This is a genomic window from Lacrimispora sphenoides (assembly GCF_900105215.1).
Taxonomy (GTDB): Bacteria; Bacillota; Clostridia; order Lachnospirales; family Lachnospiraceae; genus Lacrimispora; species Lacrimispora sphenoides_A.
The window spans coordinates 1,902,186-1,959,856 of the sequence record NZ_FOIP01000002.1 but is presented as its reverse complement, the minus strand read 5'-3'; the positions used below and the strand labels follow the sequence as shown (position 1 = coordinate 1,959,856).

Annotated in this window: 52 protein-coding genes and 2 pseudogenes (2 of these 54 cut by a window edge); 43 read left to right on the top strand and 11 right to left on the bottom strand. The window is 46.4% G+C overall.

What is annotated here, in order from left to right; genetic code table 11:
- The 5 genes in view from BMW45_RS25855 to BMW45_RS25835 are tightly spaced (at most 12 nt apart) and all read right to left on the bottom strand, a layout consistent with a single transcriptional unit that may run on beyond the window.
- Positions 1-859: the 5' portion of a cysteine desulfurase gene (locus tag BMW45_RS25855; protein ID WP_092250669.1), read on the bottom strand. It extends 374 nt beyond the left edge of the window; only the first 859 of its 1,233 coding nucleotides appear in the window; its start codon is at positions 857-859; its stop codon lies off the left edge, out of view.
- The gene (locus tag BMW45_RS25850) at positions 849-1,934 is read right to left on the bottom strand and encodes a SufD family Fe-S cluster assembly protein (protein WP_092250666.1); all 1,086 of its coding nucleotides are present in this window, start codon (positions 1,932-1,934) and stop codon (positions 849-851) included. The genes BMW45_RS25855 and BMW45_RS25850 overlap by 11 nt, the downstream gene beginning before the upstream one ends.
- Before the next feature lie 12 nt (positions 1,935-1,946).
- A complete protein-coding gene (sufB, locus tag BMW45_RS25845) occupies positions 1,947-3,353 on the bottom strand; it encodes a Fe-S cluster assembly protein SufB (RefSeq protein ID WP_207649190.1) in 1,407 nt (468 codons plus the stop codon).
- Positions 3,353-4,105, bottom strand: a complete 753-nt coding sequence (gene sufC, locus BMW45_RS25840; protein ID WP_092250660.1) for a Fe-S cluster assembly ATPase SufC — start codon at positions 4,103-4,105, stop codon at positions 3,353-3,355. The genes sufB and sufC overlap by 1 nt, the downstream gene beginning before the upstream one ends.
- 3 nt (positions 4,106-4,108) lie before the next feature.
- The gene (locus tag BMW45_RS25835) at positions 4,109-4,603 is read right to left on the bottom strand and encodes a MarR family winged helix-turn-helix transcriptional regulator (protein ID WP_025233508.1); all 495 of its coding nucleotides are present in this window, start codon (positions 4,601-4,603) and stop codon (positions 4,109-4,111) included.
- A 514-nt stretch (positions 4,604-5,117) separates the two neighbouring features.
- On the opposite strand from BMW45_RS25835, the gene ulaG reads away from it, so the two are divergent.
- The 8 genes and pseudogenes from ulaG to BMW45_RS25795 all read left to right on the top strand — a co-directional run bounded on the left by ulaG (position 5,118) and on the right by BMW45_RS25795 (position 12,038).
- Entirely contained in the window at positions 5,118-6,221 is a 1,104-nt protein-coding gene (ulaG, locus tag BMW45_RS25830) for an L-ascorbate 6-phosphate lactonase (RefSeq protein ID WP_092250657.1), read from the top strand.
- 19 nt (positions 6,222-6,240) lie between these two features.
- Positions 6,241-6,696, top strand: coding sequence for a PTS sugar transporter subunit IIA (locus BMW45_RS25825; RefSeq protein ID WP_025233506.1), 456 nt, complete (start codon positions 6,241-6,243; stop codon positions 6,694-6,696).
- Positions 6,697-6,714: 18 nt separating this feature from the next.
- The gene (locus tag BMW45_RS25820; RefSeq protein WP_092250654.1) at positions 6,715-8,202 is read left to right on the top strand and encodes a PTS ascorbate transporter subunit IIC; all 1,488 of its coding nucleotides are present in this window, start codon (positions 6,715-6,717) and stop codon (positions 8,200-8,202) included.
- A 26-nt stretch (positions 8,203-8,228) separates the two neighbouring features.
- A complete protein-coding gene (locus tag BMW45_RS25815; protein WP_025233504.1) occupies positions 8,229-8,540 on the top strand; it encodes a PTS sugar transporter subunit IIB in 312 nt (103 codons plus the stop codon).
- Between the two features lie 103 nt (positions 8,541-8,643).
- On the top strand, positions 8,644-9,414 hold the full coding sequence (locus BMW45_RS25810) for a DeoR/GlpR family DNA-binding transcription regulator (protein WP_092250651.1): 771 nt from the start codon (positions 8,644-8,646) through the stop codon (positions 9,412-9,414).
- On the top strand, positions 9,414-10,256 hold the full coding sequence (locus tag BMW45_RS25805) for an L-ribulose-5-phosphate 3-epimerase (RefSeq protein WP_025233502.1): 843 nt from the start codon (positions 9,414-9,416) through the stop codon (positions 10,254-10,256). Before BMW45_RS25810 ends, BMW45_RS25805 begins: the two co-directional genes overlap by 1 nt.
- Before the next feature lie 14 nt (positions 10,257-10,270).
- Entirely contained in the window at positions 10,271-11,320 is a 1,050-nt protein-coding gene (locus BMW45_RS25800) for a hypothetical protein (protein WP_092250648.1), read from the top strand.
- Positions 11,321-11,330: 10 nt separating this feature from the next.
- Positions 11,331-12,038, top strand: a pseudogene (locus tag BMW45_RS25795) (L-ribulose-5-phosphate 4-epimerase).
- 143 nt (positions 12,039-12,181) lie between these two features.
- Here the strand turns inward: BMW45_RS25795 and sigG are convergent.
- Together sigG and BMW45_RS25785 are read right to left on the bottom strand one after the other, a co-directional pair.
- Positions 12,182-12,958, bottom strand: coding sequence for an RNA polymerase sporulation sigma factor SigG (gene sigG, locus BMW45_RS25790; RefSeq protein ID WP_025233499.1), 777 nt, complete (start codon positions 12,956-12,958; stop codon positions 12,182-12,184).
- 108 nt (positions 12,959-13,066) lie between these two features.
- Positions 13,067-13,837: a type III pantothenate kinase gene (locus BMW45_RS25785; protein ID WP_092250645.1), complete on the bottom strand. Its 771-nt coding sequence runs from the start codon at positions 13,835-13,837 to the stop codon at positions 13,067-13,069.
- 84 nt (positions 13,838-13,921) lie between these two features.
- On the opposite strand from BMW45_RS25785, the gene coaBC reads away from it, so the two are divergent.
- From coaBC to BMW45_RS25745, 8 genes are all read left to right on the top strand, one after another.
- Positions 13,922-15,130 (top strand): bifunctional phosphopantothenoylcysteine decarboxylase/phosphopantothenate--cysteine ligase CoaBC, encoded by a 1,209-nt coding sequence (gene coaBC, locus BMW45_RS25780; protein WP_092250642.1) that lies wholly within the window; start codon positions 13,922-13,924, stop codon positions 15,128-15,130.
- A 5-nt stretch (positions 15,131-15,135) separates the two neighbouring features.
- Entirely contained in the window at positions 15,136-15,951 is an 816-nt protein-coding gene (locus tag BMW45_RS25775; RefSeq protein ID WP_025233496.1) for an alpha/beta hydrolase, read from the top strand.
- A 180-nt stretch (positions 15,952-16,131) separates the two neighbouring features.
- The gene (locus BMW45_RS25770) at positions 16,132-17,721 is read left to right on the top strand and encodes a peptide chain release factor 3 (protein WP_092250639.1); all 1,590 of its coding nucleotides are present in this window, start codon (positions 16,132-16,134) and stop codon (positions 17,719-17,721) included.
- Between the two features lie 91 nt (positions 17,722-17,812).
- The gene (locus BMW45_RS25765) at positions 17,813-18,265 is read left to right on the top strand and encodes a GatB/YqeY domain-containing protein (protein WP_092250636.1); all 453 of its coding nucleotides are present in this window, start codon (positions 17,813-17,815) and stop codon (positions 18,263-18,265) included.
- 20 nt (positions 18,266-18,285) lie between these two features.
- Entirely contained in the window at positions 18,286-19,689 is a 1,404-nt protein-coding gene (pepV, locus tag BMW45_RS25760; protein WP_092250633.1) for a dipeptidase PepV, read from the top strand.
- Positions 19,690-20,078: 389 nt separating this feature from the next.
- Complete coding sequence (locus BMW45_RS25755) at positions 20,079-21,101, top strand: methionine ABC transporter ATP-binding protein (RefSeq protein ID WP_242883242.1); 1,023 nt, start codon at positions 20,079-20,081, stop codon at positions 21,099-21,101.
- Positions 21,091-21,756 (top strand): methionine ABC transporter permease, encoded by a 666-nt coding sequence (locus BMW45_RS25750; RefSeq protein ID WP_025233491.1) that lies wholly within the window; start codon positions 21,091-21,093, stop codon positions 21,754-21,756. Before BMW45_RS25755 ends, BMW45_RS25750 begins: the two co-directional genes overlap by 11 nt.
- Positions 21,757-21,802: 46 nt before the next feature.
- On the top strand, positions 21,803-22,696 hold the full coding sequence (locus tag BMW45_RS25745; protein ID WP_092250627.1) for a MetQ/NlpA family ABC transporter substrate-binding protein: 894 nt from the start codon (positions 21,803-21,805) through the stop codon (positions 22,694-22,696).
- A gap of 110 nt (positions 22,697-22,806) precedes the next feature.
- Here BMW45_RS25745 and BMW45_RS25740 read toward each other — a convergent pair whose 3' ends face one another.
- The 3 genes from BMW45_RS25740 to BMW45_RS25730 are packed head-to-tail and all read right to left on the bottom strand — an operon-like array spanning position 22,807 to position 26,639.
- Positions 22,807-24,216, bottom strand: coding sequence for an ATP-binding cassette domain-containing protein (locus BMW45_RS25740; RefSeq protein ID WP_166433475.1), 1,410 nt, complete (start codon positions 24,214-24,216; stop codon positions 22,807-22,809).
- Positions 24,209-25,006 carry a sensor histidine kinase gene (locus BMW45_RS25735; RefSeq protein WP_092250621.1) on the bottom strand — a complete coding sequence of 266 codons (798 nt, stop codon included), beginning with the start codon at positions 25,004-25,006 and terminating at the stop codon, positions 24,209-24,211. The genes BMW45_RS25740 and BMW45_RS25735 overlap by 8 nt, the downstream gene beginning before the upstream one ends.
- A gap of 22 nt (positions 25,007-25,028) precedes the next feature.
- Positions 25,029-26,639, bottom strand: coding sequence for a helix-turn-helix domain-containing protein (locus BMW45_RS25730; RefSeq protein WP_143057084.1), 1,611 nt, complete (start codon positions 26,637-26,639; stop codon positions 25,029-25,031).
- A gap of 225 nt (positions 26,640-26,864) precedes the next feature.
- Here BMW45_RS25730 and BMW45_RS25725 point away from each other — a divergent pair, with 225 nt between their 5' ends.
- The 27 genes and pseudogenes from BMW45_RS25725 to BMW45_RS25595 all read left to right on the top strand — a co-directional run bounded on the left by BMW45_RS25725 (position 26,865) and on the right by BMW45_RS25595 (position 55,589).
- Entirely contained in the window at positions 26,865-28,226 is a 1,362-nt protein-coding gene (locus BMW45_RS25725) for an extracellular solute-binding protein (RefSeq protein WP_092250615.1), read from the top strand.
- A gap of 91 nt (positions 28,227-28,317) precedes the next feature.
- Complete coding sequence (locus BMW45_RS25720) at positions 28,318-29,190, top strand: carbohydrate ABC transporter permease (protein ID WP_092250612.1); 873 nt, start codon at positions 28,318-28,320, stop codon at positions 29,188-29,190.
- 1 nt (position 29,191) lies between these two features.
- Positions 29,192-30,025, top strand: a complete 834-nt coding sequence (locus BMW45_RS25715) for a carbohydrate ABC transporter permease (protein WP_054789989.1) — start codon at positions 29,192-29,194, stop codon at positions 30,023-30,025.
- A gap of 86 nt (positions 30,026-30,111) precedes the next feature.
- On the top strand, positions 30,112-32,220 hold the full coding sequence (locus BMW45_RS25710; RefSeq protein ID WP_092250609.1) for a glycoside hydrolase family 3 C-terminal domain-containing protein: 2,109 nt from the start codon (positions 30,112-30,114) through the stop codon (positions 32,218-32,220).
- A gap of 38 nt (positions 32,221-32,258) precedes the next feature.
- The gene (locus BMW45_RS25705) at positions 32,259-33,698 is read left to right on the top strand and encodes a glycoside hydrolase family 5 protein (protein ID WP_092250606.1); all 1,440 of its coding nucleotides are present in this window, start codon (positions 32,259-32,261) and stop codon (positions 33,696-33,698) included.
- 84 nt (positions 33,699-33,782) lie between these two features.
- Complete coding sequence (locus BMW45_RS25700; RefSeq protein WP_092250603.1) at positions 33,783-34,742, top strand: ABC transporter permease; 960 nt, start codon at positions 33,783-33,785, stop codon at positions 34,740-34,742.
- Positions 34,739-35,734: a sugar ABC transporter substrate-binding protein gene (locus tag BMW45_RS25695; protein WP_092250600.1), complete on the top strand. Its 996-nt coding sequence runs from the start codon at positions 34,739-34,741 to the stop codon at positions 35,732-35,734. The genes BMW45_RS25700 and BMW45_RS25695 overlap by 4 nt, the downstream gene beginning before the upstream one ends.
- A gap of 11 nt (positions 35,735-35,745) precedes the next feature.
- On the top strand, positions 35,746-37,467 hold the full coding sequence (gene ilvD, locus BMW45_RS25690; RefSeq protein WP_092251190.1) for a dihydroxy-acid dehydratase: 1,722 nt from the start codon (positions 35,746-35,748) through the stop codon (positions 37,465-37,467).
- A 79-nt stretch (positions 37,468-37,546) separates the two neighbouring features.
- Positions 37,547-38,443, top strand: coding sequence for a dihydrodipicolinate synthase family protein (locus tag BMW45_RS25685; protein ID WP_092250597.1), 897 nt, complete (start codon positions 37,547-37,549; stop codon positions 38,441-38,443).
- A gap of 367 nt (positions 38,444-38,810) precedes the next feature.
- Positions 38,811-39,158, top strand: a complete 348-nt coding sequence (locus BMW45_RS28635) for a hypothetical protein (protein WP_242883240.1) — start codon at positions 38,811-38,813, stop codon at positions 39,156-39,158.
- Positions 39,155-39,982 (top strand): DUF975 family protein, encoded by an 828-nt coding sequence (locus BMW45_RS25675; protein ID WP_092250594.1) that lies wholly within the window; start codon positions 39,155-39,157, stop codon positions 39,980-39,982. Before BMW45_RS28635 ends, BMW45_RS25675 begins: the two co-directional genes overlap by 4 nt.
- Positions 39,983-40,035: 53 nt before the next feature.
- Positions 40,036-40,296, top strand: coding sequence for a PRC-barrel domain-containing protein (locus tag BMW45_RS25670; protein ID WP_092250591.1), 261 nt, complete (start codon positions 40,036-40,038; stop codon positions 40,294-40,296).
- A 103-nt stretch (positions 40,297-40,399) separates the two neighbouring features.
- Positions 40,400-40,852 (top strand): transcriptional regulator NrdR, encoded by a 453-nt coding sequence (nrdR, locus tag BMW45_RS25665; RefSeq protein ID WP_025233466.1) that lies wholly within the window; start codon positions 40,400-40,402, stop codon positions 40,850-40,852.
- A gap of 7 nt (positions 40,853-40,859) precedes the next feature.
- The gene (locus BMW45_RS25660; RefSeq protein WP_092250588.1) at positions 40,860-41,369 is read left to right on the top strand and encodes a YqeG family HAD IIIA-type phosphatase; all 510 of its coding nucleotides are present in this window, start codon (positions 40,860-40,862) and stop codon (positions 41,367-41,369) included.
- A 149-nt stretch (positions 41,370-41,518) separates the two neighbouring features.
- A complete protein-coding gene (gene aroQ, locus BMW45_RS25655; protein ID WP_025233464.1) occupies positions 41,519-41,947 on the top strand; it encodes a type II 3-dehydroquinate dehydratase in 429 nt (142 codons plus the stop codon).
- A 111-nt stretch (positions 41,948-42,058) separates the two neighbouring features.
- Complete coding sequence (gene efp / locus BMW45_RS25650) at positions 42,059-42,616, top strand: elongation factor P (protein WP_092250585.1); 558 nt, start codon at positions 42,059-42,061, stop codon at positions 42,614-42,616.
- A 111-nt stretch (positions 42,617-42,727) separates the two neighbouring features.
- Positions 42,728-42,904 (top strand): annotated as a pseudogene (locus tag BMW45_RS29050) (DapH/DapD/GlmU-related protein); the annotation flags it as partial.
- Between the two features lie 290 nt (positions 42,905-43,194).
- A complete protein-coding gene (gene argS, locus BMW45_RS25640) occupies positions 43,195-44,964 on the top strand; it encodes an arginine--tRNA ligase (protein WP_092250582.1) in 1,770 nt (589 codons plus the stop codon).
- 22 nt (positions 44,965-44,986) lie between these two features.
- On the top strand, positions 44,987-48,130 hold the full coding sequence (locus BMW45_RS25635) for a DEAD/DEAH box helicase (RefSeq protein WP_092250579.1): 3,144 nt from the start codon (positions 44,987-44,989) through the stop codon (positions 48,128-48,130).
- Between the two features lie 27 nt (positions 48,131-48,157).
- Complete coding sequence (locus tag BMW45_RS25630) at positions 48,158-48,778, top strand: flavodoxin family protein (RefSeq protein WP_092250577.1); 621 nt, start codon at positions 48,158-48,160, stop codon at positions 48,776-48,778.
- 114 nt (positions 48,779-48,892) lie between these two features.
- The gene (nrdD, locus tag BMW45_RS25625; RefSeq protein ID WP_092250574.1) at positions 48,893-51,022 is read left to right on the top strand and encodes an anaerobic ribonucleoside-triphosphate reductase; all 2,130 of its coding nucleotides are present in this window, start codon (positions 48,893-48,895) and stop codon (positions 51,020-51,022) included.
- A 10-nt stretch (positions 51,023-51,032) separates the two neighbouring features.
- Entirely contained in the window at positions 51,033-51,551 is a 519-nt protein-coding gene (nrdG, locus tag BMW45_RS25620) for an anaerobic ribonucleoside-triphosphate reductase activating protein (RefSeq protein WP_092250571.1), read from the top strand.
- A 149-nt stretch (positions 51,552-51,700) separates the two neighbouring features.
- Positions 51,701-52,159 carry a LytTR family DNA-binding domain-containing protein gene (locus BMW45_RS25615; protein WP_092250568.1) on the top strand — a complete coding sequence of 153 codons (459 nt, stop codon included), beginning with the start codon at positions 51,701-51,703 and terminating at the stop codon, positions 52,157-52,159.
- Positions 52,152-52,787 carry a DUF4318 domain-containing protein gene (locus tag BMW45_RS25610; protein WP_092250565.1) on the top strand — a complete coding sequence of 212 codons (636 nt, stop codon included), beginning with the start codon at positions 52,152-52,154 and terminating at the stop codon, positions 52,785-52,787. The genes BMW45_RS25615 and BMW45_RS25610 overlap by 8 nt, the downstream gene beginning before the upstream one ends.
- Before the next feature lie 98 nt (positions 52,788-52,885).
- Positions 52,886-53,455, top strand: coding sequence for a TetR/AcrR family transcriptional regulator C-terminal domain-containing protein (locus BMW45_RS25605; protein ID WP_025233454.1), 570 nt, complete (start codon positions 52,886-52,888; stop codon positions 53,453-53,455).
- A gap of 150 nt (positions 53,456-53,605) precedes the next feature.
- Positions 53,606-54,754, top strand: coding sequence for a lactaldehyde reductase (gene fucO / locus BMW45_RS25600; RefSeq protein ID WP_092250562.1), 1,149 nt, complete (start codon positions 53,606-53,608; stop codon positions 54,752-54,754).
- A gap of 130 nt (positions 54,755-54,884) precedes the next feature.
- The gene (locus BMW45_RS25595) at positions 54,885-55,589 is read left to right on the top strand and encodes a type III PLP-dependent enzyme domain-containing protein (RefSeq protein ID WP_092250559.1); all 705 of its coding nucleotides are present in this window, start codon (positions 54,885-54,887) and stop codon (positions 55,587-55,589) included.
- A 63-nt stretch (positions 55,590-55,652) separates the two neighbouring features.
- Here BMW45_RS25595 and xdh read toward each other — a convergent pair whose 3' ends face one another.
- Positions 55,653-57,671 carry the 3' portion of a selenium-dependent xanthine dehydrogenase gene (gene xdh / locus BMW45_RS25590; protein ID WP_092250556.1) on the bottom strand. 546 nt of this gene lie beyond the right edge of the window, so only the last 2,019 of its 2,565 coding nucleotides appear in the window; its start codon lies off the right edge, out of view; the stop codon is at positions 55,653-55,655.

The following is a 57,671-nucleotide window of genomic DNA, read 5'->3' as shown; positions in this document are numbered from 1 at the left end:
CAGAGTGCAGGCCAACTGCACCCTCCACGTTTTGTGTACCGCCCTCAAACTTCTCGGGGCCGTCCGTGAAGGTGGCAGCCTGCTCGCTCACATCGTCCACCATCCCGCCGCCAAAGAGCAACGGCTGCATTTTGCTCAAAAGCTCTTTTTTTGCGTACAAGACGCCAATCCCCATGGGAGCATACAGCTTATGACCCGAAAAAGCCAGAAAATCCACATCCAGTGCCTGCGCGTTGACCGGCATATGGGGAATGCTCTGCGCCGCGTCCAGAACGACAACTGCGCCGGCCTCATGGGCCCTTTTGATGATTTCCCCTATCGGATTGACGATTCCCAATACGTTAGAAACCTGCGCGACAGCGACGATCCTTGTCCGGGAGGTGATGTTCGCGGCAATTTCTTCCGGTTTCAGCTTCCCGTTTTCATCGGTGTAAAGATACCTAAGACGTGCGCCTTTTGCTTTTGCCACAGTCTGCCATGGGATTAAATTGCTGTGATGTTCCGCGATGGAAATCAAAATCTCATCGTTTTTCTGGAGGACATCCATACCATAAATGCCAGCCACAAGATTGAGGGATTCGGTGGTTCCTTTCGTAAACACGACTTCCTCTGTACTACCCGCGCCTATGAAGCCCGCCACCTTTTCCCGTGCGGTTTCGTAAAGCTCCGTTGCCTTCTCGCTTAAGGGATATGCCCCGCGATGGGGGTTAGCGTTGTACTGTTCATAATATTTTCTCAAGGATTCAATCACTTGTGTGGGCTTTTGAGTAGTAGCAGCGTTGTCAAGATAGACCAGTCTTTTTCCGTTTACCGTGCTGTTTTTAAGCAGAGGAAAATCCTCTGAGTAGTTAGTTCGCATTGTCCAGCACCTCCTGAATGAATAAGGAAATATCTTCCCGCAAGCTGTCTGGCACTATTTTTTCCAAAACAGAATTGAATGACGCCATTGCAATCAGCTTACGTGCCTCTCTTTTTTCTATACCGCGGCTCATCAGGTAAAAGAGCTTGTTCTCGTCAATTTTTCCGGTGGTGGTGGCATGCTGTCCTTCCACGTCATCTTCGCCGCACAAGAGTAACGGTGCGGAAAGATTGATCGTATCAGAACCGAGTACCATTACACTTTCTTCTTCCCGGCCTTTTGCTCCTGCCGCACCGGGAAGAAAATCAAGCGTGCTTTTTGCAGTTTTGCGTGCTTTATCAAACAGCGCGCCACGGACGTTGATATTACCCTGCGTATTTTTGGCCTTGTATTCAATACGGTAATTGAAATCAAGCGCCCTTTCGCGGTTTACGGCATAAGCGCCGTCTAAATCAGCGGATGCGCCAATTCCTGCTAACTGGACGCTGCAGCCGGAAACGGATTTTTCTGCCCCTCCTTCAATCAGAACCACATGGGCGGCTGCCCCTGTATCTACGTTTACCTCTGTTGCGTCAACGCTTGTATGATTCTCCGCCAATCTTTGCGCCTTTATCAGCCTGATATTTGCGTCTGCATTTACATGAAGCGTTGTATATCCGCAGTGGATACAATTTGCGCCGCCGTCAGACGCATACCTGATCACTATGGTAGCGCTGCTTCCGGCTTCCGCGCAGATAAACAACTCATCCGACAGGAAAGCGTTACTGCCGTCGAGATGAAAGTCCAGCACGATCGGTTCCTTTGCTACGAACCCTGCCGGGATCGTGATATACAGGCGGTAATTGCAGAACGCCGCTATGTATCCTTTGATATCACGAAGGCTGGCCGGAGGATTTTCCGTTACTTCAAATGCAGGTTCACGGCTGATCTGTAACCCGGAATAATTCTTTTGCAATGGATTCCCGGCATAGGCGGGCATACCGTCAAGATCGATCGCTACGGATGTATCGTTTATTTTGAGCATGTTCCATGTTGAAACCTGCAGCTTATTGAGCCTTTCTAATGTATGATTCATGCCAACCTCCTCTCAACCGATGCCGCCCTCAAATTCAAGGGCCACCAGCCTGTTCATTTCCACGGCGTATTCCAAAGGAAGCTCCTTTGTAATAGGTTCCACGAAACCGCGGACAATCAGCGCCTTGGCTTCATTTTCGTCAATTCCCCTCGTCATCAGGTAAAAAACCGTTTCCTCACTGATGCACCCGATTTTTGCTTCGTGTCCGATATCCACTTCATCATTTCGGATATCCATCACAGGGATTGTGTCTGAGCGGCTCTCGCTATCCAGCATGAGGGATTCGCAGCTTACGCTGGATTTGCTGTTTTTCGCCTCGGGCAAAACAGTAACAGCGCTGCGGTAGATGGCTTTCCCGCCGCTTTTAGAGATGGATTTTGACGATACCGTGGATGAAGTATTCGGTGCGGCGTGAATCACCTTAGTGCCAGTATCCAGTTCTTGTCCTGCAGCGGCAAAGGTGATACCCGTAAACTCGCTTCTGGCCCCTTCTCCCCGCAAAATACTGCTGGGATACAGCATGGTGATATGGGAGCCAAATGTACCCGAAACCCACTCAATTGCGCCGTTTTTTTCCACTGCCGCGCACTTTGAATTGAGGTTCATCATATTCCTCGACCAGTTTTCGATGGTAGAATACCGCAGCGTTGCGTCTTCCCCCACATAAAGTTCCACACAGCCGGCGTGCAGATTCAGCGCGTTATACCGGGGAGCGGAACAACCCTCAATGAAATGAAGCCGCGCGCCTTCCTCCAGAATAATCAGTGTGTGCTCGAACTGGCCGGCTCCCGGTGCGTTGAGCCGGAAATAGGATTGCAGCGGCATATGAACCTCGACCCCCTTTGGCACATAGACAAAGGACCCGCCCGACCAGACCGCACCATGCAGTGCAGCGAATTTATGTGCCGTGGCGGGAAGCAGTTTCATAAAATGTTTTTTTACGATATCCTCGTACTCATGGAGTGCGGTATCCATATCGGTGTAAATCACACCTTGCTGGCGCATCTCTTCTTTAATGCTGTGATAAACAACCTCAGAATCATACTGTGCACCCACGCCGGAGAGCGCCAGTTTTTCCGCTTCGGGGATGCCCAGCCGGTCAAATGTCTGCTTGATTTCATCGGGAACCTCGTTCCAGTTATCCGTCATCGCCATATTTGGGCGTACATAGGTAACTATATGGTTCATATCCAATTCGTGTAGGCTTGGTCCCCAATTTGGCAGAGGAAGCCGTTCATAAACGGCGAGGGATTGTAACCGGTGTTCCAGCATCCAGCCCGGTTCGTTTTTTCCTGTGGAAATATCAGTAACGATTTCCGCAGTCAGTCCTTTATCTACTTTATACGCGGCGTTTTCCGGGTTTGCAATGTCATAGGCGTCACGGTTGATTTCCTCAACCTGTGTTTTTTTACGTTCCATCATGTCACCTCCTCAGCTGCTTTGGAAGGTGAGAGAGAAGTGAAGCCGCTGCGGTTCACCTCATCAATCAGTGAGGCATCTCCGGTTTTGATAATCTGCCCGTCAATCAATATATGTACCATATCAACATTGATACTTTCTAAAATTTTCGTGCTATGGGTGATGATCAGCAGTGCGTTTTCTTCATTTTTATAGCCTCGTACACCCTCTGATACCGTTTTGACAGCGTCAACATCCAGGCCGGAATCTGTTTCATCCAAAATAGCCAGCTTTGGGTGAAGCGCCAGCATTTGCAATATTTCATGTTTCTTCTTTTCCCCGCCCGAAAACCCGACGTTTAAGTACCTTGTGGCGTAACTCTCGTCAAAATCCAGACGCGCCATAAGCTCTTTTAATTCCTTGTGGAAATCCCAGGCCCGCTCGTTGTTACCGGTAACCGCATACCGCGCCGTGCGCAGAAAGCTTTCCACCGTGATCCCGTCTACTTCCTCAGGATTTTGAAATGTCATAAAGATGCCGCTTCTTGCTCTTTCATCTGTTTTGGTACAGGTGATGTCTTTTCCTTCAAACACGATGCGGCCTTCCGTCACCGTATAGTCCGGATGCCCCATGATGACACTCGCCAGCGTAGATTTCCCCGCACCGTTCGGTCCCATGATCACATGGGTCTCTCCTGGATTTATTGTTAAATCTACCCCCTTTAGGATTTCGTTATCACCTGCATAAGCCCTTAATTTAGAAATAGTAAGCATGTCTTATTCCTCCTTCCTTTCTATACCGTTTCCGCAGATGCCGCCTGATTGACAGGCAAACTCACTGATAGGCATACATTCCTTTACTTTTTCGAAAAAATCCAGAATGACCCTTGCGTTGGCATCGCTGAGAGAACAGAAATATTGACACAGCTTTTGGTTAGCTTCGCTATGGTATTCCTGATGCTTAACCCTTGCCTGCTCTCCATCCGCTGTAAGCCTGTAATATTTTTCTTTCTTATTCCCGGGCATTTTATATCCTTCAATCAGTTTCTTTTCTGTCAGCTTTACCGTCATCTGTGTAATCGCGCCTTGCGTAACGCCCATAATTTCCGATAGCATACGTGCATTTGCATCGGGATGGTCATAAATCGCGTCAATCAGGCTCAGTTCTGCGTGATAAAGCAAATTAGAGTCGCTATATATTTGAGGGATTCTCTGCTCATCCGTGATCATAGCTATAACTTCAAATAAGTTCCCAATTAATTTACATTCCATGTTCTTTTTCCCTCCAATATTTTTACGAAACAATGGCTGATGTTGATTTTAATTGCGAATTTAGTATAGCACCTAAAGAATCTGCTGTCAATATACTTTAGCACCTAAAGAATATAGACGATTTCTTACTTGATGGGTGAGAGAATATGCATCTTTTTATTATTTATTGTTAAGCCAAATATTTACAATGCCTTGAATGCAGCTACGATTATATAATCATAATATAAAACGGTGAAGTTACACGTAAATGATTATATGTGGATTATAAAACATGAAATATTGTGAAAATTGTATTTGTAAAAATAATAAGTTTTATTTAAATAAAAAATATGCATAAATAAGTGTAGAAAAAATGTATAAATTGCACAAAATATTTAAAACGAACATAAAATATATAAACGGTCATTTAACGCTCTTGAAAAACTCGTATTCTAATGTTATTATCTACATGTAAAGGTAAAAATGAACATAATCGATCATAAAACGATCGTAAAAAGTAAAGGAGGATGTTTAGATGAGCAAAGTGGAAGAAATCACAAGGGAAAGCTGGATCATGAGCACGTTTCCTGAATGGGGAACCTGGCTGAATGAAGAAATTGAACATGAGACAGTGGAACCCGGAACAGTGGCTATGTGGTGGCTGGGCTGTACGGGCATGTGGTTTAAAACACCGGGCGGCTGCAACATTACCGTGGATTTGTGGTGCGGTAACGGAAAGCGTTCTCATGGAAACGGTAAGATGGCTGAGGGTCATCAGATGGCAAATATGTGCGGTGCAAGAAAGATGCAGCCTAATTTAAGGGCAGTTCCTTTTGTACTCGATCCGTTTGCTGTTAAGCATGTAGACGCAGTTCTGGCAACCCATTACCACCAGGATCATATGAGCCCGGAATATGCTGCCCATGTGATCCAAAGCAATATAACAACCGTGGATGAGAATGGAAAAGAAATTCCGGTTCCTTTTATCGGCCCTAAGAAGTCCGTTGAGCTGTGGCAGAAGTGGGGGGTTCCTGCGGACCGGTGTATTACGGTAGTGCCCGGAGACAGCATCAGGATTAAGGATATTGAAATTGTGGCACTGGATTCCTTTGACAGGACCTGTCTTGTAACAACGGATTCCACTGGCCCGGACCGGGAGGAACTGACGGGAAAGTGTCCCATGGATATGGATGAAAAGGCGGTAAATTATCTGATCAAAACGCCTGGCGGAAATATTTATCACAGCGGCGATTCCCATTACTCCATTTACTTTGCAAAGCACGGTAAGGATTATGACATTGATGTTGCTTTTGGTTCTTATGGAGAAAATCCGGTAGGAATGGCAGATAAGATGACCTCCTGTGATATCCTCCGCATGGCTGAAGCTCTAAGATGTAAGGTGGTAATCCCCATTCATTATGATGTTTGGACCAATTTCATGGCAGATGTAAATGAAATCAGGGTACTCTATCATATGAAGAAGGATCGGCTGGATTATAAATTTCACCCGTTCTTCTGGGAAGTAGGCGGAAAATACGTTTATCCCAGAGACAAGGACAAGCTGGCTTATCACCATGAAAGAGGCTTTGAGGATTGCTTTGAAGCACCTCAGAATATTCCGTTCCGTTCACTTTTGTAATCAGGAAAAAGGAGAAACCATGCTGAGAGATTTTGTGGAGAAGAAACATTATAAGTTTGCCAGGGAAGCAAAGGACTGGGAGGATGCAGTCCGGATGAGCTGTGAATGTCTGGAAGAGGACGGGACAGTCGAAGAGAATTATAAGGAAGAGATCATTGCCTGTATTAAAAAATACGGCCCTTATATCATCATTTTACCGGACATTGCAATGCCTCATTCCCAGGAGGGGGCAGAAGGCGTACATAAAACCACGATCGCCTTCATGAAACTGGAAAAGCCGGTCAGCTTTGATGCAGAGGACCCGGAAAAGGATGCGCAGCTTTTCTTTACCCTGGCCTCCTGTAATCCGGATCAGCATTTAAATAATATGAGCCGGTTATCGGAGCTGCTGGGCAATGAGGAAGTGATCGCCGAACTGAAAAAAGCCAAAGATTCAGAAGATTTACTGAGAATACAGGAACGATATTTGGACTAGGGAGAAGGGGGTAATGCAATGGATATTTTATTGAAGGTATGGACTTTTTTTGCAACAAACATATTGCAGCAGCCGGCATTTATGATTGGTTTGATCGTTATGATTGGTTACATCTTGCTGAGAAAACCGTGGTATGATATACTTGCTGGGACTTTGAAAGCGATCGTGGGTTATTTGATCTTAATGGTTGGTTCCGGCGGACTGGTAAACAACTTCCGGCCGGTATTGGTAGGCTTAAAAGACAGGTTCCAGATGAATGCCATGGTAATTGATCCGTATTTTGGCCAGAATGCTGTTACGGCCGGCGTTGAGGAAGTTTTTGGAAAAGGATTTGGTGATGCGATGATTCTGTTGTTCATTGCATTTATCGTCAATATTCTTCTTGTGCGTTTTTCAAAATACACCAAGCTCCGTGCACTGTTTACCACCGGAAATGTACAGGTCCAGCAGGCTGCTACCGCATACTGGCTGATCATGTTTGCCTGTCCGTTCCTGTTAAACGGAAGAGTTGCCATGCTTGTGGTAATGGCCCTTCTTTTAGGAGCTTACTGGGCAGTAGGGTCAAACCTGACAATCAAGCCGTGCCAGGAGGTTACGGACGGTGCCGGTTTCTGTCTGGCTCATCAGCAGATGTTCGGTGTTGCACTCAGCTACTATCTTGCAGGCAAGCTCTTTGGAAAAGAAAGCAAGAAAAACAATGGAAAAGAAATCAGGAAGATTGAAGATATTGAGCTGCCAGGTTTTATGTCCATCTTTAATGACAATATGGTCTGTACTTCCATTTTAATGGTTATCTTCTTCGGAGCAATCCTCTGTATCCTTGGCCGGGATTATCTGGTTGAAGGTGAGTTTATGAAAGAGGGAGCCAGCATGTTCTTCTATGTTCTTCAAACCTGTTTATATTTTGCGGTGTATCTGGCAATTCTGCAATTAGGTGTGCGTACCTTTGTGGCGGAGCTGACAGCTTCGTTCCAGGGAATTGCAGACAGAATTCTCCCTGGGTCTGTTCCGGGAGTGGACTGTGCCGTAATCTTTGGATTTGGTGCGGCCAATGCCGTGACCTTGGGATTCTTATCAGGCTTTGTCGGACAGATTCTGGCTATTGTTGCACTGATTCTGTTAAAGAGTCCGGTGCTTGTTATATGCGGTTTCGTTCCTGTGTTCTTTGATAACGCCACCATCGGTGTTTTTGCAAATGAAAAGGGCGGATTTAAGGCAGCCCTGATTCTTCCCTTCTTCTCCGGCTTATGCCAGGTGTTCGGATCTGCATTTATTGCAGGCTGGGTAGGCATGGCAGCCTATGGCGGATACTTGGGAATGTGGGACTGGGCGGTCATATGGCCGGTATTTACCGTGATCATGAAATATTTAAGCTACATTGGTATTGGAATTGTGCTGGTTGCACTCCTTGCCATTCCGCAGATCCAGTATTGGAAGGATAAAAAGGGTTATTTCCTTATGACAGAGGATTATGAAGCGTATAAAGAAATGAAAGCAAATAAATAGTAAATGAGATTAAGGAGGGTTTTCTCGTGGCTGGTAAAAATTTAAGCTTTTTGGTATGTTGCGCAAATGGGGCAGGCTCAAGCCTGATGGCACAGATGACCTTGGAGAAAGTGCTGAAGAAGCATAATATCAAAGCGACAAAGGTGCATCATTGCGCTCTTTCAGAAGGAAAAGGATCAGCGCCCCAGTACGATGTAGTGGTTTGTGCACAGAACTTTAAAGATATGTTTGCAGATGCTGAGAAAAAAGGCATTAAGATCGTTGGACTTAAGAACGTGATGTCTGCTCCGGAGATTGAAACCAAATTAAAAGAGCAGGGAATCATTCAGGAAGGTTAATGAATATAAATTTCGTCTGCCGGTGTTTTTACCTGGCAGACGGTATCCAATAAACGGTGGATCGTAACAGTAATCAAATATTGATAAAAGTGCAGGTGAGCCTATGAAAAGAGAATACGCCCTTGTGGAGGAGAGAAGAGAGCATATATTGGATATCGTAAGAAACAGTCCCAAGGTATCCGTTAACAGCTTGGCAGAGCAATGCGGGATTTCTGTGATAACAGTTCGAAGAGATCTGCAGTATCTGGAAGACAGGAAGCTTTTAAAGCGCTGTCATGGCGGCGCCATTCCCATTGAAAAGGGCCCTGCGCAGGCAAATGAAATATTACTTTACAGACGGCTGATTGCCAGCTATGCTGCAACGTTGGTAGATGATAATGATACGCTGTTTATTAACACCAGCAGCACTGCCCTGCAGATACTGGAATATATCAAGAGCAGGAATGTGACGGTCATAACCAACAATGGAAAAGCGATTAACAGTGAACATGGAGCCGGGGTAAATATCATTCTCACCGGCGGCGAGCTTCGCTACCCGAAAGAAGCCATGGTTGGAGATCTTGCGGTCAGGAACCTTCAAAACATCTATGCCAAAAAGGCATTTATGGGGTGTTCTGGTATTTCCGTTATGTCCGGGATGACGACCGAGATCATGAATGAGGTGTGTTTAAACGAATTAATGATCGAACACACAAGAAGCGAGCTGTATATCCTGGCCGATCATACAAAGATAGGAAAGAACAGCAGCTTTTCAAGCTGCAGCATAGGCAAAGTTCAGCATTTGATTACGGATGAAAAGGCGCCTGAAGAAATTTTAAAAGAATTTAAGGAGGCTGGAGTGCAGATCCACCAGGTGAAAAAAGGAGGTTTTTAATGAAAACCTATACACTTGGGTTGTATGAAAAGTCAATGCCGGCTGAATTAAGCTGGAAAGAAAAACTGGAAGCTGCAAAGAGCGCCGGTTTTGATTTCCTGGAAATGAGTATAGACGAAACTGAGGAGAAGCTGGAACGTCTGGAAATGACAGAAAAGGAACGTCTGGAACTGATAAAACTGACAAAGGATGCAGGCATTCCCATTGGTACCATGTGTTTAAGCGGACACCGGAAGTATCCCCTGGGAAGCCATGACCCGGAAGTCAAGAAAAAAAGTATAGAAATCATGAGCAAAGCCATAGAACTGGCATCGGATCTGGGAATCAGGATCATTCAACTGGCCGGATACGATGTGTACTATGAAGAATCGGATGAAGAAACGAGGCGGTATTTTACTGACAACCTAAAAAAGGCTGCCGAAATGGCTGCATCCGCCGGTGTGGTACTTGCATTTGAAACCATGGAGACCGGATTCATGAATACAGTGGAAAAAGCAATGAAATATGTGAAACAGGTTTCCTCTGTCTACTTAAATGTTTATCCTGATATAGGGAATATAACAAATGCTGCGTTCACCAATGGAACGGACGTATTGGAGGACTTAAAGCTTGGAATCGGGCGGCTTGCCGCCATGCATTTAAAAGAGACGAAACCAGGCATATTCCGTGAGGTTCCCTACGGCGAGGGCCATGTGGACTTTAAAAAAGCCATTGAGACCGCATGGAAGCTTGGAGTGAGGATCTATGTAGCGGAATTCTGGTACACGGGAAATCCCTCCTGGAAGGAAGATCTGGTTGCGGCAAATCTTAAAATGTCCGGAATATTAAAGGAGCAGGAATGAAAGGGAGTAAATAAATGAAGATTGAAAAAAAGGTGATGGGAAATTTAACGAAATGCTATTCCATAGCCCCGCTTCGTTACAAAGGAACCAATCACATCCTGGTTGCGGCGGAAAAAGTCGACCGCTGCCTGCTGTTTGATGCAGAAGGCAATTTAGAAGATACCGTTTGGACAGAGCCCGGCGGTGTAATGACCATGGTACAGGTTCCTGGTACGGACGGACAGTTTCTGGCAACTCAAAAATTCTATTCTCCCAATGATTCCAAAGAAGCAAAAATTGTCATAGTGACCCCTGATGAACTAAATGGCTGGGAGGTAAAGACTTTAGTGGATTTGCCCTTTGTCCACCGGTTTCATATTGTGGAACGGAATGGCATCAACTATTTGATTGCATGTACCTTAAAGTCAGGCCATGAATTTAAAGATGACTGGTCCTCGCCGGGAAAGGTATACGGGGCGGTCCTGCCTGAAGACTTAAGCGGATTTAACGATGAATATCAGCTTCCGCTGAAGGTGATTAAGGATGGAATGCTGAAAAACCACGGCTATTATAAGGTGGAAGATGGTGGCCTTCAGACCAGCATTATATCCTCTGACAGCGGCGTATACCAGTTCATTCCGCCGGAGCAGCCCTCTGGGGAATGGGAGATCCGCCAGCTGATAGATGAGGCGGCAAGTGATGCGGTACTGGTGGATTTTGATGAGGACGGAGTGAAAGAATTAGCCACGATTTCCCCATTTCACGGAGATAAAATCAGCATCTGGAAAAAAACAGGCGGGGAATACAGGGAGGTCTATGTTTATGATCAGCCGGCTGAGTTCAACCATGCCATTTTCGGAGGGATGCTGTGCGGCAGACCGGCTTTGGTCATCGGACACCGGCAGGGAGAACGCAATCTTCTGGTATTTACCTATAATCCCTTGCAGAAATCCTATGAAGCGCAGATCATAGACCGAAATTGCGGTCCTGCTAACGTATACAAGTATACCAATAATGGAAAAGAGATCATCATATCCACCAATCATGGTACCGATGAAATCGCCATGTATACACTTACACCATAGGAGGAGAAACATGTTAGAAGACTTAAAGAAGCTTGTTTACGAAGCCAACATGGAACTGCCCAAGTACGGTCTTGTCACCTTTACCTGGGGCAATGTCAGCGCAATAGACCGAGAAAGAGGCATGTTTGTCATTAAGCCCAGCGGTGTGGATTATAGCCAGCTTAAGCCGGAAGATATGGTGGTTATGGATTTAGAGGGCAGAAAGGTGGAAGGAAAATATAACCCTTCCTCTGATACTGCCACTCATCTGGAACTTTATAAGGCATTCCCAAAGATCGGCGGGATCGTGCACACCCATTCTTCCTGGGCAACCAGCTGGGCCCAGTCCGGGCGGGGGATTCCCTGCTATGGCACTACCCATGCGGATTATATATACGGAGAAGTACCCTGCCTTCGCTGCCTGGCAAAGGAAGAGATCGAGGAAGGGTATGAGAAAAACACGGGACTCCTGATTGCAGACTATTTTAAGAACAAAGAGTATATGGCAGTACCTGCCTGCCTCTGTAAAAACCACGGACCTTTTACCTGGGGGAAGGATCCCAAAGAGGCTGTGCATAATGCAGTGGTTTTAGAAGAGGTAGCCTAAATGGCTTACCGTTGTGAGCAGATCAATCCGGATGTCATCCAGGCACCACAGGAACTGCAGGATAAGCATTATTTAAGAAAGCATGGGACCAATGCATATTATGGTCAAAAGAATGGGGAGAATGAAAGATAGATTTTTAAGAGAAAGTAAATGAGGGGATATCAGAAAGCTTTTTTGATAAGCTGTCATAAGGGAGGGAGAAATCTCTCCGGTATATGTAAAAGCCTGCCTTCCTAAGCGGAAAGGTGGGCTTGTATTTATAAGGAAGCCGTTACCTAAGAAAGGTAATTCTTCATTGTCTTTAAAGCATTTTTTTCCAGGCGGCTTACCTGTGCCTGACTGATATGGATTTCTTCAGCAACCTCGGTCTGTGTCTTTCCTTCAAAAAAGCGCATGTCAATGATATGGCGCTCTCTTTCGGGAAGGCGTCTCATGGCCTCGTTTAAGGAGATGTCCTCTACCCAGTTTTCCTCTAAGTTTTTTTTGTCACTGATCTGGTCCATGACAAAAAGAGGATCACCGCCGTCAGAATAGACCGGCTCATAAAGGCTGACCGGGCTTTGAATGGCATCAAGAGCATAGGTGATGTCTTCTTTGCTGACTCCGATCTCATCGGCGATTTCCATCAGGGTAGGTTCTTTTAAGTTTTTCTTCATTAAATTCTCTTTGGCATAGATTGCCTTGTAAGCGGTATCACGCAGGGACCGGCTGACGCGGATAGAATTATTATCCCGAAGGTAACGCCGTACTTCGCCCAGAATCATGGGCACCGCATAGGTGGAGAACCGGACGTTCTGCGTAATATCGAAATTATCAATGGCTTTGATTAAACCGATGCATCCGATCTGAAATAAGTCGTCAACGTTTTCATTGCTGCCGGAAAAACGTTGTATGACACTGAGAACCAGTCTTAAGTTTCCCTTGATGTAATCTTCTCTGGCCTTTTTATCTCCATCAAGAATCCGTTTGAACAGAACTTCCTTCTCTTCGTTATTAAGAAGAGGAAGTTTGGAAGTATTGACACCACAAATCTCTACTTTGTATCCAGACATATCTTTCCCTCCGCATCATTCATTATTCTCATACAGAAATGATGTACTCAATCGAGGGCTTTTATACGATAGCCGGATCAAAATTATTTTCCAGTTTTTAGGGCATTATTAATCCTGCTTATTTTTTTCATATAGAACCAGCAATCCCTTTAATAGCAAAGCCTCGTCATAATGAATTTTATGATAACAAAGCGGGACGACAGAGGAAGCCAGACCTCCGGTCGCCACAAGGCTTGCCAAAGTCCCTAATTCTTCCTCCATACGGTCGATGACACCGTCGATCATGGCGGCATTGCCGTAAAGGATTCCGTTTTTCATGCAGTCAATGGTATTTTTGCCGATCACCCTGGTCGGTTTGTTTAAACCGATGTAAGGGAGCTGGGCGGCCCGGCTGCTTAAGGAATCCAGGGAGACTCTGAGGCCGGGGAATATAATGCCGCCGGAGTAGTTTCCATTCCGGTCAATGACGGACATGGTAGTGGCAGTTCCCATGTCAACGATAATGATGGGAGCCTGATATTCCTTTAAAGCAGCTACCGCATTGACGATTAAATCGCTGCCAACGGTCTTAGGGTTGTCCATCTTGATGTTGAGTCCGGTCTTCATTCCGGAGCCGACCACCATGGGTGTCTTGCCTGTTATTTTTTTAACAGCACACACGACCACATCCGTAAGAGGAGGAACAACCGAAGACAGGATTGCCCCTTCTATGGATGAGAGGGGCATGTTGTGAATTTCCATAATATCTTTTATATTAACCGCATATTCCAGCTCGGTTTTTCCGTGATTGGTGGTAACTCGCTCTACAAAGTAAATGCCGGTATTGTCGATGCCGCCTATGACAATATTGCTGTTTCCCATATCTATGGCCAAAATCATAAAGGGAACTCCTTTCCAACTTTTTTTTCTTGTGCTATACTGTAGAGTATCATATTTTAAGACGAAAAACAACGGGAGGCACTTATGCTGAAAGGAAAAAATATCATTTTGGGTGTAACAGGTAGTATTGCGGCCTATAAGATAGCCGGACTTGCCAGTATGCTGGTAAAAAAGGGCTGCAACGTACATGTCTTAATGTCCCAAAATGCAACGAATTTTATTAATCCCATTACGTTTGAAACATTGACAGGCAATAAATGCCTGGTGGATACTTTTGACCGCAATTTTCAGTTCAACGTAGAGCATGTATCCCTTGCCAAGCTTGCCGACGTTGTAATGATTGCACCGGCCAGTGCCAATGTGATCGCAAAGCTGGCTCATGGGATGGCGGATGACATGTTGACAACCACTGTTTTGGCATGCAGATGCAAGAAAATCATTTCTCCTGCCATGAACACCAATATGTACGAAAATCCAATTGTTCAGGATAATATAAGGATTTGTGAGTCCTATGGCATGGAAGTAATCAAACCTGATTTCGGGTACCTGGCCTGCGGCGATATTGGGGCAGGAAAGATGCCGGATCCTGAGGTGCTATTTGATTTCATTGAAAAAGAGGTCTGCTTTGAAAAAGACCTGGCAGGAAAGAAGATTCTGGTAACGGCCGGTCCTACCAGGGAATCCATTGATCCGGTCCGGTTCATCACAAACCATTCCACAGGGAAAATGGGCTATGCAGTGGCAAAGGCTGCCTCCTTAAGAGGGGCGGATGTGACGCTTGTGAGCGGGATAACGGATACGCCAAAGCCCAGGTTTGTACACCTCATAGAGGTTGGCAGCGCAAAAGAAATGTTTGATGCGGTTACGGAAGAAGCGGAATCTCAGGATGCCATCATTAAGGCGGCCGCTGTGGCGGATTACCGTCCAAAGCATGTGGGAACGGAAAAAACAAAGAAAAAAGAGGGAGAAATGGTTATAGAACTGGAACGGACGGACGATATCCTTAAATGGTTGGGAGAGCACCGTAGAAAGGGACAGTTTCTTTGCGGCTTTTCCATGGAGACCCAGAATATGATGGAAAATTCAAGAGTAAAGCTTGATAAAAAAAAGATAGACATGATTGTTGCCAACAACTTAAAAGTGGAAGGAGCCGGCTTTGGAACAGATACCAACGTAGTTACTATCATAACCAGGGATAAAGAGCTGCCACTTAAGACCATGACAAAAGATGAAGTAGCGCATCACATTCTGGATGAGATATTTACTCGTCAGAATGAGGGAAAGAAGGAGTAGGCATTATGAGAATTGAGAAAAGACAAATCGCTGTACCAGGGCAGTTGACCGGTCCGGTGTGTTTGACTGGTTATTTACTGGACAGCATAAGCGTTAACCCGGATATGCTTCGCCCTGCTGTTATTGTGCTCCCCGGAGGCGGATACAGCCGGCGGTCAGATCGGGAGAGTGAGCCCATAGCCTTGCAGTTTATGTCCATGGGCTGTCATGCATTTGTTTTGGATTACAGCGTGGACCCCAATCGTTTCCCCACTTCCCTAAGGGAGCTTGCGGAAGCGGTAGCTGTCATCCGGCAGCACGCAGCAGAATGGAAGGTTGACACCAATAAAATCATTCCATGCGGTTTTTCTGCCGCCGGGCATTTGGCCTGTAGTCTTGGGGTTTTCTGGGACAGGGATTTTGTGTGGGAAGCCATAGATCGGACTCCGGAGGAGATCCGTCCGGACGGGCTGATTTTAAATTACCCTGTGATCACAAGCGGGGAGTTTAAGCATGCCGGTTCTATCTTAAGTCTTTTGGGTGAGAATGCGGCAAAGGAAGAGACAGAGGCGGTTTCCTTAGAGAACTTTGTTACGGAAAAGACTCCGAAAGCTTTCCTGTGGCATACGTATACCGATGCTGCTGTGCCCCTTGAAAACAGTCTGCTCCTGGCTTCTGCCATGAGAAGGCATGGCGTAAATTTTGAACTTCATGTTTATCCTGCAGGATGTCATGGCCTGTCTCTGGCCAACGAAGAAACCGCAGGCTCCAACGAGTCCCTCTTAGAACCTTCCTGCCAGAGCTGGATTTCTCTTGCAAAAACCTGGCTTTCTAATTTTTAACCGAATCAGGCAGCGATAGCTGCTATTCGGTTATGCCCGGTAGATCGGGGCACACTGTGGGCAAGTAGCGAAACGGATTGCGAAAATCCGCTTAACTATGGAAGAGAGAATCTTGACTTATGGTTAGAATCATACTACAATAGACGAGATCTAGACGTGAATTTTGGAGGAACTATTTTTGTGAATATAGCGGAAGAAATTAAAAAGAGAAGAACATTTGCTATTATTTCCCATCCGGATGCGGGAAAGACGACCTTGACGGAGAAATTTCTGCTTTACGGAGGAGCCATTAATCTGGCCGGTACCGTAAAAGGAAGAAAAGGTGCCAAGCATGCCGTTTCCGACTGGATGGAGATTGAAAAAGAGAGAGGTATTTCCGTCACCTCCTCTGTGTTACAGTTTAATTACGACGGATTCTGCATCAACATTCTGGACACACCAGGCCACCAGGATTTCTCTGAGGATACCTATCGTACCCTTATGGCGGCCGATTCCGCTGTCATGGTCATTGACGGTTCCAAAGGTGTGGAGGCTCAGACCATCAAGCTGTTTAAAGTCTGCGTTATGCGCCATATCCCCATTTTTACATTTGTGAATAAGATGGACCGGGAAGCAAGAGATCCATTTGAACTGATGGATGAGATCGAGGAAGTGCTTGGAATCCGGACCTGTCCTGTTAACTGGCCCATAGGCTGCGGAAGAGAATTTAAAGGGGTTTATGACCGCTTTAAAGAAACCATAACCACATTCCGGGCGACTACGAACGGCCAGAAGGAAGTGGAGGCTACAGAAGTCCAGCTGGGGGATGCCCAGGTGGATGCAATGATCGGAGAAAGCTATCACCAGCAGCTTATGGAGGATATCGAGCTGCTTGACGGTGCCAGTGATGAACTGGATATGGACCGGGTCGGCAGGGGAGACTTATCTCCTGTATTTTTCGGTTCTGCTCTCACAAACTTCGGGGTAGAGACATTCCTGCAGCACTTTCTTCAGATGACAACTTCTCCGCTGCCAAGACTGACGACAACAGGAGTTGTGGACCCATTTGAAGAGGAGTTTTCCGCTTTTGTATTCAAGATCCAGGCCAACATGAATAAGGCTCACAGAGACCGTGTTGCATTCATGCGGATCGTCTCCGGCAAGTTTGACGCAGGCATGGAAGTATACCATGTGCAGGGCAGCAAAAAAATGCGTTTGTCCCAGCCACAGCAGATTATGGCCCAGGACAGGAAGATCGTGGAAGAGGCCTATGCAGGTGATATTATTGGTGTCTTTGATCCGGGCATTTTTTCCATCGGAGATACCCTTTGCAAATCCAATAAAAAATTTGAATATGAGGGGATTCCTACCTTTGCACCAGAGCATTTCGCAAGAGTGCGGCAGATGGACACCATGAAAAGAAAGCAGTTCATCAAAGGCGTAAACCAGATCGCACAGGAAGGTGCCATTCAGATCTTCCAGGAGTTTAATACCGGAATGGAAGAGATCATCGTGGGAGTCGTGGGAGAACTGCAGTTTGAGGTTTTGACCTATCGTCTGGAAAATGAGTACAACGTGGAAGTAAGGCTTGAGAAGCTTCCATATGAATATATCCGCTGGATCGTGAACAAAGAAGAAATTGATGTAGCCAAGATTCAGGGTACGTCCGATATGAAACGGATCAAGGATCTAAAAGACAATCCTCTTCTTTTATTTGTCAACAGCTGGAGTGTTGGCATGGTATTGGAGCGTAATCCGGGACTAAAGCTTTCTGAATTCGGCCACAACTAAGAAAAAACGTTTTGTGAGTCGTTCGCTCAATTTAGATGCCGGAAAGCTGGTAACGGTTTAGTGATCATAAAATATAAGGAGGCAGCAGACAATGAGTAAGATTGATGAAGTAAGGGCAGCCATGGTAGAGGCAATGAAGGCAAAGGATAAACAGCGAAAAGATGCTTTATCCATGCTTCTTTCTGCTCTTAAGAATTTTGAAATCGATAAGAAGGATCATACCCCTATTACGGAAGATGAGGCCAATACAGTTGTAAAGAAGGAAATCAAACAGACTCAGGAAACTCATGATCTTGCGCCTGAAGACAGGACGGATATCCGGGAAGAAGCGGCGTTTCGTATTACCGTTTATAAGGAATTTGCTCCGGAGGATATGGGAGAGGAGCAGATCAGGGAGATCCTCCAGTCTGTTCTTGAGGAACTTGGAATTGAAGCTCCTACTGGAGCAGACAAAGGAAGGATCATGAAGACCCTGATGCCCAAGGTAAAAGGCAAAGCAGACGGCAAAGCAGTAAATGACGTGCTGGCATCTATGATGAAATAAGAAAAAAAGGGGTGTGGATCATGTATAGGAAAGAAATAGAAGAATATATAGAGTCACATAAGCAGGAAATGATAGAAGACATCTGTACGCTGTGCCGCATTAACAGTGAAAAGATGTCCTACAGGGAAGGGATGCCTTATGGACCGGGAGCGTTTGAAGCTTTGAATGAAGCGCTGGATATTGCGGAATCCTATGGTTTCTCCATTACCAATTATGATAATTATGTTGGAACGGCAGATTTAAACGACAAGGAGAGCCAGCTTGATATCCTGGCCCATCTTGATGTGGTGCCTGCAGGAGAAGGCTGGAAGGAGACTGAGCCTTTTGAACCTGTAGTAAAGGGAGATAAACTATTCGGCAGGGGAACCGCAGATGATAAGGGCCCGGCTGTTGCAGCTCTTTATGCCATGAGAGCTGTAAAAGAGCTGAATATTCCTCTTAATAAAAATGTTCGGCTGATTCTGGGAACGGACGAAGAGTGCGGAAGCTCAGATATCGCCCATTATTATGCCATAGAAAAGGAAGCACCTATGACCTTTTCTCCTGACGGCTCCTTCCCGGTTGTGAATACGGAAAAAGGTGGCTTAAACGGCCATTTCACCGCAGAATGGACAGCTTCTGACCAGCTTCCAAAACTGGTTAGCGTAGAGGCAGGAACCAAAGTAAACGTGGTTCCTGGAAAGGCCAGTGCAGTTGTGACAGGCCTCGATGCAAAAGTTCTTGAACATGCAGCGGCAGAGTGTGAAAAAAGGACGGGAATCCGCTTTGAACTGAAATTGGATGAAGATACAGCCATCATAACTGCCATCGGTAAAAGCGCTCATGCCTCTCTTCCTGAAGAGGGTAATAACGCCCTGACCGGACTTCTTTTATTCTTAACAGAGCTTCCTCTGGCCGAATGCGAACAGATGATCATGATCCGCCGCCTTCTGGAACTGATTCCTCATGGGGATACTTCTGGAGAAGCTTTGGGAATAAAAATGGAAGATGAGCTTTCCGGCAGCCTGACTCTGGCATTCAGTCTCTTAAAGGTGACAGAATCCGGCTTAGAGGGTACCTTTGACAGCCGGTGTCCGGTCTGTGCGACTGAGGAGAATGTCCTTTTAGTGGTAAGAAGAAACATGGCGGAAAAGGGCTTTACCCTTCACAATGATTCCATGAAGCCTCCTCATCATGTGGATGGAAATTCGGAATTTGTAAAGACCCTGCTCAGTGCTTATGAAAGCTATACGGGCCGCAAGGGAGAGTGCGTATCCATGGGCGGCGGTACCTATGTCCATGAATTAAAGAACGGCGTTGCCTTCGGCGCTTCCATGCCGGGGACAGATAACCGGATGCATGGAGCTGATGAGTATGCAGTCATTGACGAACTGATTGTAAGCGCAAAGATATTCGCGCAGGTGATTGTAGACTTATGTTCATAAAATTAGGTTTTTGTTTCAAATTTTAAAATATGTATTGACAAAAACAGGAAGAGAGCGTAAAATACGCCTCATAAAGTAATTCCTAGTTTGCCTATAGGAATCAGTGGGAGGAGTAGCTGCCATGAACCAGTGGAGAGCCATGCAGATGAATATGAACAAGATGAACGGCATGTGTATGATGATGTGTCGTGTATCAGAGTGCATAAAAATACGATAATCGTTTCATTTGTATGGATTGTGATTGGAATTCGCTGAGAGCAGCAATACGCGGAAATTTTAGGTCGCAAGTCTGTGCAGGGCTTGCGGCCTTTTTGTACCTTAAAAAACATCCTACAGAAATTCCATTATGCTCAGAAAGATGGGCAATAATAATGAAAGGAAATAGACAAATGCAGTCAGCAGAACCTATTATTCAGCTGGTGGGACTGGGAAAAGAGTTTCGTACCACAGGCGGCCCGATTAAGGCCCTAGACGATATCAACCTGTCCATAGAACAGGGAGAGATATTTGGAATTATCGGTTTAAGCGGAGCCGGAAAAAGTACTTTGGTCCGCTGTATCAATTATTTAGAAATACCGACATCAGGAGATGTACTTTTTGAAAACAAGAGTCTGACCGCCATGCGGCCTCAGGAGCAGAGACTGGCCAGACAGTCCATGGGCATGATTTTTCAGCAGTTCAACCTGCTGGCTCAAAGGAACGTTCTTCAGAATGTGTGCTTTCCGCTGGAAATCGCCAAGGCACCCAAAAAGGAAGGGTTAAAAAGAGCCATGGAGCTCTTGGAAATCGTGGGTCTTAAGGACCGGGCCAAGGCTTATCCGGCTCAACTCTCAGGTGGGCAGAAGCAAAGGGTAGCCATAGCAAGAGCTCTGGCAACCAATCCAAAGGTTCTCCTTTGCGATGAAGCCACAAGTGCGTTGGATCCAAATACCACAAAGTCCATACTTGGACTATTAAAAGATATTAACAAGACCATGGGAGTAACTGTGGTTGTTATCACCCATGAGATGTCAGTAATAGAAGCTATCTGTGACCGGGTGGCGATTATTGACCAGAGCCATATTGCAGAAGTGGGAAGCGTAAAGGAAATATTCTCTGAGCCAAAGTCAAAGATCGGCAGACAGCTTATATTAGGGGAAGCGGCGGAACAAGTCAGCCGTTTCGGCGGCTCCAAAAGAGTCCGGATTTCCTTTGACGGACGGTCTTCCTTTGAGCCGGTCCTCGCCAATATGATATTAGCCTGTAAGGTACCGGTGAACATTATGCATGCCGAGACCAGAGATATTAACGGAACCGCTATGGGACAGATGGTCATCCAGCTTCCAGATAATGAAGTTGACCAGAACCGGGTGCTTAGTTATTTAAAAACAGCAGGGATTACACATGAGGAGGTGAAGAAACATGACCTTTGATGCGACAACGATACAAATGCTTATTACCGGTATAGGAGAGTCTTTGTTTATGACGCTGACATCTTCCGTTTTTTCTTATCTTATCGGTATCCCTCTGGGTATTATACTAATTGTTACAGATAAAGATGGAATTCATCCAATCCCCTGGCTCCAGCAGGTTTTGGGACTTGTTATCAATCTGTTCCGCTCCATACCTTTTATTATTTTGCTTATTATGGTAATACCCGTTACAAAAATGATTGTTGGAACGCTTCTGGGACCAAAGGCCGTGATTCCGCCTTTAGTAATAGCAGCAGCACCATATGTTGCCAGAGTGGTGGAGTCTTCTTTTAAGGAAGTGGACAGCGGTGTGATAGAAGCGGCGAAATCCATGGGTGCCTCTACGTTTCAAATTATATGTAAGGTTCTCCTCCCGGAGGCAAAGCCTTCCCTCTTAGTAGGAGCAGCACTTTCCGTAACAACCATATTGTCCTATTCCGCTATGGCCGGATTTGTAGGCGGCGGCGGTCTCGGTGATATTGCGATTCGATATGGATATTACCGTTATCAGACACAAATGATGTTTGTAACAGTCGCGATCCTTGTGATCATCGTCCAGATCATTCAGGAAACCGGAATGAAATTATCCAAAAAAAGCGACAAACGGGTTAAATAGTAACTGCCTCAGGCGTTACCATAAAAAATTTCAAGGAGGAACAATTATGAAAAAGTCACTTTATGTATTTTCGGCTGCACTGGTTGCAGCAGCAGCGCTGACAGCATGCGCAGGAAGTAAGGAAGCGCCCGCAACACCTGCAGCAACCCAGGCTGCATCATCAGAGGAAACAAAAGCAGAAGAAACAACGGCAGCTGAAACGACCGGTCAGCTGGAGAAGATCATTGTCGGAGCAACTCCGGCTCCTCATGCAGAGATTTTAAATGCTGCAAAGGATATTTTAAAAGAAAAAGGCTATGAGCTGGTAGTCAAAGAATATACGGATTACGTGCAGCCAAACATGGCTCTTGAATCCGGGGACTTAGATGCCAACTATTTCCAGCACAAGCCATACCTGGATCAGTTCAATGAGCAGAAAGGAACCGATCTTGTAAGTGCGGCAGCCATTCATTATGAACCCTTCGGCATCTACGCAGGAAAGACAGATTCTATTGATAAGCTTGCTGACGGAGCCCAGATCGCAGTTCCAAATGATGTTTCCAACGAAGCAAGAGCTCTTCTTTTACTGGCAGACCAAGGTCTGATCGGATTAAAAGAAGGCGTTGAGCTGGATGCAACCAAGAATGATATTGTAAAGAACGATAAGAATTTTAAGATCGTTGAAGTAGAAGCTGCTCAGCTTCCCCGTTCTTTAGGCGATGTGGATGTGGCTGTTATCAATGGAAATTACGCCATTGAGGCAGGCTTAAAGGTATCCGATGCTCTGGCTGTGGAAGATGCAAAGTCTGTAGCAGCAACCCTTTACAGTAATATTATTGCGGTTCGTGCAGGTGAGGAAAGCAGCGAGAAGACCAAAGCTCTTATTGAGGCTTTAACAAGCGATACCGTTAAAAAGTTTATCGAAGACACCTACGAAGGTGCGGTAGTTCCTTCTTTCTAAACAGGAACTTCCTTATGAAATAAATAAAAGGCCGTTATGGATTCGCTTTAAACAGCTCCCATAGCGGCCTTTTTTTGTATGAAATGCTAGTTAAATAAAATGCCGCCGGCTTACGCATTGTCTCCGCCGGCATACTCCTGTATGGAATCTAACGACAGGATCAGATGGCGCTCCGCCAGAGGATATATCTTTTCAAAGTCACACGTAATGATGCAAACGGTATTTCCTCTTCTGGCGATGCGCAGCAGGGATTTCTTCAGCATATGCAGGGTGTCATAATCAATATATTTTTCCGGATAGATGCAGAAGATGATTTTCTTTCGCAGAAGCTCAAGCCGGTATAAGTACATGGCCAGCTTTTCCTTCTTGGGGAGTTTCCGGCAGGAGGAGCGGGGGACAAACCCTTCTTCCTCATATTCTTTTAGGAAAGTCTGTTCCACATACTGCATTCTGGCGCGTTTTAGGATGCCCAGGGGACCGGCCAGTTTCCTGTAGCTGCCGATGCATATATTATCTCTGGTGGACAGTGTTTCGAAGATACAGTCCTCCAGATCAAATCCGGCAAAAACAAAGGAAGCGCAGCTCTCTCCTTTGACGGGATTTTCATAGACGCTGATGGAGCCGGAGGTCAGATCCCGGGGATGGGAGAGGAGGGCCAGCAGTTGGGATGAGGCGTTGCGGAATAAGTCAAAGATGGCAACGATCCCGCCTTCATGAAGTTCAAAGGAAATGTGCTTTAAGGAACCGTAACAGAGCCCGTCCGCTTTCATCGCCACGACTGGGGATTCGTGGGAAGAAGGCTCTGTGTAAGCCAATGGGCGGCTGTACAGTCTGGAGATATCAATGGCATTCCTTTTTTCATTGTATACCCATTTAACCATACGGTGGTCGTCCATAAAGTAAATGCGGTCTGAAAAGAGCTGAAGCTGGTATATATCACAGGATATTATAAGGAAAGAAACCTTTTTTTCTTTCAGATACTGATACATCATGGAGAACTGTGGGTCCTGAAAGAAGGTCAGAGGAATGTCATCCAGGATGATCAGCCTGGCTCCCAGGATATAAGCTTTCAGTATTTCCACCAGACATTGCTCTGATCTTGTAAGATGTTTCACCTGCGCATGGGGTGGAATCGTAAGCTTCATTTCCCGCATGTAATTCTGCGCCTCATGGAGGATAAGCTTTCTATGCATGAGAAAGGCTCTCCTCTTATGGCGCCGGACGATGAACACATTTTCCGCCACTGAGAGAGATGGAATCAGGGAGCTGTGCCTTTGCACCAGGGCAACGTGGGAGGCCAGATTCTGACAGGAAACAGGAGACTCTTCATAGTAGAATCTGCCGCTGTCCGGAAGCTCCTGGCCGGAGAGGATAAGGGAAAGCAGAGTCTTTCCCGAGTCGTGAAGTCCCATGAGTCCGATAATTTCACCCTTATATTGATACATAGTCAGATGGTCTATGAGCATGGTATTGTCTTTGCGCAAACATAGATCCTGTATCCGGTACAGTTCATCAGGCATAGGTATTTCCTCCGGTTTGGGAAAAGTCATCGGAATTCACGGAGATGTAAGGGATGTGAATCTCCACATCGGTTCCCAGGGCAGGTGTACTGGATACATGGAGCCCGTAGCTGTCTCCGAAGACCAGCTTCAGCCGCCGGTTTACGTTCCACAGGGCAATGCCGGTGCTCCTTTTGCCGTGATTGGGTGAGACATAGTACTCCTGCTCCAGGGAATGGTTCAGCATCTTAAGGGTATCGGAATCGATCCCTTTTCCGTTATCGGATATGCGGATATTAATATGCTTTTTGGCAGGGATAATTTCTATGGTAATAACCCCGTTGTCTGCGGATTCCGTAAAGGCATGTACGATGCTGTTTTCCACAATGGGCTGCAGGGTGAGCTTTGGAATCACCGCATCCATGATGCTGCTCCAGGTATCCGGCAGATCCACGTTCAGACAGAATCTGTCGCGGAAGCGGTATTGCTGGATCTTCATATAATTGTTGATTACATTTACTTCATCGTTCAAAGTGGCAAAGTCGCTTTTTGTGCTGATGCTGTAGCGGAAGAAGTTTGACAGGGCGTAGGTGATATCCGCTATCTCCCCCATGTCGCTTAGTACGGCCTGTGCACGGATGCATTCCAGGGCATTATACAGAAAATGCGGGTTTATCTGATTTTGCAGGGTTAGGAGTTCGGTCTGCTTCTTCAGGATTTCATTTTCATAGTAACGCGCATTATCACGGACGGCCTTCTGGCTATGCTCCTCTAAGAGCTTTTGTAATTTCTTTTCTGTTAAGAGCTTCATAGTCTTTCTTTCCCTTTACATGTCAACTGTATATTTTTCGGTAATCCTTCGGCGTGATGCCTACGTATTTTTTAAAAAGCTTACTGAAATAACGGGCATCCTGAAAGCCTGTGGAATATGCAATCTCATTGATGGACAGATTTGAGTCCTTTATGAGCTCCCTGGCCTGACCGATCCGGTATGAATTTAAATAGTCCACGAAATTCTCACCGGTCTCCTTTTTAAAGATATTGGATAGGTAGGCAGGATTTAAGGTTACTAAAAGCGCTGCATCCTCCAGCCGGATTGGATCTGTGTAATGTTCCTCGATGTATTTGAGTACCATGCGGATGGGGCGGGTGTTCTGAGCCTGGACAGCCTTGTGGATATTTTCAAATATGTAGGACACAGGTTCCGATATGGCAGACTTTAAGGCATCTAAAGACAATGCGTTTTCTATGGCGTAGTGGATCTGGCCGGATAAGTAGTCAAGCGGCACCTCTTCCTGGTCCAAAGATAAGTCCATGCGTACAAGCAACCGGCATATCTCCCCCAGCATGTCTATGATGTCAAACAGTGGAAAGAGGTTCTTTGGCCTGAAAAACAACTGATTTAATGTTGCCATGAAATCCGTGATGTTTACGGATTCAATGGCCTTTTTGAACTGCTGTAAATATAAGTTTTTTTCCACCTCTGTAAGATATGGAACCGGAGGCAGCTTCTTCCAGTACAGGATCTGGCCGCAGCCTGACAGCATGCGGTAATAGGCAGCATCCATGGCGTCCTTATTGGACTGTCCGAAGGAGGAGATTTTATCATAGGAATCGCCGACACCCACGGTAATCTTAAGTCCGGCAAATAGGTCCAGAAGGTTACAGGCCTTCTGGTAAAATTCCTGGAGATGGCTAAAAAAAGATCCGGCCGCCTGCCGGGGATAATTGATGCCGAGATAGATAGCGCTGCCCTCCATGCACGAAAGGACCTGGAAGCAGAAGCCTTCAAATTCCTCGTGGAACATGGAGATCAGCTTTTTGTTTAAGGAGCCGATATTGTCCAGATTATCGGCACTCTGGTTGACAAAGTCAAGCTTAAGGCAGAGGATACAGAACAGTCCGGGTTTAAAGTCTATGCCATATTCCCCGACGACCTGCTCCAGCGGGACAGCAGGGTCCTGGATTTCCCAAATAATACGCTTTAAGAAAAAGGATCTGCCGGGATGTTCTGTGTGGATGGAAGGCATAGCATTACCTGCAGCCTGGTTCTGATGGCTATTCAATTCTTCCATGATTTTCTTAAGGGCCTGGTTCAGTTCGTTTTCATTGATGGGTTTTAAAATATAGTCATCTACCGAATATTTTAAGGCATTGTGAGCGTATTCAAACTGTTTATAGCCGCTTACGATGATGAAGCGGCAGGGAATATTTAGATATCGTGTCTGGCGGATGAGCTCAATGCCGTCCATAACAGGCATGCTGATGTCCGTAATCACGATGGCAGGGCGTATTTCCTGAATCTGCCCAAACAACTCCTGACCGTTGTGGGCGCAGCCAGCAAATTCCAGCTGCAGCTCATCCCATAGGATCATCTTTTTAATCAGCTCGCATATCAGGAATTCATCGTCGGCTATGAGCACCTTCATTCTTTCACTTATCACAGGACCCCTTCTTTCTCTTATCAATTTGTCATTAATATAGCATACCAAAATAGTAGTGTAAATGGAGGAACTAGTAAAAATGCATAAAAAATATGCTGTAAATATACAAAAATAGAAATATTACACATATTCTAAAAAACGGTGCATTGTAAAAAGCTTAAAAGAATCTTATGATAAGTTCCATCAAACACCTGTGAACAGGTTGATCGAGAAAGGAGAAGGAGTATGAACAAAAAGATTCTTGCATGTGTATTGGCAGCAACTATGGCAGCAGGAGCCCTTGCAGGATGCAGCGGAACTTCCCAAAGTGGCGCAGCAGCGGGTGGAACGACGGCTTCAAAGGTATCCGCTGGGGGAGCGGAGAGCCAGGGAGGGGAAGCAAAGACTGGGGAGAATATCACCCTTACGCTGTGGCATATTGAAAATGACGCCAAACGGCAGGAGGTAGTGAAACGTTGTATTGAGAGATTTGAGGCCAGCCATCCCAATGTGAAGGTGGAACAGGTGCCCATGGAGAACGACCCTTATAAGACCAAGCTTACCACCGCCATGGCAGCCGGACAGGAGCCGGATATATTCATCTCCTGGGGCGGCGGCTGGCTCCAGTCCTTTGTGGAAGAGGGAAAGGTGCTTGATATTGACGAGGATGTGAGAAAAATCTCTGATATTTACCACGAGTCGGCCCTGTCTCTTTTCGAACTTGAGGGGAAATACTGGGCAGTGCCCTTCCGGGCAGGCGCAGCCCCTGTGTACTATAATACCGAGATTTACAAGGATCTGGGACTTAAGGTTCCGGAGACGGTAGAAGAGCTTGAGGCCAATTGTGAAATTATTAAGGAACATGGCATCATCCCTTTTGCCGAGGGCAATTCCAGCCAGTGGCCGGGTGCACTTACCTTTATATGGCTGTCCCTTAGAGAGGGAGGCTCCCAGACGTTCCTTGACGCCTATAACCGTACCGGCAATGCTACGTTTGAGGATGAAAGCTTTATTAAAGCCGGACAGAGGATCCAGGATTGGGTGAAGAAAGGATATTACCCAGAAGGCCTCAATGGTATCAACTATGATACCGGCGGATCCAGAATGCTGTTTTACAGCGGTCAGGCAGCTCACATTGTACAGACGAACAGCTTCGTATCCAACTGTAAGTCTGAAAAACCGGATTTCTACGAGAATAATCTGGGGTTGTTCAACTACCCTGTAATAGAAGGCGGCAAAGGGAAGGCAGACGAGATCTTAGGAGGAGGCAACGGATATTCTATCTCTGCTTCCTGCAAAAATCCCAAAGAAGCGATGGAACTGGTAAAAGTCCTGACAGATCAGGAGTATGCCCAGGATATGTCTGATACCGCTGGCATCCTCACCGGAATAAAGGGTGTGGAAATCAAGGACAGCAAGCTGCAACAGATGGAGGAGCTTCTGGTTCATGCATCTTATATGCAGAACTTCTACGATCAGTTCCTGCCAACAGAGCTTGGAAACTTACATAAGCAGACCACCTATGACCTCTTTGGACTCACCACCACGCCAGAGCAGGCGGCCGCTGACATGGAAGCACTGGCACAGAAGGATCTGGTTAAGAAATAATACATGACATGGAAGGAGAGGGTGTTGCATGGCAGAATGCATGTTGCAACGCCCTCATTCCGGATCGTCCTCTGTGAGAAGGAGTGATTATATGAGCAAACGAAATAAACATATAGGAATCATAACGCTGTTCGTGCTTCCGGCCCTGCTGTTTTACGGTACATTTAACGTAGTGGGAATCGTCAGGACATTCATCTACAGCTTTATGGACTGGAAGGGGATCAGCGCCAACAGGACCTTTGCAGGGTTTGGGAATTACATCGAGCTATTCGGGGATTCCCTGTTCTGGAATGCCATGGGGAATAACGTAATCCTGGTCATTGTCTCCGTGGCTATCCAGCTCCCCGGAGCCCTGCTCCTAGCCCTGCTGATTAATCAGGAGCTTAAGGGAACAAGGTTTTTCCGTACGGTGTTTTTTATGCCAATGCTGCTGTCCACGGTTGCTACCGGTATCATGTGGATTCTGTTTTACGATCCCTATTTTGGCCTGATAGCCAGTCTTATGCAGAAGCTGGGGTTAAAAAGCATTGCTTTTCTGGAGGGAAGATCCTCCATGCCTTCCATTCTGTTCGTCATATGCTGGCAGTTCATTCCCTTCTATATGATTATATTAAAGGCGGGACTGACCAATATCCCGACGGACATTTATGAGGCGGCCAGGATTGACGGGGCAAATGGGGAGCAGTGTTTCTGGAAAATTACTCTTCCGCTTCTTGTACCGACCCTGCGCTCGGCGGCTGTCCTGCAGCTGGTGGGGTCTTTAAAATACTTTGACTTATTCTATGTCATGATGGGCGGCGCGCCCAACAGGGCGACAGAGCTGATGGCCACCTACATGTACAAGAAAGGGTTTACGGAATTCCGTATGGGATATGCCAGCGCCATTGCTGCCAGCATGTTCATTCTGTGTTTTGCCATTGCATGCATGTTCCTTTACATTACGAGAGATAAGGAGGCGGCATAATATGGGCGTGTTGTTAAAAAGAAAAATAAAGAATGCCATTCTCTATGCGATCAGCATCGTTATTGCACTGATTACAGGATTCCCCTTTGTGTTTCTGGTCATCAACAGCTTTAAAGGCATGGGGGAATACTTAACCAATATCTGGAGACTTCCAAAAGAGCCGTTTTTCGGAAATTACCAGTTGGTCTTAAAACCAGATTTTCTCCGGTACTTCTTAAACAGCGTTGTGGTGTCAGGAGTTAGTGTTTTCATCATTGTGGTCGTATCATCCATGATCTCCTTTACCTTTGCAAGGCTTAAATATAGAGGAAGGAATCTGCTTTACTTTGCCATTATCGCGGGAATGATGATCCCGGTACATACGACACTGATCCCCACATTCACGCTTTTAAGCAGCATCGGGCTGACGGATACCTTAACCGGCCTGGTGGGGCCTTATGTCAGTTACAACATTCCTATTGCCGTTTTCATACTGACTCAGTTTTTCCGGGAGATACCAAAGGAGCTGGAGGAAGCGGCCATCATTGACGGCTGCAGCATTGTGGGAACCTTTAAGAATATCATACTTCCCCTGTCTGGTCCGGCTATTTCTACAATCGTAGTATATACATTTTTGAACATCTGGAATGAATTCATTAATGCCAACGTGCTGATCAACAGTACGGGAAAGAAGACCCTGCCTTTAGGGATCCGGGAATTCTACGGCATGCAGTCTGTGAATATACCGGCAGTGCTTACCGCTATCCTGATAGGATCGCTTCCGGTCATCCTTTTGTACTTTTTTGCACAGGAAAAGGTGGTTAACGGACTGACCCAGGGAGCGGTTAAAGGCTGAGTGAGCCCGGAAGGGACAAATCTTTAGGGACAGATATCAAGGGACAGATATCAAGGGACAGTTAGTGAGAAAGGAGAGGATTTGATATGGATTTTGAAAAGAGGGCCAGGAAATTAGTCGGTCAGATGACATTAGAAGAGAAGGCCTCCCAGCTAAGATTTGATGCCCCGGCAGTCAAAAGACTGGGGATCCCCAGATACCACTGGTGGAATGAATCGCTTCATGGCGTGGCCAGGGCGGGGACGGCAACTATGTTTCCCCAGGCCATCGGTATGGCGGCTATGTTTGATGAGGAGATGATGAAGGAGATCGGTACTGCAGCGGGCATGGAAGCAAGGGCAAAGTACAATGCCTATTCGGCCCTGGAGGACCGGGATATCTATAAAGGGCTGACCCTATGGTCTCCTAATGTGAATATCTTCCGTGATCCCAGATGGGGAAGGGGCCATGAAACGTATGGAGAAGATCCATACCTTTCCGGCAGACTGGGCGTGGGATTCATACAGGGAATCCAGGGAGAGGGCGAATACTTACTGGCAGCAGCCTGTGCCAAACACTTTGCGGTACACAGCGGACCGGAGGAACAGCGCCATACCTTTGATGCCAGAGTCAGCAGAAAGGATCTGTGGGAGACCTATCTGCCTGCCTTTGAGGCCTGCGTAACCGAAGGCAAGGTGGAAGGGGTCATGGGTGCGTATAACAGGACCAACGGAGAGCCATGCTGTGGCAGCAAAACTCTGATACAGGATATTCTGAAAGAGAAGTGGAAGTTTGACGGGTATTTTGTGTCTGATTGCTGGGCCATCAAGGATTTCCATGAAAACCATCATGTGACGGATACCGCCGCTCAGTCCGCAGCCATGGCACTGAGAAATGGCTGCGATATCAACTGTGGAAATACTTACCTGCATATTTTAAGTTCCTATGAGCAGGGCCTGGTGACAGAGGAGGAGATCACAGAGGCAGCGGTGCATGCGGTGCGCACCAGGATGCGTCTGGGGCTTTTTGATAAGGACTGTCCCTACAATCAGATTCCTTATGAGACGGTGGGATGCAAAAAACACAGAGAACTGGCTATCCATGCGGCAGAAAAATCCATGGTCCTCTTAAAGAATAACGGGCTTCTTCCTCTTGACAGGAAGCTTAAGAAGGTGGCTGTCATCGGGCCCAATGCGGACAGCCGCTGGCCGCTCATCGCCAATTACCACGGCACAGCGCCCCGGTATGTGACAGTACTGGACGGAATAGAGAATCTTCTTGATGAGGATGCTAGAATCTTTTACTCAGAAGGATGCCATACCATGAAAGACCGTGTAGAACGGCTGGCACTGCCGGGAGACCGCATAAGTGAGGCGGTGACTGCAGCCCTAAAGGCAGAGCTAGCCATTATATGCGTGGGACTGGATGAGAGGTATGAGGGGGAACAGCAGGATCTGGGTAACCGTTTTGATGAGGCAATCAGTATGGCGGATAAGCCCTCTCTGGCACTTCCTGAATCTCAGCGCCGCCTGCTGACAGCACTCATAGAGACTGGCATACCGCTGGTGGTGATAAATATGTCTGGAAGCGCCATGGACCTGGCGTGGCTGGATCAGGCGGAAAGCGTAAAAGCAATCCTGCAGGCGTGGTATCCCGGTGCTGAGGGCGGAATGGCCGTAGCCAGAGTCCTCTTTGGGAAGACCAGCCCATCAGGCAGACTTCCAGTCACCTTCTATCGGTCTGAGGAGGAGATCCCTCCCTATGAGGACTACAGCATGAAAAACCGGACCTACCGGTATATGAAAGAAGAAGCCCTTTATCCCTTTGGATTCGGCCTTTCCTATACCAGCTTCCGGTACAGGGACTTAGAGTGCGTTCCTGCAGGTGATGGCAGCGTGTCCGTATCTGTGAAGGTCAGGAACGAAGGACCGGCAGATGGTGAGGAAGTGGTTCAGGTATATATGAAGAACCTGGATTCTTCCCTTGCAGTGAGGAATCATTCCCTGTGTGCTTTTGCAAGGGTGAGTCTTGCAAAGGGACAGGAGAGAGAGGTAAGCTTCTGTCTTCCGGGTCTGGCTTTCTGTGTGGTGGACCAGGACGGGGAACGTCGCTTGGATGGGCATCGGTACGACATTTATGCGGGCGGCAGCCAGCCTGACGGCAGGAGCTGTCTGCTTATGGGCTCCGAGCCCTTAAGAGCCCGGGTGGAGCTGTAAGGGACTGTGTGAAAGAAAGCTGAAGAAGGAGAGATAAAATGGACTTATTACAGGTAAGAAACGGTAAAATCGTGGATGAATCGGGAAATCCTGTGTACCTTCGCGGTACCTGCGTGGGCGGCTGGATGAACATGGAGGATTTTATCAACGGATATCCGGGTACTGAGAGCGGGATGAAGAGGGAGATGGCCAAAGCCATTGGTGCAGGCAAGGCAGAATTGTTTTTTGAGACCATCCTCGACAACTTCCTGGCTGAGGAGGATATCCGGCTGATCCGGGAAACCGGAGCCAACTGCATTCGCATTCCTTTGAGTTACCGGCATTTTGAGGATGACCAAAATCCCTTTATATATAAGGAAGAGGGATTTAAACGGCTGGATGCCGTACTGGATGCCTGTGAACGCCAGGGTGTCTACGTAATCCTGGATATGCATGCCTTGTCCGGCTGGCAGAACTGTCACTGGCACAGTGATAACGAGCGGGGCGCGGTTCTTCTCTGGAGCTTCCGCCATTTTCAGGAACGGATCATCGCACTCTGGGAGGCGATTGCACAAAGATACAGGGACAGAAATGCGGTAGCGGGCTACGATCTGATGAATGAGCCATCCACAGGAACGCCCACCGGCGAACATGCCTATGACTTTTATGAGTTCTATCAGTCGGACTGGAAGGCAATCAACAAACTGTACCGGGAGATAGCAGATGCGGTCCGAAAAATTGATAAAAAGCACATCCTGTTTCTGGAGGGGGATAATTATTCCAGGAATTTTGAAGGGCTGGAGAAGCCTTTTGAGGATCATCTGGTGTACAGCAGCCACAACTATATACCCCCGGGATATGGGCCGGGGACGTACCCGGGACACTATGGAGGGGTGTACTGGGATAAGAATAGGCAGAGGACTGAATTCCTTAACCACCAGGGGACACAGTTTGCCTTGAAGCACAATGTACCTCTGTGGGTAGGGGAGTTCGGTTCCCAGTACCATGGTTTTCCGGAGGAGCTTCCATACCGACTGGCTTCTATGGAGGATCAGCTGGATATTTACAACACGTATGGAGTCCACTGGACCACCTGGACCTATAAGGACCCCGGCATTATGGGATGGGTATTCTTAGATCCGGAGAGCGAATATATGAAGATCATTCAGCCGGTCCAGGAACAAAAACGCATCCTGGGAGCTGAGAATTTCGTCGCAGATTATGCAGGGGTGGCGGAGGGCAGAAAGAAATCCCGCGCGCTTGCCGATTATATCCTGGATGTGATGGGAGAAACCAGGATTGACAAAGCTTCCAATGCGTTTGTGATGAATTACGGTGTACTTAACGGCTATGCGGGCGCTATGCTGCAGCCGGCTTACGCCAGGCGTTTTGCCGGATACAGTGAGGATGACTTAGAGCGCATCGCCGGAGGCTTTAAGCTGGAAAACTGTGTGAAGAACCAGCCTTATCTGAATCTTCTGAAACATATGCTGCATTGATAAATATCCATGATTCTGTTAAAATTGGATGTGAAAATATGCAAATAGGCAGCCGGGAATAACGGAAAGAGGAGAGAACTTGGGATGAGGAATAAGATAGTCTGGAAAGAAAAAATGGCAGAATACTGGATGATTGGGCTTTTACTCTTCCTGGTGGCTGTGTTCTCTTATATGTTGCCGGTATTTGCCACCAGAGGGAACCTTGCCAGCTTCCTGCGTTCCATGCCTATTTTGGGAATTGCCACGCTGGGAGTGGCAATGCTTATGATCTCTGGCGGAATTGACTTATCCTGCGGGGCCATCATGGCCTGCGCAGGGACGACAGCTGCGTATCTGGCGGTGCGGGGAATGCATCCGGCAGTATGCCTGGCTCTTGGCACCCTCTGCGGCGGTGCCTGGGGACTTCTCAACGGGTTTCTGATTACACGGTTTGAGCTTAAGCCGTTTATAGTGACCGTAGGAAGCAATTACATGATCCGGGGGCTGACCCAGATGTTCACAGGGGGTATTCTGATCAGCGGTCTGCCAGGCTGGTTTTACCACATTTCAAACACCCATCTGCTGGGCAATATCCTCTATTCCAATTTTCTTATCTTCCTGATCCTGGCTGTGGCAGTTGTTCTTGTTATGAAGTGTACCATATTCGGCCGGTACTGCTATGCCGTAGGCTCCAGTAAGAAGGCCAGCAGTCTGGCCGGCATCCAGGTAAAGCGGCACCTACTCAAGGTTTATTTTATTGAAGGGGCCTTTGCGGGGATTGCGGGAATCATCCTCATGTCCTACTTGAATGTGGGCGCATCCAGTGAAGCTATGGGGCTGGAAGCATATGCCATCGCTGCTGTGATTATCGGCGGGATCCGGTTTGAAGGAGGGGCAGGAGGTATCGTACGTGCGGTTCTGGGGCTACTTATTATAGAAGTGTTTAAAAACGGTATGAATGCGGCCGGTTTAAATACTTACGGGCAGCAGGCAGTTACAGGGCTTATGATTCTGACGGCTATCGTGATGGACTATTTTCGGAAGAAGAGGGAAGAATCGGCATGAGAATGTTTAAAATTTGGATAATCGGAATGGTGGTATGCCTTTTTACGTTCGGATGCGGGAGGCAGTCCACTGCCGCTTTTGAACGGCAGGAAGGGAAGACTTTGTATCTGATTGCATTGAATGAAGAAGGACCTTATTGGAAGCCGTTGATTCAAAGTGCACAGGAGCAGGCCAGAGAGCGGGGGTGTACTCTGATCATAAAAGCAGGGCTTCCTGGGGATTCCTCACGGCCCCAGAAGCTGATTGAGATGGTCCAGGAGGCCATCGATCAGAAAGCAGACGGCATTGCCATGGCAGCTTTAGAACCGGAGATGTTTGATATAAAAGCGGCGGAGGCAATGGCTGCCGGAGTCAAAGTAGTCACCTATGATACGGACATCAGGACTTACAGCAACCGGCTGGCATATATCGGAACCAATAATTATAAAGCTGGAATGGAACTGGGAAGACGGGGGGCCGAAGACTTAAAAGCCCGGGGAATTACCGGGGGAAGGCTGACGGCCGTTACCTACAGTGGTTCTGCTCAGAACATGACCGACCGTTACAAGGGGCTTAAGGACGGTTTTAACCAGGCGATGGATCAGGAGGCCGCCCAGTTTACCTGGTGTACCTGGATTATAAACGACCTAAGCGTATCCAGGGCAAAAGAGCAATTGGAGACACAAATAATATCCTATCCTGACTTAAAGGCAGTGTTCACTCTGGGAACAGAGTCTGTCATTACCGGGACCATGGAAGCTATCAAATTCCAGAACCTCCAGGGAACTCTGTACCACTATGGATTCGATTATTCCCCTACTCTGGCAGCCGGTGTGGATGAGGGCCTGATTACAGGCATTGTGGACCAGAACTGTCAGGTGATAGGCAGGACACTGGTGGACAAACTGGCGGACGCAGTGGAGGGGAGAGAGCTTGAGAAGGAATACTTAATTGATGTGACATGGGTAGAAGGCAAGGATATAAAAGCGTATGGAGAGAAATCGGAGAGGTAATATAAATGAATATGAAGCAGAAAAGCGCGCCCCAGCGGGAGCTGTGGGCTCAGTTTGACGCCCTGCAGATGGGAAGCGGCTGGGATGAGGAAGATATAAAGAAGCCTCAGATTTTGCTTGAGGATGCCTATGGGGACAGCCATCCGGGCAGCGTGCATCTTTCGGGGCTCATGGAACAGGTAAAATACGGTGTGTTTGAAAAAGGCGGGTATCCTGCCGGGTATCATACTACGGATATCTGCGACGGCTGCGCCCAGGGACATAATGGAATGAATTACATACTGGCCTCCAGAGAGGCTATCTGCGATATGATAGAACTCCACGGTTCTGTGTATCCATGGGACGGAATGGTACTTGCGTCATCCTGTGACAAATCCATACCTGCCCAATTAAAGGCAGCGGCCCGGCTTGACATTCCTTCTATATTTATACCTGGCGGGAGCATGAGGAACGGGCCGGGGATGACGACTTCCCTGGTGGCAGGAGACATATCCCTGCGCCAGAAGCGGGAAGGGGCTATTACTCCGCAGGAAATAAGGGATTACAAGCTGACGGGATGCCCCTCGGCCGGCGCATGTACGTTTCTGGGAACGGCCAGTACCATGCAATGCATGGCGGAAGCCCTGGGCATGGCGCTGCCAGGCTCTGCGTTAATTCCTGCCACCATGCGGGATATCCTGGCATGGGCGCGCAGGGCAGGCCAAACCATAATGAAGCTGGCGGAGAAGGATATCCGTCCCAGCCAGATCATGACAAAGGAAGCATTTGAGAATGCCATCATGATCCATAGTGCAATCGGAGGGTCTACCAATGGAGTCATTCATCTCACTTCCCTGGCAAGAGAGCTTGGGCTCCTGGTCGCACCGGAAAAATTTGATGAGATCAATCACCGGATCCCCCACATCGGAAATATCACCCCCAGCGGTCAGCATCTGACAGAAGCCTTCTGGTTCGCAGGCGGAATTCCCATGGTAGAACGGGAACTAAGGGATCTGCTGCATCTTGATGTAATGACAGTCACAGGCAGGACGCTGGGAGAAAATCTGGAAGATTTGGAGAAGGACGGCTTTTACGAGCGTTATGCAGGTTATCTGAGCAATTACGGACTGAAGCGGGAACAGGTTATCTTCCCGGTCAGTGAAGCCGTTGAAAAGGGCTCCATCGCTGTTATGAGGGGTAATCTGGCACCCGAGGGAGCAGTCATCAAATATGCCGCATGTGTCAGGGAGATGTGGGAGCATAAAGGAAGGGCACGAGTCTTTGACTGTGAGGAGGATGCTTACCAGTCAGTGGTGAAAAAGGAGATCCGCAAAGGTGATATCATTGTGATCCGCTATGAAGGGCCAAGGGGCAGCGGCATGCCGGAAATGCTCATGACGACTGAGGCAATTGTCTGTGATCATGAGCTCAATGGAAGTGTGGCCCTGGTAACGGACGGCAGGTTTTCAGGAGCCACAAGAGGACCTGCTATCGGTCATGTGTCTCCGGAAGCAGCAGCAGGAGGGTCTCTTGCCTTTGTAAGAGACGGCGACATCATTTCCTACAGTGTGAAGGACAGGACCCTGAATCTGACAGGAATCCAGGGGGAGGAACGGACGCTTAAGGAGATTGAGATTGTGCTTGAAGAGAGGAAAAAAGAGGGGATCATTCCCAGACCGAAGCGGAAAGGGATATTGGCAAGATACACCAGGGATGCCCTTTCAGCCATGGAAGGAGCAGGATATGAAGGGTAAGGGACGAAGGAGTACGGGAAGAGATATCCAGGCCAATCTGATAACCGTACTCAATGAGAAAGGGAGGATGGCAGTTTAGATGAATGCAAAATATATAACACCGGCAGTGACGGCATTTACAAGTGACTTTCATGTGGATATGGAGGCCAATAGGCAGTTATACGACCATCTTATAGCAGGAGGAATGGATGGAATCCTGATTCTTGGAAGTATCGGGGAGTTCTTTGCCATTCCGCTGGAAGAGAAGAAACGGATGATCCGGGAGGCCCTTGCTTACGTGGATCATCGGGTAATGGTTTATGTAGGGACCGGCGGTACTGTTTTTGAGGAATGTGTAGAGCTGTCCCGCTATGCCCTGGAGCAGGGTGCGGATGGAGTTATGGTCATCTCTCCCTATTACTTTAACCTGCCGGACAGCGCTGTTCTGGACTTTTATGATACCCTGGCCGGAAGGATAGAAGGCCCGCTGCTGCTGTATAATTTCCCTGCCAGAACCGGTTATGACTTAAAGCCTCAGGTGGTTCTTGAACTGGCCCGCAGGAGGAAGAATATTGTGGGGATTAAGGACACCGTGGATGTCATGGGGCATACCAGAGCTTTGATTCAGACTGTAAAGAGAGAATTTCCTGAATTCCTGGTTTATTCAGGATTTGATGAATTCTTCTCCCATAATGTGATAAGCGGTGGAGACGGCTGTATCGCCGGGTTATCCAATTTTGCGCCGGAGACAGCCTCTGCTCTTGCTGAGGCGGCCAGGAGGGAGGATTTCGGACTGCTGCGGGAATACCAGATGAAGATTGACAGGCTTATGGCTGTATATGATGTGGGAGAGCAATTTGTACCTATTATAAAAAAGGCCATGGCGCTTTGCGGGGTACCCATGAAGTCCGTTTGCGCCCGACCCATGCAGGAGGCCACGGAGGGAGAAACCAGGCGGCTTGAGCAGATTCTTAAGGAAGAGGGATTGCTTCGGTGAACGAAGAGGGATAGAGGTTTTTTAGCAGGAGAAAAGAACATTCTTTAACGGATATCCGCTGGAGAATGTTCTTTTTAATGAATGATAAAGCTCCCTATTCGCGACTGTTTTTGCAGAATTTCATTCGCAGGCTTATCGTCAAATAAAATATTAATTTTACAGATAATGGAAAATATTGTATAATTGCCATATAATCGAAAGTAAAAGCCCTTTCGATTATCGGATGGACGGCGCAAAAAGCATGCGCTTTTTATCCTCAATTGCTTCGTAAGATCAGATGAACAGGCTGAAAAGCAGCCCTTTTATCTTCACTTGCCATGCAAATTTGAATAAGTTATATATTATGACAGAAAGGGAGATGATAGAAATGGATCAGGATAATCAAGATGGTTCCTGGCAGGAAAACCAGGATTGGGATCGCGGAGCCGTATATAAACAGCCAGAGAGTCCGGTACAGAGCAACATGGCCCTTGCCTCTCTGGTCATGGGGATTCTTGGAATTATAACCTCCTGCTGCTGTTACGGAGGATTGATTTTCGGAAGCCTTGGAATTCTGTTTGCCCTGCTTTCCAGAACAGAAGACAGGTTTGAAGGCTATGCAAAGGCAGGCCTTATTACTTCATCCATTGCCATTGTGCTTGTAGTATTGGTTATAATCGTATTTGTGGGAACTGCGGCGATGAGTGGCCTGGGGCTGGGAGGTGTGTTTTCATGAAAACTTCATCATCAGAACTTAAAAGCCGTGCAAAGCGGTCCTTGAAAGGCCGATACGGTTTGTGTATCGGCATCCAGTTTATTGAATACGCCATTCTTCTGGCTATAACCCTGGTGTATATTTTAACGTCCTTTTCTATGGGACTGGTAAGAGATCCTTTTTTTTATGGCGGCAGCGTATCGGCAGGAAATGTGATCCTGAAGGCAGGGGTTTATATCTCACTCCTGATCATTCTCTCTGTATACGGTCTTTTAAAACCAGGAGTACTTAAGATTTATATGGATATATGCAATGGTCATGCCACCAAACTGTCTGACTTACTCTTTGCTTTTCAGAACAAGCCCCATAGGTTTTTAGGACTTTACTTTATAAATCTTTTCATTGGATTTGCCTGGGGGATACCGTACTTTGTTGTACTCATTGTAGCTGTCATCACTGATTTTATACCTGTCATGATAGTACTGCTGGTACTAACGTACCTGCTTCTGCTAATTGGAAATATCATAACAATGCTGTATTTATCCCAGTCCATGTACCTTCTCATCGAATCTCCGGATTTAAGGGTAATTGGGAGCCTTAAGGAAAGTGCAGCTATGATGAAGGGCAATAAGGGAGGCTATTTTTACCTTTTCATAAGCTTCATCGGTATGGTAGTACTGGGATACTGTTCCATGGGTATTGGCTTTCTCTGGATCATCCCTTACATTCAAGCTACTATGACAGAATATTATTTTGATCTTAAGGATCGGCTTTCTAGGAACACCCCCGGAAGAGGTGAGGAAATTTCCTTTGAATCCATGTGGAACCAGGAAAATCAATGGTAGAGCCGTGTCATGCATGAGGTATGCGCATAGAATATACTAAGGAGGTGTATCCTATGCGAATTTGTGAACTAAAACAAAAAGAGGTAATTAATATCTGTGACTGCAGACGCCTCGGTTATGTTGGTGATGTGGATTTTGATATGGAAACAGGATGCCTTTTAGCCATAATTGTACCAGGACCAGGGTGCTTTTGCGGCTTTTTAGTCAGGGAAAAGGAGTTTATCATTCCCTTTTGCGACATAAGGCAGGTGGGCCCGGACATCATCCTTGTAAATGTGGATTTGGAAAAGGCAACGGAAAGATGCGGGATATAAGGAGGATGGGCTTGCGGTTCTTTGGATTGTAAGCTATGATATATAAAACGAAGTTCGATTCGTGACACTAAAATTACAGTCCGTAGACAGGAGGACCAGAAACGTGAAATGTCCATTTTGCAATGAAGCAGACACCAAGGTCATTGATTCCAGACCGGCAGACGACAACAGCTCAATCAGACGCCGCAGACAATGCGAGAAGTGCGGAAAGAGGTTTACCACCTATGAAAAGCTTGAGACCATGCCCCTTATGGTTATTAAGAAGGATAATTCCAGAGAAGTTTATGACCGTTCAAAAATAGAATCAGGAATTCTTCATTCCTGCCATAAGCGGCCGGTATCATCCCAGCAGATTGATTCCATGGTAGACGAGATTGAAACCCAGGTTTTCAACCGTGAAGAAAAAGAAGTGGAAAGTACGGTGATCGGAGAGCTTGTCATGAAAAAGCTGCAGGAAGTGGATGAAGTTGCTTATGTGCGCTTTGCTTCCGTATACAGGGAATTTAAAGACGTGAGTACTTTTATGGAAGAAATAGGAAAACTGTTAAAGAAGTAGGAGATATATGTTTAAAGTATTTTATCCGGATGAAGATGCGGCATCAGCATACGACATATCCTTCGAAGAATTATATAAGAGTGGGATCAGAGGTGTGATTTTTGATATTGACAATACTCTGGTGCCCCATGGTGCGCCCGCAGATGAAAGAGCTAAGAAATTGTTTTTACATCTGCATAAGCTTGGGATGGAATCCTGCCTCCTTTCCAACAACAAAGAGCCGAGAGTGGCTTCCTTTGCCAGGGCTGCGGGCAGCCCTCATTATATTTATAAAGGAAACAAGCCCTGGAGAAAAGGCTATCAAAAAGCGATGGAGTTCATGAAAACGGATGCGAAACATACGGTTTTTGTGGGGGATCAGCTTTTTACCGATGTTTATGGAGCCAAAAGAGCCGGAATCTACAGCATTCTGGTCAGGCCGATTCATCCAAAAGAAGAAATCCAAATTGTTTTAAAGAGATATTTAGAAGCAGTTGTGCTGTATTTTTATCACAGAGATAAGAAAAGAAAAAAGTGAACTGTGTCAGGTGAAAGAACATTTCTGACGGGTAAAAGACAGCCTGACAGGTTATAATAAGGATGAGACGGTTCGGACAAGCTGGCTGATCCGGGACATACTGGAGATGCTTTGCCCGGAAAGCATGGGAGAAAAGGTGGTAAAAGGATATGAAAATTCTTGTATTAAACGGGCCGAATCTAAACTTTTTAGGAATCCGCGAAAAAGGAATATACGGAACAGAGGATTATCATGCGCTGGTATCCATGCTGGAAGAAAAAGCGCAAAGAGAAGGTCATGAGCTGGAAGTCTTTCAGAGTAATTATGAAGGTGGAATCATCGATAAAATTCAGGAGGCATATCACAATGGAACAGAAGGGATCATCATTAATCCCGGAGCGTTTACCCATTACAGCTATGCCGTTAGAGATGCCCTGGGTTCCGTAGAGATTCCCAAGGTTGAAGTCCATATATCCAATGTCCATAAGAGAGAGGAGTTCCGCCATACATCAGTGACGGCGCCTGTTTGTACCGGACAAGTAGTTGGTCTGGGGCTTAAGGGATATGCTCTTGCAATGGATTATTTAACAGGAAAATAATTGCTCCGATTCAAGAAAAGGGAGATATTTGTAAAAAACTGTTGAAAATGTATTTGTTATAGTATAGAATATAAAAGGTTAAGAAGAGAAATTCAAGGAGGAATATCATTTATGATATCAGCGGGTGATTTTAGAAACGGTATCACATTGGAGATCGAGGGTACTGTTTATCAGATTATGGAGTTCCAGCATGTAAAACCTGGAAAGGGTGCTGCATTCGTAAGAACTAAGATTAAAGATGTGTTAAACGGCGGCATTAACGAGCGCACATTCCGCCCGACAGAGAAGTTCCCACAGGCAAGAATCGATAGATTTGACATGCAGTATCTGTATGCTGATGGAGATCTTCATAACTTTATGGATACGAATACCTATGAGCAGATGGCGTTATCTCCAGATATTATCGGTGATGCGTTAAAGTTTGTAAAAGAGAATGAGACGGTTAAGGTATGTTCTTATAATGGTAAGGTATACTCCGTAGAGCCTCCGTTATTCGTGGAGTTGGTTATTACAGATACAGAGCCGGGATTCAAGGGTGATACCGCTCAGGGAGCTACCAAGCCAGCTACGGTTGAGACCGGTGCGGTAGTATATGTTCCCTTATTTGTAGATCAGGGTGACAAGATTAAGATTGATACACGTACAGGTGAATACCTGTCCAGAGTATAAAAGGAAAAGGACCGGGCGATCTGCAAGGTCCTTTTATTAATTATGTATGATATTGAGAAAACAACGTAGAAAGGATCGTTCTAATATTCCTGCGTTGTTTTTATGATTTAAAGTACGCCTGTTGTCATTGGTAACAATGTTTGGATTGGAGGCGGTGCGATTATTATGCCCGGTGTAACCATTGGGAATAACGTTGTGATTGGTGCAGGGAGCATTGTGACAAAAGATATACCTGATCATCAGATTGCATATGGCAATCCGTGCAGAATAATACGGGAAAATATTTAAATACGGGGAAATGCAAAGAGAGAATATTGCAAGCATAGAAGGTAAATATGATAAAATAATAAAAAGAAAGCACCTTTTTGGGAAAAGATAAGGATTGTGCGATCCTCATAACTTAAAAAGGCGCTTATTTTATTACCGGATCACCTATTCCTGTCCATGTTGCTGAAGATCATGGAGCAGTACAGTTTTGGAAAAGAAAAGGGAAAAGAATTTGATTTTTAAGGTCACTTGTAATATAATTAATATTTAGCGTAGAAATATCTGGAATAGAAAAAGGAGACCAGGAACTGATGAAGAAGATTCTTGATTTGATTACAGCAGAGATGAAGGCAGCATTTGCGAACTGCGGATACGATGAGGCTTATGCAAAGGTAACCTTATCTAATCGTCCGGACCTTTGCGAATACCAGTGTAACGGAGCCATGGCAGCAGCCAAGGCTTATAAAAAGAAACCGTTTGATATAGCATCAGAAGTGGTGGAAAAGCTTGCCGCCAGTCATGTATTTGCTGCAGTGGATGCAGTGATGCCGGGATTTATCAATTTAAAGCTCAATTCAGATTATCTGGCAGACTATATGAACGGCATGGCTGACGAAGAACAGTGCGGCTGTGAAAGAACAGAAAACCCCATGACAATTGTGGTGGATTACGGCGGTGCCAATGTTGCAAAGCCTCTGCACGTAGGCCATCTTCGTTCCGCGGTTATCGGGGAGAGTATTAAGAGAATGGGCCGATTCCTTGGACATCATGTCATTGGAGATGTTCACCTTGGAGACTGGGGCCTTCAGATGGGACTGATCATTGAGGAGCTTAAAGACAGAAAACCGGAGCTGCCTTATTTTGACGAGTCCTATGAAGGAGAGTATCCAAAGGAAGCACCCTTTACCATCAGTGAGCTGGAAGAGATATACCCTGCGGCCAGTTCAAAAGCCAAATCCGATGAGGAATTCAGCACCAGAGCTCATGATGCCACTTTGAAACTGCAAAACGGTTTTAAACCTTACCGTTCCATCTGGCGTCATATTATAGAAGTATCTGTTTCTGATTTAAAGAAAAATTACGGAAATCTCAATGTTTCCTTTGATCTATGGAAAGGGGAAAGCGATGCGGAACCCTATATTGCCGGTTTAATAAAGGAGCTGGAAGATAAGGGCCTTGCTTATGAAAGCCAGGGAGCCCTTGTTGTGGATATTGGAGAAGAGGGGGATACCAAAGAACTTCCTCCCTGTATTGTAAGAAAATCTGACGGTGCAGCCCTTTATTCTACTTCTGATCTTGGAACCATCATTGAACGTGAGAAAGATATAAAGCCTGACTGGTACATCTATCTTACGGATAAACGCCAGGAACTGCATTTTGTCCAGGTGTTCCGTGTGGCGAAAAAGGCAGGCTTTGTATCACAGGATAAAAAGATGTCTCATCTTTACTTTGGAACCATGAACGGAAAAGACGGTAAGCCATTTAAGACAAGGGACGGTGGAGTTATGCGTCTGGAAACACTGATTTCTGATATCAGCCAGGCAGCTTATGAAAAGATCATGGAGAACCGTACCGTTTCTGAGAAAGAGGCGGAGGAAACATCAAAGATCGTGGGAATGGCAGCCTTAAAGTATGGGGATCTGTCTAATCAGGCATCCAAGGATTATGTGTTTGATATGGACCGTTTCGTATCCTTTGAGGGGAATACCGGCCCTTACATCCTTTATACGATCGTAAGAATAAAGTCCATTCTGGCAAAATACCAGGGCCTTGAGGATAAATACCAGGGTGAGGAGCAGATTCTTGCAGCTGCATCGGAGGCAGAAAAAGACTTGATGCTCCAGCTTTCCAGATATAATGAAATCATGGAAACAGGCTTTACGGAGCTTGCGCCCCATAAAATATGCCAGTACATTTATGAACTTGCCAATGCTTTTAACCGTTTTTACCATGATACCAAGATCATATCCGAAGAGGATAAAAAACGGCAGGCATCCTGGATTCGTTTAATCAGGCTAACCAAGGATGTATTAAATGCATGCATTGGCGTACTGGGAATCGAGGCGCCGGAACGAATGTAATGGTGAACGGATGTGAGGAACTATGAGAGTATCACACTTGACGACAAATACCTTCTGGAAGGGTGAATCAGGTGTCAGTGCCCTGGTGGAGGATCAGGGAAAGGAATATAAGGCAAATTTGCATATCAAGGGTAGTCAGGTTTTTGACTACTCTTGTTCTTGTGCCCAGGGAAATTCTTACCGGGGGATGTGTCCTCACTGCAAAGCTCTGTTTGAGGTGTATAAAGAGCAGGAGTCAAACCCTGGAAGGCCTGTACTCACTTCCCAGCAGGCAAGAGCCATGATCCGGGAATATACCAACCGGGAGGTGTCCCGGATCATGAGCGAGGGAGAAGAGGAACAGGTGAAACTTTCCCTATCCCTCCTCATCAGCCGAAGAGAAGTGAAGCTGGAGTTTAAGCTTGGAAAGGACCGGCTCTACATGGTGAAGGATCTGGCTGCATTTGCAAATGCGGTAGAAAACGGCACCTATGTGGAATACGGCAAAAATCTGGCGTTTCATCACAGCCCTTCTGCCTTTGCGAAAGAGAGCCGCCCCCTTCTGGAATTTGTACTGGAGATCGTAAATGCATATTGTGAGCATTATGAACAGTTTCAGAAAAGTTCCTTTTCCACAAAACCTGTTCTGCGGTTTTTAAATTTAAGCCGCGCAAACCGGGACCGTTTCTTTGGAATCATGATGGGAGAGACCCTGGAATTTGAGGATTACAAGGGGCAGAAGCGGCAGCTGATGATCGTTGACCGCAATCCCAACTTAAAGGTTACGGTAAAGCGTCAGGGACGGGATGGAGTTTTTGTTTCTGTTGACCGGGAGCTTTTGACCTTTGAGGGGGAACACCGCTTATATCTTGCAGATATGAAATACTTATACTGCTGTGACCAGCCCTGCAGTGAGGCCCTCTCCGTGTTTCTGGGGCAGATGATGGAAGGATTTAAACCTTCTTATGAAACGGAAATCAATGACAAGGATATGCCTCTTTTTTATGAACGGGTTTTAAAAAGGATTGCTGCCTACTGCACCATTGATTCCAAAGAACTGGATCTGGAAGCTTATAAACCGGAGGAGTTAAAGGCGAGGTTTGACTTTGATTCCGATGGGCAGGGCGGACTGATTTTAAAGCCGACCCTTTCCTATGGGGACTATTCCTTCCAGCCGGTGGAAGATGAGCGCCTGCCCCGCACCGTGTGCCGGGATGTGCCGGGAGAGTTCCGCATCAGCCGCCTGATAACCCGCTACTTTAAATATAAGGAATATGAATCGGAATATCCGGCCATTCGGGATGATGAGGAAGCGGTATACCGGTTACTCACTTCCGGGATGAGAGAATTCATGGCGTTGGGAGAGGTTTATTTTTCCGAATCCTTTAAAAAGTTAAAAGTTCTTCCTCCTCCCAAGGTATCCATCGGAGTCCGGAGTGTAGGGAACTGGCTGGAACTGGACGTGGATACGGCAGGGCTGTCAGGAGAGGACTTAAGCAGGCTTTTGGAAGTATATAGCCAGAAAAAGAAGTATTACCGCTTAAAGAGCGGAGAATTTATAAGTCTTGACGACAACGGGCTTATGACGGTTGCAAAGCTGATTGAGGGCTTATCTGCTGACCCTGACAAGCTGGGCAAGTCGTTCCGCCTACCCAAATACAGGGCGCTTTATCTGGACAGCATTTTAAAAGAAGGAAACGGCATTACCCTTTACCGGGACCAGCTCTATAAGGCGGTGGTTCGGGGAATGAAGTCTGTGGAGGACAGTGATTTTGAGGTCCCCCAGCCTCTGCGCCATGTACTGAGAGGATATCAAAAGACGGGATACCGCTGGCTTAAGACGTTGGATAGCTATGGCTTTGGCGGAATCCTTGCCGATGATATGGGACTTGGAAAGACCATCCAGATCATAGCCCTGCTCCTTGATGAAGCAGGTAAAAAAGAACATACGACTTCCCTTATCGTCTGCCCTGCATCCTTGGTATACAACTGGGAGAATGAATTTCACATTTTTGCTCCTTCTCTTAAAGTTACTACGATCACCGGCCAGGCAGGAGAGCGGGAAGAGCTGTTAATGCATACGGATGAGGAAGATGTGCTGATCACATCCTATGACTTATTAAAACGGGATATTGATCTTTATAAGGATAAGTTCTTCCGGTTTCAGGTCATTGATGAGGCCCAGTACATCAAAAATGCATCCACACAGAGTGCAAGAGCGGTAAAAAGCATTGAGGCAGGAAACCGGTTTGCTTTAACCGGTACTCCCATTGAAAACCGTTTATCAGAGCTATGGAGCATTTATGATTTCTTGATGCCGGGATTTCTTTTCTCCTATCGGAAATTTAAAAAAGAATATGAACTTCCCATTGTCAGGGAGCAGGAACGGCCGGCGCTGGAGAGCCTTCACCGCCTGATCGGCCCCTTCCTCTTAAGGCGGCTTAAGAAAGATGTGCTGAAAGAATTGCCGGACAAGCTGGAAACCATTGTTTATTCCGCTTTTGACAAAGAGCAAAAAGAGCTGTATGCGGCAAACGCATTCCGCTTAAAGCAGGAGCTTGAAAATTTAGATGGCAGTTCGGGAAGGGATAACATCCAGATCCTTTCGGCTCTTACCAGACTCCGTCAGATCTGCTGTGATCCTCATTTGTGCTATGATAATTACAGAGGCGCATCTGCAAAGCTGGAAACCTGCATTGACCTGGTTCGGAACGGGGTAGAAGGCGGGCACAAGATCCTGCTCTTTTCCCAGTTTACCTCTATGCTTGATGTGATCGGTCAAAGGCTGAAAAAAGAGGCGGTTCCATACTATATGCTGACCGGAGCAACTCCGAAAGAAGATAGGCTCCATATGGTAAATTCCTTTAAAGATGATGAGATCCCCTTATTCCTGATTTCCTTAAAGGCAGGCGGTACAGGACTTAACCTGACTGCGGCGGATGTGGTCATACACTTTGATCCATGGTGGAATGTGGCAGCTCAGAACCAGGCCACGGACCGGGCCCACCGGATCGGCCAGGAGAAGCAGGTGAGCGTATTCAAGCTGATCACAAAGGGGACGATTGAGGAAAATATTTTAAAGCTTCAGGAATCCAAAAAAGATTTGGCGGAACAGATTATAACAGAGGGAACCGTGTCCTTAAGTAATCTGACCAAAGAGGATTTATTGGGGCTTTTGGATATATAGTTAATTGAATGAAAGGATGGATAAGTGATGAAAGTACTAATGTTAAATGGGAGCCCTCATGAGAGAGGCTGTACCAACCGTGCCCTCCTTGAGGTGGAATGGGCCTTGAATGAGGAAGGCATTGAGACAGAGATCCTTCACGTAGGGAGCCAGTCTGTCCATGGATGTATTGCCTGCCAGAAGTGTTCAGAAACAGGAAGATGCGTATTTACTTATGATTTGGTTAATCAGGTGCTTGATAAAATGGAAACAGCGGATGGGCTGATCGTAGGTTCCCCTGTTCATTATGCTTCTCCCAACGGCACCGTGCTTTCCTTCCTGGACCGTTTGTTTTATGCAGGAAGGGATTTTGCCTTTAAGCCTGGAGCAGCTGTTGTGTCCGCCCGGAGAGCAGGAACCACAGCTTCTCTTGATGTTTTAAACAAATATTTCACCATTGCCCAGATGCCGGTGGTTTCTTCCACTTACTGGAACATGGTTCACGGATTTACGCCTCAGGAGGTGGAACAGGATTTGGAAGGGCTTCACACCATGAGAGCTCTCGGAAAAAATATGGCATGGCTTTTAAAATGTCTTGAGGTAGGAAAGGCCGCAGGAATCAGCCTTCCCGCCTGGGAAGAAATCCCAAGAACAAATTTCATTCGATAAACAAGAAAAATTACCCTTTACTTTTTTTAGTTGTGGTGTATAATGAGATAGGCACTATATGTAGTGATTCAAAACTTAGAGATACAAAATATAGAAGAGGTTAAGGTGACAGGGATGATTAAAGTTCAAAAACGTGACGGCAGAATTGTGGAATATAACAGGGATAAAATCATTACAGCCATTCGGAAAGCCAATGCAGAGGTGGAAGCTTCTGAGCGGGCCGGAGAGGAAATGATTGATACAATACTGGATCATGTGGAGAGAGATAACGAAGGCGTGATCAGTGTGGAAGCAATTCAGGACATGATCGAGAGCAGTCTGGTAAATAAGAACAAATATACGCTTTCCAAAAAATACATCATTTACCGTTACCAGAGGGCTCTGCTTCGGAAGGCAAACACAACCGATGAGTCTATCTTAAAGCTGATTAAAAATGAGAACAAGGAACTGGCAGAGGAAAATTCCAACAAGAATACCATTCTGGCATCGACTCAGAGAGATTACATCGCGGGAGAGGTGTCCAGAGACTTAACCAGAAGAATGCTGCTTCCGGAGAGGATTTCTCTTGCCCATGACCAGGGCTCCATTCACTTCCACGATGCGGATTATTTCGTACAGCCGATTTTTAACTGCTGTCTGATCAATATCGGTGATATGCTGGATAACGGCACCGTGATGAATGAAAAAATGATCGAGAGTCCTAAGAGTTTTCAGGTGGCGTGTACGGTCATGACCCAGATCATAGCGGCTGTTGCCAGTAACCAGTACGGCGGCCAGTCCGTAGATATCCGTCATTTGGGAAAATATTTAAGAAAAAGCAATGATAAATTCCATAAGCAGATCCGTGTAGAATTCGGGGATACGATTTCTCCTGAGATGGTGGAAAAGATGGCTGCCATCCGTCTGAGAGATGAGTTAAAATCCGGTGTCCAGACCATTCAGTACCAGATCAACACCTTAATGACAACCAACGGACAGGCACCCTTTGTAACTCTGTTCCTATGCCTAGATGATAACGACGAATACTTAAAGGAAAATGCCCTGATCGTGGAGGAGGTACTCCGCCAGAGGCTTGAGGGGATCAAGAACGAAGCAGGCGTATATGTCACTCCTGCATTTCCTAAACTGATTTATGTTTTAGATGAGAGTAACTGCTTAAAGGGCGGAAGATATGATTACATAACGAAGCTGGCAGTGAAATGCTCTTCTAAACGCATGTACCCGGATTATATTTCTGCTAAGAAAATGCGGGAAAATTACGAGGGGAATGTATTCAGCTGCATGGGCTGCCGGAGCTTCCTGTCTACATGGAAGGATGAGAATGGCAATTACAAGTTTGAGGGAAGATTTAATCAGGGAGTGGTAAGCCTTAACCTGCCGCAGATTGGTATTCAGGCAAAGGGAGACGAAGATACGTTCTGGAAGATTTTGGATGAACGTCTGGATCTATGCTACGAGGCTCTGATGTGCAGACATAAGTCCCTGGAAGGCACTCTTTCCGATGTAAGTCCGATTCACTGGCAGTACGGCGCCATTGCAAGGCTTAAAAAAGGTGAAACGATCGACCGGCTCCTTCAAAATGGCTATTCTACCATATCTTTGGGATACATCGGCCTTTATGAGACAACAAAGCTTATGAAGGGGGTCAGCCAGACAGATCCGGTAGGAGAAGAGTTTGCTCTTCGCGTCATGAATTATATGCGGAAGGTTGTAGACCAGTGGAAAAAGCAGACCGGTCTTGGCTTTGGCTTATACGGGACACCGGCGGAATCTCTCTGCTACCGGTTTGCCAAAATTGACCGTGAGCGGTTTGGAAACATACCTGATGTGACGGACAAGGGTTATTACACCAACTCTTATCACGTTGATGTGCGGGAATCCATTGATGCATTCAGCAAATTCACCTTTGAAAGCCAGTTCCAGAATATTTCCTCCGGCGGAGCCATTTCCTATGTGGAGGTTCCCAATATGCGGAACAATCTGGAAGCAATGGAAGAAGTGGTGAAATTCATTTACGATAACATCCAGTACGCAGAGTTTAACACCAAATCAGATTATTGCCAGGAATGCGGTTTTGACGGTGAGATCATCATCAATGAAGATATGGATTGGGAATGCCCTCAGTGCCATAACAAAGATAGGAAGCGGATGAATGTGACCAGAAGAACCTGCGGTTATCTGGGAGAGAATTTCTGGAACACCGGAAAGACAAAGGAGATCAAATCCAGGGTTCTTCATCTATAGGAGGTGTGCCATGAATTATGCAACCATAAAGCCTACGGATGTAGCGAACGGCCCAGGGGTCAGGGTGTCTTTGTTTGTCAGCGGATGCAATCACTGCTGTAAGGAGTGTTTTAATTCCGAAGCCTGGGATTTTCATTACGGCCAGGAATATGGTCCGGAAACCGGCTCAAAGATACTGGAATATTTAGACCATCCCTATATCGCAGGCTTAAGCCTGCTGGGGGGAGAGCCTATGGATCCCAAAAATCAGAAGGGCATCCTGTCTTTGATAGAGAAAGTAAAGGAGCGTTTTCCGGAAAAGACGATCTGGTGCTACACCGGCTATGATTTTGAAAAGGATATTCTGGGGGACATGGCCGGAAAGCTTCCAGAGACAAGGCGGATCTTAGACTGTCTGGATGTCCTGGTAGACGGAAAGTTTGAAGTGGAAAAAAAGGATTTAAAGCTGCGGTTTAAAGGGTCATCCAATCAGAGGATCATTAAAGTGCAGGAATCCCTTGATATGGGAAAGATTGTATTGTGGGAATAAAAAACAGGGTATTTTGCAGTCTGCCGTAAAGGCGGCGGCAAAATACCCTGTTTTAGCTTCTTACCGTTTAAAACCGGCCACTTACCCATAATCCCTGTAAAAACCGGTTCTAATATGATATGATGAACTGGCAGTCAGGAGGAAGCAGTATGAAGGTCAATATTAAAACAGTCAGCCATGATGCGGAAGAATCTGCGGAGCTGTACATCCATAAGCGGGATGAGGCGGTGGACCGTCTTGCGGAATATTTAGAACAGGATTTGTTCCGGTCGATAACGCTCTTGTGCCATAGGGAAGAGAAAATCTGCCGGGTTCCGAGCCCAGAAATTTATTTGATTGAAACGGTGAAGGAAAAGCAGGTGGTCCATACGAAAGAGGAAACCTATGAGACAAATAGGAGACTTTACGAACTGGAGCGGCTTCTTCCGTCTAATTTTATCCGGATATCCAAGTCTGTAATCATGAATATAGATAAGGTAAGGACCTATACTCCTATGCTCAATGGGCTTATGAAGGTCTCTATGATAAATTCCCAGGTGACTTATATTTCCAGGAAATATTTAAAAGAGGTAAAAGACAGGATTTTGGAGGCGAGGCATTATGAATAGAAACGAGGGAAAAAGAGAGCTTTTTTGGGAAATTATGTTTTCCGGAGCCGATTTGGGGATGATTTTATTTGTAGGTGCTTTAATGGGACTTTGGCTTTTCTCCGGTAGACAGGGGCTGGAGATTATCATGGACCGCCTGGGCCTTTTTTTTCTCATTTATCTTGCGGCAGGCTGCCTGCTCCAGCTCTTAAAACAGCTGCCTGAAATGGATTTAAGCTGGCTGCGGGGCATGGCTTTTATGTACTGGTTTGATATTTTATTAGTTCTCTTATTGTTTCTTGCTGCATTTCTTCCGGATTATTTAAGATACATGATCTTATCGGATGCTGTGGTGCTTGTTGGGAGATGGGCGTTAAATTACCTTTATGCAAAGCGTACTGCCAATGAACTGAATAAAGCAAAGGGAGGACGTACCCTTGTTATTGATTTAAATGAAAAGCCAGGCACTAAAGAAGAATTTTTCTCTGTCCTGGAAAATTACTGCATCAAAAACCGCTTGAGCCTGGAATATATAGAACGGGATATTCCGGCTGTGGTTAAGCTTGACGGAGTCCTTCATGAGGTGGATTTAAGGAGTTACTATACGTATGGAGGACCTGTGTATACCATGGACATTACAAAGCTTTAATTGGCAAGTCAGGAGACTATCCGAGTATGAGAGTGTTCACAAACCTGGGAACCTATGGTAAAATAGATGAAGTAGAATGAACAGGACAGGAGCGGAACATGACTGACAATCCAAGGAAAAGTGAAAAAACAAAATACCGTCTGGCTGATTCCATAAAGGATTGCATGAAAGCCAAGCCCGTTGATAAGATTACGGTCCAGAACATTGTGGATGGATGTGGGATGACTAGACAAACCTTTTACCGTAATTTTAAGGATAAGTACGATTTGATCAACTGGTATTTTGATAAGCTGGTGCTGGAATCTTTTGCCCAGATAGGGGTTGACAAAACCGTACGTCAGAGCCTGAAGGAAAAATTCGAATTCATCAAAAAGGAAAAGGTATTCTTTACGGAGGCGTTCCGTTCCGACGATTATAACTCTTTAAAAGAACATGATTTTGAACTGATCATGGGATTTTATACGGAACTCATCACCAGGAAGAGACAGGAGATGCTTTCTGAGGAAATCCAGTTTCTTCTTGAGATGTATTGCAGAGGTTCTGTATACATGACGGTGAAATGGGTCCTTTCGGGCATGAAGCAGACTCCGTCCGAGATGGCGGAAAGTCTGACAGAAGCCATGCCGCCCAAGCTGGAAACGGTATTTTCAGAAGTAGGCCTGATTTAGTCATGATTGCCATAAAGGAAAAGTTACAGTTTGTGTCTTTTGTAACAATTGTTACAAAGTATACGGATTGTAACTTTATTTTTTGCCTACATGTTGTTAAAATAATAACATAATAACATGTCAATTTATTAAGGAGAAGGAGAGGTTATCATGGCAAACAGGATTGTATTAAACGAAACATCATATCACGGCTCCGGTGCAATTTTAGAGATTCCGGGCGAGGTAAAAAGAAGAGGATTTCAAAAGGCATTTCTTGCATCAGATCCCGACTTAATTAAGTTTAACGTAACCTCAAAGATCACAAAGATCCTGGAAGAAAACGAAATGGATTATGAGATCTATTCAGATATCAAGCCAAACCCGACCATCGAAAATGTCCAGACAGGGGTAGAGGCATTTAAAACGTCAGGAGCGGATTATATCATAGCGGTCGGCGGCGGCTCTTCCATGGATACGGCCAAAGCAATCGGCATCATCATTGCAAATCCGGAATATGAAGATGTAAGAAGCTTAGAAGGAGTGGCTCCCACTAAAAAACCAAGCGTACCGATTATCGCCGTTCCCACCACAGCAGGTACGGCAGCGGAAGTTACCATCAACTACGTGATCACTGATGTGGAAAAGAAACGCAAATTTGTCTGTGTGGATCCTCATGATATTCCCATTGTTGCCATCGTTGATCCGGACATGATGGCCAGCATGCCAAAGGGCCTGACTGCCGCTACAGGCATGGACGCCTTGACCCATGCAATCGAAGGTTATATTACAAAGGGTGCCAATCCAATCACAGATATGTTCAATTTAAAGGCTGTTGAATTAATAGGAAAGAGTTTAAGAGGAGCCGTGGAAAATACCGCCGAAGGCCGGGAAGGCATGGCATTGGGTCAGTACATTACAGGTATGGGATTTTCAAACTGCGGACTTGGTATCGTGCATTCCATGGCACATGCACTTGGCGCTGTTTATGACACGCCTCATGGGGTGGCAAACGCCATTCTGCTTCCTACCATCATGGAATTCAACGCCGAAACAACCGGTGAGAAGTACCGTGATATCGCAAGGGCAATGGGCGTAGAAGGAACTGAGAGTATGACGGAGGAAGAATACCGCAAAGCAGCGGTTGATTCGGTCAAAAAGCTGTCTGCAGATGTAGGGATACCGGCTGATTTAACACAGATTGTAAAAGAAGAGGACGTGCAGTTCCTGGCAGAATCCGCAGCGGCAGATGCATGCGCTCCGGGAAATCCCAGGGAAGCCAGTCTGGAAAATATCATTAAACTCTATAAATCGCTTATGTAATCAAAGGAAACCTCCTGGCCCTTGGTCAGGAGGTTTTTCCTATACCCCGATATCTATGGAAAAAGAACTTGAAATAAGATCAGAATCGGTTATCCTGAAAGTAGTATAAATGGATAAGGAGAAGACCCATATGAATGATCGAATGAAAAAGGCCGAATCAGTCTTAGAGATGCTTCCCGGTTTTCAATATCTCTATAAAGGAGAAGTGAATACAGAAACTGTGAAGTATCTGATAAGGAAGGGCTGGGCTCTGGAGGCGGAAGACTGCGGATCTGTCCATCTGGCCTCTCTGGCCGGAATGGACAGGAACGACATTTATTTCCCGGCTCTTGATAAAGAGCCGGCAGCCATAAAAGCAGTCATTGGGACATGTAAGTTCGTTGCATCCAGTTTGAAAGAGATGGAACTTATCAATGAAGCGGCAGCCGGATATCTTGCACCGGGACATCTGGAAGTGATAGGAATTTCCGTGATAGTGGAAGCTTATGACAATGGAACAATGCCTGGCTTTCGGGTGGAAGAATTATTTCAATTAGCCGCAGAAGCCAGAAAATTGCGTTTCATATCCATACACGGCTGCTTCATCCAGGCCAATACGAACGGGCTGTCTGGAGAAGATCTTGGAAGATATCTAAGAGACTGCTATGAAACGGCCAAGCTGGTTACCACAACCATACCCTGTGGCATGTCTTACATAAATGCAGGCAATTCCATGGAACCGGCGGTTCAAACCATGAAATCAGGCCAGGAAGCTCAGGAAAAGCTTCAAACTGCTGCAAAGATCATGGTCAACCAGAATAAGACCGCATTTTATGCAAAACTGCTTCTGCAATAATGAAAGATCTCCCCGCTGCGAGAAACTGCATCTGTCTCTAACAGCGGGGAGATTTGAATTCCATTATATCTTTCTATAGTACGTGTCTTTTAACGGCAGGCTCTGTCTGAATACTCCATCCAGCCTGTAGTAAGCATGAGCACAGGCGGGAGAGGTGGGGATCATGCATAATTCCCCGCATCCTTTGGCACCAAAGGAGTAAGGCAGTTTATCCTCTTCTTTTGGCTGGCAGAGAATTACTTCCAGTTCAGGTGCCTCGTCTGCTCTCATAAATCCGATGGTACCGAATTTGCTGGCAGGATATCCATTTTCACATTTAAACTCTTCTGTGACGCCATAACCGATTCCCATGATCATACCGCCTTCAATCTGGCCTTCCACGGACCCAATGTTTACTGGAGTTCCCACGTCAAAGGCAGATACTGCCTTGGTGATTTTTCCTTCTTCATTTAAAATAATTACCTGAGTTCCGTAGGAATAAGATACGTGGCTCACAGGATTATCCTTGATGGCTCCCAGCGGATCTGTTTGAGCAGAATATTCTCCGAAGAATTCGTGTCCTTCTAAGTCTGCCAGGCTGTTTCCGCTGTCTAAGGCACATTTTAATTTTTCACCGGCTCTGCGGGCTGCCTCCCCTGTAACAACCGTCTGACGGGAAGCAGTGGAGGTTCCGGAGTTAGGAGTCCTTATGGTATCTGCCGCTTCAAAAACAAAAAGGGAAGGATCAAGTCCGGATGCATGACAGATTTCTGTTAAAGCCATTTGACCGATTCCCTGGCCCATGCAGGAGGCGGAGGTTCGGATATGAACCTTTCCGTCCTCAATGGAAAGAAGGACACGGCCTATATCCATTTTACCCATTCCGGTTCCTGCGTTTTTAAAGCCGCAGGCAATTCCGGCGTAAGGATTGGAATAATAAATATCCTTTACAGCATCGAGGCAGGCTTCCATATTGGTATTGGGGTCAGCGGTCTGTCCGTTTGGAAGGACATCACCTGGTTTGATGGCATTCTGCCGGCGGATTTCCCAGGGATCCAGTCCGGCCATTTCTGCCAGCAGATTGATATTCATTTCCGTTGCAAAGCAGCTCTGGGTTACGCCAAATCCCCGGAAAGCGCCGGAAACCACGTTATTGGTATAAACGGACATACCAAAGATATCGATGTTCTGATAGTTATATGGACCGGCTGCATGGGTACAGGCGCGGTGGAGCACTGGGCCGCCCAGAGAAGCATAAGCTCCCGTATCAGCAATGATTACCCCCTTCATAGCAGTCAGACGGCCGTTTTCATCACAGGCTGTGGTGAATTCCATTTCCATGGGATGGCGTTTTACATGGTAATTTAAGGATTCCTGACGGCTGTATTTTATCTTGACAGGTTTCCTGGTATACCAGGCCATTAAGGCAGCATATTGCTGTACAGACATATCCTCCTTGCCGCCGAAGCCACCGCCCACTAAAGGTGCGTGGCAATGAACCTTTTCCTTTGGAAGGCCCAGCATCTGGGCGCATTCTCTCTGAACGTCATATATGGACTGGCTGGTGGTGTAAATCAGCAGGCCGTCATCCCCTTCAGGAAGTGCCACGCAGCACTCCGGTTCCATGAAGCCATGCTCCTGCCAGGAGGTTTTGTATTTTCTTGTTACTACATATTTTGAGTTTTTAATGGCTTCATCTGCATTTCCCCGCACCAGGTTGGCCCGGCTCATGATGTTGCCGTCTTCATGAATGAGAGGAGCATCTCCCTTCAAAGCCTCATAAGGGCTGGTGATGGCAGGAAGCTCCGTATAATCAACGTCAATGAGAGCCAGAATTTCTTCCAGGGCTTCTGCACGGGTCGCTGCAATGACTGCCAGGGCATTTCCAACGTAACGGGTGATATCTCCTTCGCCCATAAGAACATCCCAGTCCTGCTTGATGTGGCCGATCTTATTGCATGGTACATCCTTTTTTGTCAGGATTTCCACACAGTCCGGGTGCTCCAGTGCTTTTGATACATCGATGCGGTTGATCATAGCTCTTGGATACTTGGAATACAGGCATTTGGCGTACAGCATGCCAAGCAGATACATATCATCGGC

Coding starts and splice junctions, on each gene's coding strand:
- BMW45_RS25850 (WP_092250666.1), bottom strand. CDS start 1,934: ATGAATCATACATTAGAAAGGCTCAATAAGCTGCAGGTTTCAACATGG.
- sufB (WP_207649190.1), bottom strand. CDS start 3,353: ATGGAACGTAAAAAAACACAGGTTGAGGAAATCAACCGTGACGCCTAT.
- sufC (WP_092250660.1), bottom strand. CDS start 4,105: ATGCTTACTATTTCTAAATTAAGGGCTTATGCAGGTGATAACGAAATC.
- BMW45_RS25835 (WP_025233508.1), bottom strand. CDS start 4,603: ATGGAATGTAAATTAATTGGGAACTTATTTGAAGTTATAGCTATGATC.
- ulaG (WP_092250657.1), top strand. CDS start 5,118: ATGAGCAAAGTGGAAGAAATCACAAGGGAAAGCTGGATCATGAGCACG.
- BMW45_RS25825 (WP_025233506.1), top strand. CDS start 6,241: ATGCTGAGAGATTTTGTGGAGAAGAAACATTATAAGTTTGCCAGGGAA.
- BMW45_RS25820 (WP_092250654.1), top strand. CDS start 6,715: ATGGATATTTTATTGAAGGTATGGACTTTTTTTGCAACAAACATATTG.
- BMW45_RS25810 (WP_092250651.1), top strand. CDS start 8,644: ATGAAAAGAGAATACGCCCTTGTGGAGGAGAGAAGAGAGCATATATTG.
- BMW45_RS25805 (WP_025233502.1), top strand. CDS start 9,414: ATGAAAACCTATACACTTGGGTTGTATGAAAAGTCAATGCCGGCTGAA.
- BMW45_RS25800 (WP_092250648.1), top strand. CDS start 10,271: ATGAAGATTGAAAAAAAGGTGATGGGAAATTTAACGAAATGCTATTCC.
- sigG (WP_025233499.1), bottom strand. CDS start 12,958: ATGTCTGGATACAAAGTAGAGATTTGTGGTGTCAATACTTCCAAACTT.
- BMW45_RS25785 (WP_092250645.1), bottom strand. CDS start 13,837: ATGATTTTGGCCATAGATATGGGAAACAGCAATATTGTCATAGGCGGC.
- coaBC (WP_092250642.1), top strand. CDS start 13,922: ATGCTGAAAGGAAAAAATATCATTTTGGGTGTAACAGGTAGTATTGCG.
- BMW45_RS25775 (WP_025233496.1), top strand. CDS start 15,136: ATGAGAATTGAGAAAAGACAAATCGCTGTACCAGGGCAGTTGACCGGT.
- BMW45_RS25765 (WP_092250636.1), top strand. CDS start 17,813: ATGAGTAAGATTGATGAAGTAAGGGCAGCCATGGTAGAGGCAATGAAG.
- pepV (WP_092250633.1), top strand. CDS start 18,286: ATGTATAGGAAAGAAATAGAAGAATATATAGAGTCACATAAGCAGGAA.
- BMW45_RS25755 (WP_242883242.1), top strand. CDS start 20,079: ATGCAGTCAGCAGAACCTATTATTCAGCTGGTGGGACTGGGAAAAGAG.
- BMW45_RS25750 (WP_025233491.1), top strand. CDS start 21,091: ATGACCTTTGATGCGACAACGATACAAATGCTTATTACCGGTATAGGA.
- BMW45_RS25745 (WP_092250627.1), top strand. CDS start 21,803: ATGAAAAAGTCACTTTATGTATTTTCGGCTGCACTGGTTGCAGCAGCA.
- BMW45_RS25740 (WP_166433475.1), bottom strand. CDS start 24,216: ATGCCTGATGAACTGTACCGGATACAGGATCTATGTTTGCGCAAAGAC.
- BMW45_RS25735 (WP_092250621.1), bottom strand. CDS start 25,006: ATGAAGCTCTTAACAGAAAAGAAATTACAAAAGCTCTTAGAGGAGCAT.
- BMW45_RS25725 (WP_092250615.1), top strand. CDS start 26,865: ATGAACAAAAAGATTCTTGCATGTGTATTGGCAGCAACTATGGCAGCA.
- BMW45_RS25720 (WP_092250612.1), top strand. CDS start 28,318: ATGAGCAAACGAAATAAACATATAGGAATCATAACGCTGTTCGTGCTT.
- BMW45_RS25715 (WP_054789989.1), top strand. CDS start 29,192: ATGGGCGTGTTGTTAAAAAGAAAAATAAAGAATGCCATTCTCTATGCG.
- BMW45_RS25710 (WP_092250609.1), top strand. CDS start 30,112: ATGGATTTTGAAAAGAGGGCCAGGAAATTAGTCGGTCAGATGACATTA.
- BMW45_RS25705 (WP_092250606.1), top strand. CDS start 32,259: ATGGACTTATTACAGGTAAGAAACGGTAAAATCGTGGATGAATCGGGA.
- BMW45_RS25700 (WP_092250603.1), top strand. CDS start 33,783: ATGAGGAATAAGATAGTCTGGAAAGAAAAAATGGCAGAATACTGGATG.
- BMW45_RS25695 (WP_092250600.1), top strand. CDS start 34,739: ATGAGAATGTTTAAAATTTGGATAATCGGAATGGTGGTATGCCTTTTT.
- ilvD (WP_092251190.1), top strand. CDS start 35,746: ATGAAGCAGAAAAGCGCGCCCCAGCGGGAGCTGTGGGCTCAGTTTGAC.
- BMW45_RS25685 (WP_092250597.1), top strand. CDS start 37,547: ATGAATGCAAAATATATAACACCGGCAGTGACGGCATTTACAAGTGAC.
- BMW45_RS28635 (WP_242883240.1), top strand. CDS start 38,811: ATGGATCAGGATAATCAAGATGGTTCCTGGCAGGAAAACCAGGATTGG.
- BMW45_RS25675 (WP_092250594.1), top strand. CDS start 39,155: ATGAAAACTTCATCATCAGAACTTAAAAGCCGTGCAAAGCGGTCCTTG.
- BMW45_RS25670 (WP_092250591.1), top strand. CDS start 40,036: ATGCGAATTTGTGAACTAAAACAAAAAGAGGTAATTAATATCTGTGAC.
- BMW45_RS25660 (WP_092250588.1), top strand. CDS start 40,860: ATGTTTAAAGTATTTTATCCGGATGAAGATGCGGCATCAGCATACGAC.
- aroQ (WP_025233464.1), top strand. CDS start 41,519: ATGAAAATTCTTGTATTAAACGGGCCGAATCTAAACTTTTTAGGAATC.
- efp (WP_092250585.1), top strand. CDS start 42,059: ATGATATCAGCGGGTGATTTTAGAAACGGTATCACATTGGAGATCGAG.
- argS (WP_092250582.1), top strand. CDS start 43,195: ATGAAGAAGATTCTTGATTTGATTACAGCAGAGATGAAGGCAGCATTT.
- BMW45_RS25635 (WP_092250579.1), top strand. CDS start 44,987: ATGAGAGTATCACACTTGACGACAAATACCTTCTGGAAGGGTGAATCA.
- BMW45_RS25630 (WP_092250577.1), top strand. CDS start 48,158: ATGAAAGTACTAATGTTAAATGGGAGCCCTCATGAGAGAGGCTGTACC.
- nrdD (WP_092250574.1), top strand. CDS start 48,893: ATGATTAAAGTTCAAAAACGTGACGGCAGAATTGTGGAATATAACAGG.
- nrdG (WP_092250571.1), top strand. CDS start 51,033: ATGAATTATGCAACCATAAAGCCTACGGATGTAGCGAACGGCCCAGGG.
- BMW45_RS25615 (WP_092250568.1), top strand. CDS start 51,701: ATGAAGGTCAATATTAAAACAGTCAGCCATGATGCGGAAGAATCTGCG.
- BMW45_RS25610 (WP_092250565.1), top strand. CDS start 52,152: ATGAATAGAAACGAGGGAAAAAGAGAGCTTTTTTGGGAAATTATGTTT.
- BMW45_RS25605 (WP_025233454.1), top strand. CDS start 52,886: ATGACTGACAATCCAAGGAAAAGTGAAAAAACAAAATACCGTCTGGCT.
- fucO (WP_092250562.1), top strand. CDS start 53,606: ATGGCAAACAGGATTGTATTAAACGAAACATCATATCACGGCTCCGGT.
- BMW45_RS25595 (WP_092250559.1), top strand. CDS start 54,885: ATGAATGATCGAATGAAAAAGGCCGAATCAGTCTTAGAGATGCTTCCC.